Source organism: Sorangium sp. So ce119, assembly GCF_051524405.1.
Taxonomy (GTDB): Bacteria; Myxococcota_A; Polyangia; order Polyangiales; family Polyangiaceae; genus Sorangium; species Sorangium cellulosum_G.
This window is the reverse complement of sequence record NZ_CP150310.1, coordinates 571,167-628,837: the sequence shown is the minus strand read 5'-3', so window position 1 is coordinate 628,837 and position 57,671 is coordinate 571,167. Positions and strand designations below refer to the sequence as shown.

Sequence of the window (57,671 nt, the reverse complement as noted above, 5' to 3'; positions counted from 1 at the left end):
ACGGGCGCACAGATTGCTCACAGCTTTCCCCCGGTAAAATCCCCCGCCGCACGGAAAGCTATCCAACAATCCCCCACGCGCCCACCCCTCCCACAGCCGTCGCCCCTCGAGTCAGTCGAGCTCCGCCGCTTCCCCGCAGTACGCGAGCACCCGCTCCCCCTCGCAGTGGATCGCGAGCGCGACCTCCGCCGCCAGCCCCCGCAGCCCGACGAGCTCGAGCAGCGTCGGCACCGGCGCCGGCAGCAGCGGCGGCGGCGGGATGTACCGCGACGCCCGCACGATCGTCGGCTCGATGGCCGACGCCGTCGGCCCGATCATCTGGCGCAGCTCGTGGAGCGCCCGCTCGAACCCGCCGAGCATGTCGACGAGCCCGCGCGCCTGCGCCTCTGCGCCGCTGTAGACGCGCCCCTGCGCGAGCGGCTCGATCTCCTCGACCGGCCGCCTGCGACCGCGCGCGACGACGCGGAGGAACGTCCCGTAGATCGCGTCGAGCTCGCGCTCCATCACCGACCGCTCCCCCGCGTCGAGCCGGCGCGACGGCGAGAACAGATCGGCCCGCGCGCCGCGCTTCACGACGTCGGTCGAGACGCCGAGGCGCTCGAGCAGCGGGCCGAGCGCGAAGCGCGCCGAGACCACGCCGATGCTCCCCGTGATCGTCTGCGGCTGCGCCACGATCGCGTGCGCCGCCGCCGCCACGTAGTACCCGCCGCTCGCCGCCACGTTCGACATGCACGCCACGACCGGCTTCACCTCCGCGAGCCGCGTGACCTCGTGGTGGATCCTGTCCGACGCGAGCGCCGAGCCGCCCGGCGAGTCGATGTGGAGGATGACCCCCCGGATGCGCGGGTTCTGACGCGCCGCGCGCAGGCTCGCGACCAGCCGCTCCTCGCTCGCCAGCGAGGCGCCCCGGAAGTGGGCGCGGCTGACGATCGCGCCGTGCACCTCGACGACGCCGATGATCGGGCGCGGCCACATCGGCCGCAGCGAGAGCGCGCGCCGCGCGCCGAGGTAGCGCGACGCCGACACGAGGCGCGTCCTCGCAGGATGAGCGGCCGCGCGCGCCCCGCCGCCCGCGTCGCCCTGGGCGCGGCGCGGCGAGATCGTGCCGGGCAGCAGCCCCGTCGCGAGCATGTGCTCGAGCTCGTCCTCGTACGCGACAGCGTCGACGATGCCCCGCGCCACCGCCTGCTCCGCGCCGTAGGGGGCCTCGTCGATCCACCGCGCGGCCGTCTCGCGGTCGACGCGGCGCCCCTGCGCGAGCGACGCGATCAGATCGGCGAAGCGCGCGTCGAGCAGCGCGCCGACCTGCTCGCGCTGCGCCTCGCTCATCGCGTCGCGCACGAGCACCTCGCCGGCGTTCTTGTACATGCCCTTCGCGAACACCTCGGGCTCGACGCCGACCTGCTCCAGCGCGCGGCGCACGTAGCGCCCCTCCACCGCGAACCCGAGCGGCGACACCAGCGTCTCGGGCCCGACGACGACCGCCCGCGCCGCGGAGGCGAGCAGGAGCATCGTGTTGTCGGCCCCCATCGGCAGGTAGGCGACGATGTCCTTGCCCCCCGCCCGGATCTCGAGGAGCGCGTCCCGCAGCGAGGCGATCACCGCGGGCCCCGCGTGGACCGAGCGCATCCGGAGGAGCAGCCCCGCGGGGCGCGGGTCCTTCATCAGGTGCTTGCCCAGCTCCCGGACGCGCTCCACCGAGAGCGGCGCCCGCCGCCTCGGCCGCCACCAGAGGGCGAGCCGGACCCGCGGGGGCTGAAGATCGACCACGCGGCCGTCGATTTCGAGGACGACATACCCGCCCCGTGGTGCAGCAAACGCCCAGCGGAGCGCGCTGACCGGGAGCAGCAGCAGGCGGAGGAGATTGATGAGCAGGGCAGCGATCACCGGTGGCTCCTGGGGACGTTCAGAGGAGAGGCAGCGCCGCGCCCGCCGCCGAGCAGCGGCCAGGGCACGGCGGGGGAGAGCCGGGGAAGACAAGGTGCGCAGGAACGGACCGCGCGGCGCGAGCCCCGGGCGACCCGGGTGACGCCGGCGCCGCGGGCCTCGCGCCGGCGCTGGAAAGAGAGAGCGTGACGCAAGGGGCCACCCTGTGGCTACACTGTCGCGCTAAGTTTCGAAGGGGACGGCGAGCGGATCTCGTTCTACGTCGTGAAGCCGTCGCCCTCTCTCTTACAGACCAGCTCAGCAAGCCGCGGGCCGCAGGCCCCCGGCGACCTGGGTGGCAGACCCCCCTCCACGGAACGTGCATCCCGAGCAGAGCGCCCCCGCCACGAGCCAGCTCCCCCCGCCAGCCCCGTCCACCTTGCGGCTCGTGCCTCTCGGCGGCCTCGGCGAGGTCGGGATGAACTGCCTCGCGCTCGAGCAGGCAGACGGTCTGCTGCTCATCGACTGCGGCGTGACGTTCCCGAGCTCGGACCTCGGCATCGACGTCTACCACCCGCGCTTCGATCACGTGCTCGCGCTCCGCGACCGGGTGCGCGGCGTCGTGCTGACGCACGGTCACGAGGACCACATCGGCGGACTGCCGTTCCTCCTGCGCCACCTCGACGTCCCCGTCTGGGGCCCGCCGCACGCGCTGGAGCTCGTGCGTTACCGGCTCGCCGAGCACGGGCTCGAGGACAAGGCGCGGCTCGTGGCGACGCAGGTCGGGCGCGAGGTCGCGATCGGCGGCTTCGTCGTGGAGCCGCTCCGGGTGACGCACTCGATCGTCGACGCCACCGCGCTCGCGATCCACACGGCCGCGGGGCTCGTGGTCCACACCGGGGACTTCAAGCTGGACCCGTCGCCGCTCGACGGCGAGCCGACCGACGAGGCCCGCTTCCGCGCGCTCGGCAACGACGGGGTCCGGCTGCTGCTCTCCGACAGCACCAACGTGGACTCGCCCGGCGAGGCGGGCAGCGAGCGCGACGTCGCCCACGCGCTGGCCGAGCTCGTCGAGACCGCGCCGGCGCGCGTCGTGGTCGGCGTCTTCGCCTCCAACGTCCAGCGCCTGCTCGCCCTCGGTCAGGCCGCGGTCCGCGCCCGCCGCAAGATCTGCCTCCTCGGCCGCAGCGTGCAGACGCACGTGCGGGCCGCGCAGGCCGTGGGGCGGCTGCCGTGGCCGAGCGACCTGCTCGTGCCACCCGAGGTCGCGTCGTCCATGCCGCGGGAGCGGCTCCTCGTCGTCGCGAGCGGCACCCAGGCCGAGCGGGCCTCCACGCTGACGCGGTTCGCGTCGGGGACGCACCCGCACCTGCGCCTGGAGGAGGGGGATCGCGTCATCCTCTCGAGCCGGGTCATCCCGGGCAACGATCGTCCGGTCGTCGACATGATGGCCGGGCTGCTCCGCCTGGGCGTGGAGCTCGTGACCTGGTCGACGGATCGGCGCGTCCACGCGAGCGGGCACGCGCATCGAACGGAGCAGACACGCATGATCGACATGACCCAGCCGCGCAGCTTCCTCCCGGTGCACGGCGCGCTGCACCATCTGACGCGGCACGCGGCGCTCGCCCGGGAGCGCGGCGTCTCCGAGGTGCTCGTCGCCGAGAACGGCCACGTCGTCGAGATCGGCGCGACGCAGGCGCTCGGGCGGAGCGGCCGGGCCGTCGCCGGCCGCGTGGCCACGGCGGGCGGCGAGGAGCTCGGGGAGGAGGTCCTCCGGGAGCGCGCGAACCTCGGCCGCTCCGGGGTGGCGTTCGTGTCGCTGGTCGTCGACGTGCACGGCGCCCTCGCGGCGCCGCCGCAGGTCCTCGCCCGCGGCGTCACCGGCGAGCTCGAGGGGGGCGCGCTGAGGGCCGCGGCGCGCGCGGTCGCGCAGGCGGTGAACGACTGCGAGCCGCGCGCGCGGCGCCGCGACAACGACATCATCGAGGCGGCGCGGCTCGCGGCGCGCCGGACGATCGAGGCGAAGCTCGGGAGGCGCCCGCTGGTGACAGTGGCGCTCACGCGGCTGTGACGCCCCAGGGGGGGAGCGCCTCGCCGCCGGGTGGAGGCGAGGGCGGCGGAGGCGAGGGCGGCGGAGGCGGTGAGGCCCGCGGCGCGAAGCTCTCCGCCGCGGACTTCCTGCGGCCGGTGCTGCTCTCCTACATCGACCGCGTGCGGGCCGACGCGCGGCGCGTCGTCGCCACCAGCGCGCAGGGCGAGGGCGCCGAGCCGGACGTCGAGGCGGTGCACGACTTCCGGGTCTCGCTCCGCCGGCTGCGGACGCTGCTCAAGCCGGCGCGGCGCATCTACGGCAAGCGGCGTCTCCGGCCCATCGCCGGAGGGCTCCGGGAATTCGCGCGGGCGACCGGGACGCTGCGCGACGAGGAGGTGCTGCGCGAGACGCTCACCGCGCTCGAGCTGGGCGACGAGGCGCGGGCCGCCGTCGACGCGTGGGTCCAGCGGCGATCGCGCCGGGAACACGAGGCGCGTGCGCACATCGTCGAGCTGCTCCGGCGGGACCGTCCGGGCGACGCGGGCGCGGCGCAGGCCGACGCGCCCGCGCAGGGCGACGCGGGCGCGGCGCAGGCCGACGCGCCCGCGCAGGGCAAGCGGCTTCGGCTGGAGAAGCACCTCGCGCGGCTCGAGCGGCGCATCTCGCGCAAGAAGAAGGTGAAGCGTCGCGGCGCCGAGGCGCTCGCGCGACGAGCGATCGGCGACACCCTCGACGACGTGCGCGCGCTCGCGGCGGCCGATCCGAGCGACGGCGCGGCCATGCACGCGCTCCGGATCCGCTTCAAGCGGCTGCGCTACTCCGCCGAGACGTTCTCCCCGCTCTTCGGTGAGCGCGCCGAGCGCACGGCCAGATCCGCGTCGCGGCTCCAGCGCCGCCTCGGTCAGCTCCACGACGTCGACGAGGCGCTCGCGCAGATGAGGGACGCCGAAGGGCTGTCGCCCGACGAGCGCGCGGCCGTCACCGACGCGCTCGGCGCAGAGAGGGCGCGGCTCGCCCACAAGGCGACCGAGGAGCTCACGCGGGAGCTCGAGACGCTCGCGGCGCTCTGGTCGGACGAGCCGCCCGCGCCCCCGCCCGGGTGACGCAGCGCGCGGCGCGCAGCGCAGCACGGAGCGCCGCAGCAAGGACGCCACCGACAGGTACGGAGGCTCCCCGGCCGCGGTGCCCGCCATGAGGGCAGGCGGTTCATGATACCGTCGCCAGGGCTTCTTTTCCGAGGCGAAGCTCGCCGATCCCGGAGGTCGTGTTGCGCCGCTCTGCCTTCCCAAGCGTCACCGCGCTCGTCGCTCTCCTCGCGGCGAGCGCCTGCACCCAGGACTTCGATCAGTTCAACCCCTTGCCCTCCCCGGGCTCGTCCGGGAGCTCCGGCGGGGCCGGCGGCGGTCAGGCGACGACGACCGCGGGCACGACGAGCAGCGGCGCAGGGGGCGGCGAGCAATGCCTGAACGGCGACGATGACGACCGTGACGGCGAGGTCGACTGCGCCGACGACGACTGCAGCGGGTTCACCTGCGTCGCCGTCCCCGAGGGCTGGCAGGGGCCCGGCATCCTGTACGCAGGCCCCGCGGCGGCGGACGTCGACTGCCCCGCGGACTTCCCCACGCGCGTGGACGTGGGCGGCCGCGATCCCGTCGACGAGCCGGCGACCTGCAGCCCGTGCTCGTGCGGCGCGCCGGACGCCGAGTGCGAGACGCCGGCGGTCACGGTCTACGGGGACGCCGGGTGCGGCGGGGCGAGCGTGACGCTGCCGGTGCGATCGGAGAACTGCATCAACCTCGGCGATGACTTCCAGCCGGGCAGCTACAGCGGCGAAGCGCCCGACGTGGACTCGGCGACGTGCGCCGCGTCGGGCGGCGAGGCGACGTTGCCGCCGCCGCGCTTCGGCACCGAGGGCGTCGTGTGCGCTCCCGGGCCCGACGCCGGCGGCTGCGCGGCAGGCGAGGCTTGCGCCCCGCGTGAGATGGACGCGCCGTTCGAGCAGGGCGCCTGCATCTGGCGCGAGGGCGAGCGGCGATGCCCTGAAGAATTCGGCGAGCGACACGTGTTCGCGAGCTCCGTGATCGACGACCGCGGCTGCACGCGGTGCACGTGCGACGCGAGCGGCGTGAGCTGCGCAGCGACGCTGACGCTCTTCGAGAGGAGCGGCTGCCGGACGCCGGTCGAGACCGTGCCGTTCAACGGCGTCTGCGTCGACGATCCGCCCCCCGCCGCCTCGGTGTCGATCGAGGTGACCGGAGCCGGCAGCTGCCGGCCGCGCGGCGGCGAGCCCAGGGGAGAGATCGAGGAAGGCGAGGACAGGATCACCGTCTGCTGCGCCCGCTGAGCGGGCGCAGCGCGGCGCGCCTCCAGGCCTGTCCGGGAGGGCGCAGGAGGGCGGGCGTTCCGGAAGAAAGATGAATCTTCTTCGCCACTTACCGCCCTCCCCCTGCGTCTCGCCTTCGCTCGCCAGCCGTCATCCGTCGACGGGGCTGGCCGCGTCGCGCGACGCTGGGCGCCGTCGCGCGGCGCTCGACGGCGCTACTGCCGGAAGATCTCGACGCGCTCGAGGACGACGTCCTGGTTCGGCCGATCGCGCGTGGTCGCCACGTTGGCGATGCGGTTGACGACGTCGAGCCCGCTCACGACCTTGCCGAACACCGAGTGCCGGTTGTCGAGGTGCGGCGTGGGCCCCTCGGTGATGAACCACTGCGCGCCGTTCGTGTTCTTTCCGGAGTTCGCCATGGAGAGCACGCCGGGGCCGTCGTGCCGCAGCGCGGGGTTGAACTCGTCCTCGAACTTGTAGCCCGGGCCGCCGGTGCCCCAGCGCGCCGCCATGTCCGGGTGGCGCGAGAGCGGATCGCCGCACTGGATCATGAAGCCCGAGATGACGCGGTGAAAGCGGACGCCGTCGTAACAGGGCGTGCCCTGCATGCCCTCGCCGGTCTTCGGATCGGTCCACTGGATGGCGCCCGTGGCGAGGCCGACGAAGTTCTTGACGGTGTTGGGCGCGCGCTGCTCCTCGAGCCGGACGACGATGTCGCCGAGCGAGGTCTTCAGTCGGGCGTGAAGCTCGCCGGTGCCGGGCACGTTGATCGCGGGGAATTGCATCGGGCCTTCTCCTCTTCCTTGCCGCCGGGGCGGCGACGTCAGCTGAAGGAGGAGAGCCGCAGGGCCCCCCTCGCTGCGTTCTGGTGCGGCGGTCTTAGCGCATCTCGCGCCGCGGAAGAGGGGCGAATTTGCCTCAGGCGCGCTCGAAGAGCGTCGCGATGCCCTGACCCACGCCGATGCACAGCGAGGCGACCCCGACCTTGGCGCCGCGCGCGCGCATCGCATGCACGAGCGTGCACGCGATGCGCGCGCCCGAGCAGCCGATCGGGTGTCCGAGCGCGATCGATCCGCCGCGCACGTTCACGCGCGCCGGGTCGAGCTCCAGCGCCCGCGAGCACGCGAGCGCCTGCGCCGCGAACGCCTCGTTGAGCTCGAACAGATCCACGTTGGGCACGCGCAGCCCGGTCCGCTGGAGGAGCTTCTTCACCGCAGGGATCGGCCCCTCCCCCATCAGGTTCGGATCCACCCCCGCGGTCGCTGTCGCGATGACGCGCGCGAGCGGCGTCACGCCGGCGGCCTGGACGGCGTCGCTCGAGGCGAGCAGGAGGGCGGCGGCGCCGTCGTTGAGCGGCGACGAGTTGCCCGCCGTGACGGATCCGCCCTCACGGAAGGCCGGCTTGAGCTTCGCCAGCGCCTCGAGCGAGGCGTCGGCGCGCACGGACTCGTCGCGATCGAACAGGACGGGATCGCCCTTCTTCTGCGGGACGGGGACGGGGACCACCTCGGCGGCGAAGCCGCCCGACTCCCAGGCGAGCGTGGCGCGCTCGTGGGACAGCAGCGCGAACCGGTCCTGCTCCTCGCGGCTGATGCCGTGCTTCTTGGCCACGTTCTCGGCGGTCTCCCCCATCGACTGGAGCTCGAACCGCGCGGCCATCCTCGGGTTCGGGTAGCGCCAGCCGAGGGTCGTGTCGTAGACGGTCGGCGCGCTCCGGTCGAACCGCTCGGCCTGCTTCGGCATCGAGAACGGCGCGCGCGTCATGCTCTCGACGCCGCCGGCGATCGCGCAGTCGGCCTCGCCGGTGGCGATCATGCGCGCGGCGTCGGCCACCGCCTCGAGCCCCGAGCCGCAGAGGCGGTTCACCGTCACGCCCGGGACCTCGTACGGGAGCCCGGCGAGCAGCGCGGCCATCCGCGCGACGTTGCGGTTGTCCTCTCCGGCCTGGTTCGTCGCGCCGAAGACGACCTGGTCGAGGCGCGGCGCGAGCGAGGGGTGGCGGCGCACGAGCGCGTCGAGGACGAGCGCCGCGAGGTCGTCGGGGCGGACCATCGCCAGGGCGCCGGCGTAACGGGCGATCGGGGTCCGGACAGCGTCGACGACGAAGACAGGGCGGAGAGCAACAGCCATGCAGCGATCGTAGCTTTGCCTGGTGAAGGCGCCGTTGAAGATCGCGTGAGCACGACCTCGGCTCCGCCTCCGTTCCGCGCGCGCGTCGCTCGCGGCCTCGCGTCGCGCCCGCCCGCCGGTTCGCGCCGGGCTGGATGCCGCCGCGCGGCCCGCGCCCGCGAGCAGGAGGACAACTCCCTACCTCGAATCGCACCGGCTGTCCGGTATTCCCCTGACACGTCACGCGCCGAGTTCCAGAGACGGCAGCAGCCGAGAGAGGATCGATCGGGCGCCAGGTTCGTTGGGCGGGAGCCGGCGTCGACCACGGCCGGGCAGCCGATCCGTTCCGTACGTCGTGAAGTGTACCGAGCTCGTGGCAGCTCAGTAGCTGCCGCTCGACCCGCCGCCGCCGGAGCGACCACCGCCGCCGCCGCCGAACCCGGATCCACCGCCGCCACCGAACCCGGATCCACCGCCGCCGCGGCCGCCGCCCCGGAAGAGGATCGCCTGCAAGGCGAACCAGAGGAACCAGCGGAAGGCGGGCGAGATGAGCGCGAGAAGGAGCCCGGCCACCACGGCGATGACCGTGACGCCGACCTTGATCGGCGAGGCCGGGGTGGGCGCCGGCCGCGTGCCAGGGGCCGGTCGCCGCTCCTCCTCGGGCGTCCCGGCGACGAGCGCCCGGGCGATCTCGGTCGTCCCCTGGTCGATGGCGTCGCGGAATCGATCCTGCTGGAGCAGCGGGCTGATCGTCTGCCGGATGATGTCGTTCGACTGGAGATCCGTGAGCGCTCCGCCCACGCCCTTGCCCGTCTCGATCCGGACGCGCCGCTCGGACGGGGCGATCACGAGGAGGACGCCGTTGTCGGCCCCCCGCTGGCCGAGCTGCCACGCGTTGAACGCCTCGTAGGCGACGTCCTCGATCGTCTCCCCTTCGAGCGATCCGGCCACGAAGGCGACGATCTCGAACCCGGTCTGGCGGCGGATGCGGTCGAGCTTCGCGTCGAGGGTGCGGACGTCGGCCGGGTCGAGCCGCCCCGCCGTGTCGACGACGTGCCCGGTGAGCGCCGGCGGCTTGAAGTCGGCCACGGCGGGCCGGGCGACGAGCGCGCAGACCAGCGCTACTGCGGCCGCAACGGCCCTGACCACGGCCCGCAGCCGCGCTCCGCTCGAGACAACCGGACGCATCGCGACCTCCCTCAATCGAACGAGACCTTGGGCGCCGTCTGGACCTCGGGAGAGGCGGTGAAGTACACGCGCGGCTTGAACGGCTGGCCCGTGGCCTTGTTCACCACCTGGCCACGGATCTTGAGGAGCTCCGCGTTGTACTCGCGCGCCGCCTGGTTGTACTCCTCGCGCGCCCGGAGGATCCGGTTCTCGATGCCCTCGAGCTGGACCTGGAGGTTATGGAAGCCCTGGCTCGCCTTGAGATCCGGATATTGCTCCTGCACGACGAGGAGCCGTGACAGCGAGCCGCTGAGCTGCTCCTGCGCCTTCTGGAAAGCCTGCACCTTCTCGGGATCGGTCAGGTCCTCCGCGTTGAGCTGGATGCTGGTGGCGCGGGCGCGCGCCTCGGCGACGCTCGCCAGCGTCTGCTCCTCGTGCTTGGCCGACGCCTTCACGACCGCCACCAGGTTCGGGACGAGGTCGTAGCGCCGCTGGAGGTTCGCCTCGAGATCCGACCATTTCTGGGCCGCGATCTGGTCCTTCTCGACGAGCACATCGTAGCGCTGGCAGCCCATCAACGACGTGATGAGGGCGAGCACCGCCAGGAAAACGGGGACCACCGCCAGGCGCTTCCGAAACGTCAAAGGGTGAACAATCCGCATGACTGACTCCACGGTCGCTTTCTTTACCGCCCGGGTAAGGCGTGGATTGTCGCCATGCAAGACCGCGGCCTCGTGCCGGCGGCGGGCCTGTTCGGCGTCGGCCGCCGGCGGCGTGGTAGCCTGTCGCGCCGCGCTCGCGCTCTGGCCTCCCCCTGCGCGGGGGCCACAGGCGTGGCGCACCGCCACAGTCGACGGCCCGATGAACCACCGCGCACGCATCGCCGCTCACCCGCTCAGCCCCGCAGCGTATGCGCCCTACGGCGATGTCCTCATGGCCTCACCGCACGGACAGCCAGGCAGGCCGGCCAACCAGGGGACCGCCCTCCGCTTCGACCACCTCGCCGGGATCGAGGACCTCCGTCCCGGGCGCGCCGCGCTGAACGTCTCCGTGTTCCGTTGCGCCCCGCGGACGACGTTCCCGCTCCCGATCGCCCTGCTCGAGAAGCACCCTGGCTCGACGCAGGCGTTCGTGCCGATGACCGCGCGCCGCTACCTCGTCGTGGTCGCCCTGGGCGGCGACCGGCCCGACCTCGGCACGCTCGCCGCCTTCATCGCCCACGGCGCCCAGGGCATCACGTATCGCCCCGGCGTGTGGCACCACCCGATGATCGCGCTCGACGCAGAGACCGACTTCGTCTGCCTGGTCTGGGAAGACGGATCTCCCGGCGACTGCACCGTGGTCGAGTACGACGAGGCCGAGCAGGTCGCGATCGCGATCGACCCCTGATCCCCGGACCTCTCCCGCGTCGCCGCCGGTCCAGCGGGGCGCGGCGGCCGAGGCCAGCGACGCAGGCGGGATCGCGGCGGCAGCCGAGGGCGCTCCCCCCGGCCCGCGCCGCCCCGCGCGCGGCGCCGCAGCCTCCGGGGGCGCTCCGCGCTATAGAGGCGCCCCGACCCCTCATGCGCCGCTCGACCCCCAACTGCTCGTTCGTCGCGCAGGAGCAGCGAAGGCTGCTCGCCGCGCTCGATGTCCTCGACGTCGCCGCCGTCGCCCGCATCCTCGAGGAGTTCGTCACCAGCGAGCGCAGCGCGCGGCTGCGCGGGGTCATCGCGGCGCGGCTCGACGCGGTCACCGTGGCCATGGACGCGCCGCACGATCCGCACAACGGGGCCGCCGTGCTCCGCTCGTGCGACGCGTTCGGCCTGCAGCGGCTGCACATCATCGAGCGGGCCGAGCAGTTCCTGGTCTCGAACACCGTCTCGCGCGGCTCCGAGCGCTGGGTCGACGTGCACACGCACCCGAGCGCCGAGGCCGCGGTGGCCGCCCTCATCGCCTCCGGGCACGAGCTCGTGGCGACCCACCCGGACGGCGATCTGACCCCGCGCGATCTCTCGAGCATCCCGCGCCTCGCGCTGGTGCTCGGCAACGAGCGCGACGGCATCCGCCCCGACCTCGCCGCCGCCTGCGCCCACGCCGTGCGCGTCCCGATGCGCGGCTTCGCGGAGAGCCTCAACGTGAGCGTCACCGCGGCGATCCTGCTCGAGCACGCGACGAACGGCCGCCCCGGCGACCTGCCCGAGCCCTACAGGATCAAGCTCTACGCCCGCGCGCTGGTGCTCACCGTGCCCCACGCCGCGGAGATCCTGGCCGCGCGGGGCATGCACCTGCCCTCGCCGCTCGGGGGGCCGCCCCCTCCGCCCACGCACCCGCGCGGCCCCAAGCCGCGCCGGCCGCCGGCGATGCCCGCGGCCGGAGAGCGCAGCGCCGGCGCCCCCCAGGAGCCCGAAGGTGGGTAGCATGCAGCTCCCCATGCGAAGCCCCGGTCCTCCGCGGCGCGATCGCCGCGCCCGCGGCGCCGCCCCGCCCCCGCCTGCCCCCCGCGGCCTCCGCGCGCGCCTCGCCGCGGCCCGCGCGGCGCTCGGCGGCCTGCGCGCGGCGCTCGCCCTCCTCCCGCGCGCGGCGGCCCCGTTTGCCCTGCTGCTCGCGGGCTGCATCGAGGTGCCGCTGCCCCCGCCCAGGCCGCCCCTCGAGCCGAAGGAGCTCAAGGTCTCGGAGGGCGTCGGGCTCGAGGTCGCCTGCACGCCGACGGGGGTCGAGCTCTGCTTCGACGCGCACGACAACAACTGCAACGGCGTGATCGACGAGGGGTGCGGGCTCCACACCGGGATCCTCCAGTTCACGATCGCCTGGGAGGAGCCCGAGGCCGACGTCGATCTCAACGTCTATGACCCGACGGGAGAGCTCGCCCGCGTCGGGGAGCCGACGGCGAGCGGCCTCATGAAGGACCGCGACTGCCCGCGCGTGAGCGGCGAGTGCCAGGAGCAGAACGTGGAGAACGTGTTCCTCACCGAGGGCGAGCCGGCCCGCGGCCGCTACCGCGTCGTCGTGCGGCTCGACAAGCTGAACGACGCGACCGCCCCCATCCGCGTCCGCCTGAGCGCGCGGATCGGCCAGCGCTCGTACAGCATGGCGCTCGACCTGTCGCCCTCCGCCGCGACCGAGGAGAAGAGCGTCGAGTTCACGCTCTGAGCCTCTGGCGAGGCGCGCCTCCCGCGGTCACAACGCGACCACGCGCCCCTCGCGCAGCCGCCTATCCGCCCTCGCAGGAACCCTGCGACAACCGACGGCGACCGCGCGAGACAGGACCCGGGCGCGCGCTCTCCGCGCGCGTTTCGTGGCGGCCGCGCGGTTGACGTCCGCCGCTCCCCCACCTTAAAAGACATGGCCATTTTGCACCCGGAGATGTCCCGCGAATGAATCCCACGTGGATGCTCACATTGCTCGTCGGCCTCTTCGCCGCCTTTGCGTGGAGCGCCAACCGGCGTTGGCAGCTCCTCAAGGTCGGGCGCGGGGACAACCGGCTCGATCGGATCGCCGAGCGCCTCAAAGGCACCTGGGAGTACGCGTTCCGCCAGCGGAAGATGGGTTACTACCCGCTCGCCGGGCTGGCGCATAAGCTCATCTTCTTCGGATTCCTCGTTCTCCTGCTCCGGACGCTGATCCTCTGGGGCCGCGGCTTCGACCCGGCGTTCGACCTCTGGATCCTGGGGCACGAGCCCGTGCGGCTGCCGGGCATCGGCGCGGTGCCGCTCGGCGGCATCTACGAGTTCGTGAAGGACGTCATGGCGACGCTGGTCGTCGCCGGCGCGCTCGTGTTCATCTACTACCGGGCGATCAAGCGCGAGCGGCGCATGACCCTGTCCGGCGAGGGGCTCCTCATCCTCGGCATCATCGTCACGATGATGGTGAGCGACATGCTCTATGACGGCGCCTCGCTGGCGCTGCACCACCGGTGGTCGACGATGACGTGCGGCCCCGGCGACGCGGCGCTCTGCGAGCGCATCGCCACGGTGACCGCCCCGTTCGCGGGCGTCCCCGCGGACCCGGCGGCGCTCCGCTGGCACCTGTTCCCCGCCCCGGCGGGGTCGCTGTTCGGCGTCCTCGTGAGCGGCGCCAGCCCGGGGACGCTCGTCGTCCTCGCGCACATCGGCTTCTGGACGCACGTCACGCTGGTGCTCGTGTTCCTGAACCTGCTGCCGCACTCGAAGCACTTCCACATCATCACGTCGATCCCGAACGTCTTCGCGCGCAACCTCGACCCGCGCGGCCGGCTGCCGCTCGTCGCGGGGAGCGCCGAGGCGATCGGCGAGATGGTCATGAAGGCCGCCGAGGAGCCCGAGAAGGCCGCCCCGGTCGGCGTGGGCCGCGTCGAGGACTTCACCTGGAAGGCGATCCTCGACTTCTACACGTGCACCGAGTGCGGCCGCTGCAGCGACAACTGCCCGGCCCACAAGACGGGCAAGATCCTGAGCCCCAAGCAGCTCACGCTCGACCTGCGCGACCACCTGTACGGCCGCGAGAGCGAGTTCATCAACAGGCCAGGCGGCCCGAGGGGGCTCGCCGAAGGCCACGCGGCCCAGGCGAACGGGCACGCCGGCGACGGGGCGGGAGCGACGGACGGCGAGGGCGCCGAGGCGGCCGACGCGCAGGAGCGCGCCGAGCACGCGGAGCAGGCGTCGCCGGAGAACCCGGTCCCGACCCCCGAGGCCGCGTACAAGCCCGTCGACCTCGTGGCGAACGTCGTCCATCCGGACGTGCTCTGGGCGTGCACGACGTGCCGCGCCTGCGAGGAGCAGTGCCCGGTGATGATCAGCTACGTCGACAAGATCGTCTCCATGCGCCGCCACCTGGTCCTCGTGAAGGGCGAGTTCCCCGCCGAGCTCGGGAACCCGTTCAACGCGATGGAGGTCAACGGCAACCCCTGGAACCTCGCGCGCATCGACCGCGGCAACTGGGCCGAGGGGCTCGAGATCCCCACCATGGCCGAGAAGCCGCAGGCGCCCGTGCTCTACTGGGTCGGCTGCGCGGCGAGCTACGACGACCGCGCGAAGAAGATCGCGCGCGCGACCGCCAGGCTCCTGAAGGCCGCCGGCGTCGACTTCGCGATCCTCGGCCAGGAGGAGACGTGCACCGGCGATCCGGCGCGCCGCGCGGGCAACGAGTACCTCTTCGCGATGCTCGCCGAGCAGAACGCCGCGACCCTGAACGGCTACAAGGAGCAGGGCGGCATCCGGAAGATCGTCACGACCTGCCCCCACTGCTTCAACACGCTCGCCAACGAGTACCCCGACTTCGGCGCGAAGTTCGAGGTCGTGCACCACACCGACTTCCTGCTCGGCCTCGTCGCCGAGAAGAAGCTCGTCCCGAAGAAGCCGGTCCAGGGCAAGGTCGTCTTCCACGACTCCTGCTACCTCGGCCGCTACAACGACGTGTACGAGCAGCCGCGCGACATCCTGAAGAGCATCCCCGGCGTGCAGCTCGTCGAGGCCGAGGGGTGGAACCGGCAGAAGGGGCTCTGCTGTGGCGCCGGCGGCGCGCAGATGTGGATGGAGGAGCAGAACAAGGACCGCGTGAACGTCAAGCGGACCCTGCAGCTCCTCCAGACCGAGGCGAAGACGATCGCGACCGCCTGCCCGTTCTGCCAGACGATGATCACCGACGGCCTCAAGGATCAGTCCAAGGAGGACTCGATCCGCCAGCTCGACGTCGTCGAGCTGCTCGAAGAGAGCTGCGCCCTCGATCGCCCGGCCGGCAGCCGCGCGGCCGCCTCGCAAGAGGCCGCTGAAACGGCCGCGTCCGCCGGCGCCTAGATCCCTTCAAAAATTCCGTTGCCAGCGCACGCGGGATCGCGGCGCCATGAGGTCCATGGCGCACAATCCCGCGTGCTTCCCCACATTTACGCCCTGGAGCAAGCCTGACGGAGATCAGGAGCAGCCTTCTCGTGCGTCCCGTCTCGGCCTGAGCTAGATTCGGCCGTGCCGCCGGAGGTGGATGTGATTGAAGGCGCTTTGAAGGGGACTGCGAACCTGGATCCCCGCCCTACGCCGGAGGGGACCGCGAATGCGGATTTCCGGCTCACGGGGACATTGACTCATCCGATCTGCATCTCGGTCGACGCCGTCGCCGACAACGCGCTGCGCGCGCGCCAGGCAGCCTCAGGCGCAACGGAGCTCCGCTGCGACGTGTGCGACACGGCGATCGAGGGGGAGCCGGCCGGGCGCGGCCTGTACATGTGGTCGCGCGGTGAGGAGCTCCGGTTCGAGGAGCCCGCCCTGTGCGGCGGCTGCGCGGTCGCCATCGGGATGACCGCGCTGTCCGCCTGGAACGTCGAGGAAGAAGAGGGCTGAGCCCGCTCCCGCGGCCCGCCGAGAGGCGCGGGCCGCGCCGCCGCCCGGCGGCTTGTGGTCCACCTCAGCACCCCATCATCACGTCAGCGTCACGTCAGAACGCCTCGCCGATCGCCAGGTTCACGGCGATGGGCAGCACGTCGAACAGCGCCTCCGGGACCCGCTCGTCCTCGGGCCAGCCTTCCTCCCCGGGCGTGCACTTGCCGAACACCTGCAGGCACGGGACGCGGTAGCCGATGTCGAAGCGCAGCGGGCCGACCGGCGTGGTGTAGCGCAGCCCGACGCCCGCCGAGAGGTGGGGCCGCTGCGCCCCGGAGCGGAACAGGCTGAGCTCGCGGGTGACGTCGCCCGCGTCGGCGAAGATCACGGTGCCGAAGCTCTCCCCGAGCGGGATGCGGAGCTCGAGGCTCGCCTCCCAGAGCAGCCGGCCGCCGATCGGGACGAGCGGGGCTTCCTCGATGTCCGTGTCCTCCGTCGCCGTGGGAGACGGCACGCGCGCGTGCGGGCCGACCTCGTTGAACCCGTATCCACGGTTGCTCGTGGCGCCGCCGCTGAAGAACCCGCGGAACTGCATGAGCTGAAGGTCGGCGCCGCACCGCGCCCTCTCCTCGCTGCTGGCGCTTGTGTGACACCGGGTCGGGTCGAAGGACGCCTCGCCGTACTGGAGGTCCGGGTTGGTCGGGAACAACCACCCGGTCATCATGCGGAAGCCGAGGGTCCATCTCCTCGATACCGGGAGGTAGGCGCGAAACTCGGGCTGCAGGCGGATATCGCGGGCGTCGTGGAATCGCTTCGCGTTGACGGCCGTCGGGCCGACGAGGGTCTTGGCCAGCGCCGTGTCCGCCGCGAGGTAGCCGGCGAGCTGAGCGTCGAGCGCGACGTAATAGCCGTGGTGAGGGGTGAGCCTGTCGGGCTTCCCCGCCCGGTTCAGGCGGCGATCGTAGGACACGGTCGCCTGGAGGTAGGGGATGAAGATGGTCCCGAAGCCCACCGGCAGCGGCGCCGCGTTGTAGGTGAACGGACTGTTGAGCTGAACGTTGTAGAGCAGGGAAGCGTTCAGGTCAGACTTCAGAAAAGGCCGCTCCAGGCCGATGGATCCGACGTACTCGCGGTACCCAACGATCGAGTGCTCCGACTCTTCCTTAGGGGTATCTGCAGCATTTCCTGACTCCCCCTCTTTCTCTTCGGGCGGGTCCGGCTTGGTGCAGAACTCGCCGGTCTGCGGGCAGTAGAGCTTGAACGAGCCGCGCAGCACCGCGGCCGTGCGGCGCTCGAACGCCCCCGGCTGGCGGAGCTCGGACCGGAGCTGGATCTCCGGCAGGAGGCGGAAGTCGTCCTTCAGGTCGTTGCCGAGCAGCGTCGAGAACTCCACCGGATAAAAGACCAGCCCCGGCCGGGCCTCGATGTTGAAGCGGCGCAGGCCGCCGAGGAAGTTGCGGTCCTCCCACCCGGCGACGAGGTGCGCCTCGACGCGCGAGCCGACCTCGGCGCCGCCGCCGAGCCGCACGGCGCGCAGCGCGGCCGGCTCCACGGAGAAGGTCACGGGGACGACCGGGCTCCTCGGCTGACCGGGCGGCGCGAGCTCGGGCTTCACCGCGACGGCGCCGAACACGCCGAAATCGGCGAGCGCCTGCTCGGCGTCCGCGAGCACCGCGGTCGAGAACCGCTCGCCCTCCTCGATGCCGATCGCCGTCCGGACGGGCGCCTCCGGGAGCTCGCCGAGCCCCTGCAGGTTCACCTTGCCGAACGTGCACTCGGGGCCGAGCTCGATCGTGTAGCGGACCCGCGCCTCGTTCTTCAGGAGGTCCACGTCGACGTGCCCCTCGACGGTCGCGTAGGCGAAGCCGCGATCGGTGAGGACCCGGAGCAGCGACTTCTTGAGCTCCTCGTACTGGTCCTCGTCCAGGCGCTCGCCGATCTTGAGCTGGTTCTTCGCCTCGGTCACCGGCCGGGCGATGTCCCTCCCCTTCTCCAGCGTCCAGTCCCGCCACTGGAGATCCACGGAAGCGACCTTCACCGGATCTCCCTCGGAGACGACGATGCGCACCTGGACGCGCCCCTCCTTGCCGGGGCCGCCCGTGCGCTGCACCCGCGCCGCGCGCGCCCGCGCGTTGTAGAACCCGCGCGCCCGCAGGTACCGCTCGATGCGGGCCATGTCCCGCTCGAGGACGAACCGGTCGAACCGCTCGTACTCGACCGTGAGCGCGTCCCAGATGCTCAGGATCGGCACGCGCTCGAAGGCGCCGCCGAGCAGGTGCGAGCTCTCGGCCGTCGCGATGCGCTCGGCGAGCTCATCGCCGCTGATCACCTCGCCGCCCTCGAAGGAGACGTCCTCGATGGCGCACCCGCTGAGGTCCGGGCGCGTGCACGCCGGCGGCTGCCGCGCGGCGCAGGCGGACGCCCCGAGCGCGGCGGAGACGACGAGCGCCCCGGCGACGGATCGCGCGAGCGGGGCCTGGACACCTGAAAGGTAACTTTCGGTTGTGCCGGCGGCGGTGCGATCGCCCCGGTGTGCGCGATGGCGAGGATTCAACGTTACGCCTGTGTTTTCGATATGCTGCCGTCCGCTCCGTCCGTCGAGGGCCCACTCCGAGTCTGAGTGGGCGCTCGGAGAGCGGCGCGAGCGAGGGAGAGCCTACGAGATGGCAGAGCCGACGCAAAAGGAACCTGGTGCCGGTGGGTACCTCGGATATGGATTGCCGCACGAGCCTGGGGCGCCCGGGGTGCCCGCGAGCGCCGGCGCGCCGATCGGAGCCCCGCCCCCCGAGGAGCGGCGCGGCGCCCTGAAGGCGCTCGTGGCGATCGGCGGCCTGGCGTACGCGGGCGCGCTCGCCGCCCCTGCCGCGAGCTTCCTCAGCGGCTCCGCCGCCGGCAACGCGGGCTCCGCAAGCGGGCGCGAGCGCTGGGTCCGGGTCGGGCGCCTCGCGGACCTGCCGCCGGACGAGCCGCGCCGCCTCAAGGTGGTCGGCGAGGAGCGCGACGCCTTCACGGTCGCGAAGGATCAGATGCTCGGCGCGATCTGGGTCATCCGCGAGGGCGAGAAGATCCGCGCGATGAGCGCAACGTGCCCGCACCTCGGCTGCGGCATCGAGCTCAACGACGACAAGAAGAGCTTCAACTGCCCGTGCCATGCGTCGCGCTTCGCCCTGTCGGGCGCGCCGGAGACCGGTCCGTCCCCGCGGGCCATGGATCCGCTCGCCACGCGGGTCGTGGACGGCTGGGTCGAGGTCGACTTCCGGCGCTACCGTGACGGGACCGCCGAGCTCCAGGAGATCGCAGGGTGAGCCTCGGCGACTGGCTGAACGAACGCATCGGGCACCGCGAGCCGATCCGCCGCCTGCTCGACGAGCCGATCCCCGGCGGCGCGCGCATCGGCTACGTCTGGGGAGGCGCGCTCGCGCTGCTGCTGCTGGTCGAGGTCGTCACGGGCGCGCTGCTCATGTCGGCGTACGCGCCGAGCGCGACAACGGCGTGGGCGAGCGTCGCGCACATCAACTTCACCCTGCGCGCCGGCTGGCTCATCCGCGGCCTCCACTACTTCGGGGCACAGGCGCTGATCATCCTGATCGCGATCCACGTGGGGCAGATCGTGATCCAGGGGGCGTACCGCGCGCCGCGCGAGGTCAACTGGTTCCTGAAGCTCGGCCTGCTCGGGGTGATCCTCGGGTTCGCCTTCTCGGGCAACCCGCTCCCGTGGGACCAGGACGGCTACTGGGGGGCGCGCGTCGAGACGGGCATCATGGGCGCGGTCCCCGTCGTCGGGCCGTTCACGCAGGAGCTCGTCGTCGGCGGGGCGTCGCTCGGCCACCTGACCGTGACGCGGCTCTACAGCCTGCACGTCTTCGTGCTGCCCGCGGTCATGGCCTTGCTGCTCGCCGCGAGCTTCGCGCTGTTCCGCAAGCACGGCTTCGGCGCGCCGTACGGCGCCGATCTCCGGAAGGCGGACCGGTTCTACCCGAAGCAGCTCGGCATGATCCTGCTGGCCGCGGCGCTCGTGCTGGTCGTCATCTTCGATCTCGCGGCCATCGAGCACGGCGCCCCGCTGGAGGCGCCCGCGGACCCGGTCAGCGACTACAACGCGCGCCCGGCGTGGTACTTCCGCCCGCTCTTCGAGCTGCGCAAGTTCTTCCCCGGCAAGCTGGAGCTCATCGCGACCGTCGGCGTGCCGGGGGTGATCGGGCTGTACCTCGCGCTGCTCCCGTTCATCGACCGGAAGCCCGGCCCGCTCCGCGCCCGCCTGCCGGCGCTCGCGCCGCTGTTCCTGATCGGCCTCGGGGCCGTCGGCCTCCTGGCCAAGTCGATCGCGACCGACGCGAAGGACGAGGGCTACCAGCGCTCGCAGGCGCAGAGCGCCGAGCGGACCGCGCGCGCGATGGCGCTGTTCAAGCAGGGCGTCCCGCCCGAGGGCGCGCTCGCGATGCTCCGGAACGATCCGGAGACGCGCGGCGAGGACCTCTACAAGAAAGAGTGCGCGAGCTGCCACCGGCTGAACGATCTCGGGCCGCCCAAGGAGAAGCAGACGGCGCCGGACCTCACCGGGTTCGGGACGAAGGCCTGGGCGCTCGAGGTGCTGAGGGACCCGGACGCCGACCACCTCTTCGGCAAGACGGCGTTCAAGGAGATGATGCCGTCGGTCTCGAAGCCGCCCGCGGACCCCGAGGCGGCGAAGGTGTTCACGCCGATGAGCGAGGCCGACCAGGAGACGATCGCCGCGTTCCTGGAGGCGCAGGCGCGCGGGGAGCCCGCCACCGGGACGCAGGGCGAGAAGCTGGTCCGGCAGCGGTGTACGAGCTGCCACCGGCTCGACGGCAAGACCGACGACGACGAGTCGGCCGCGCCCGAGCTCCGCGGCTGGGCCTCGGTCGCGTGGATCGAGGCGCAGATCACGAACCCCGGCAGCGGCAAGGCCTACCCGCCGGCGGCCATGTCGAAGGACCTCGAGGGCCACATGCCGGCGTTCGAGGACAAGATCTCCGCGAACGACCGGAAGCTCCTCGCCGCCTGGGTGTACCGCCGCGCGCGCGGGGAGTCCGCGAAGACGGCCGCCGCCAAGGCGCCCGAGAAGAAGCCCTGAGCGAGCCGCTCGCGGGGCGACGCCGTCCCGGGCCTTCCTCCTCCTCCTCCTCCTCCCCGTCTCGAACAGCTCCTCGATGAACGTCGGCGCGGCGCGCGACGGCGCGCGCTGATCCGTTCGGGCCGAGGCGCGCGCGCTGGCGTGCGCCCGCGCGGGGCGGCGCGCGGCGCCCGCCAGCGCGCGCGCGCCGGGCACGCGCGGTGCTGCTCGGCCCGAGGGAGCGAGCCAGTGGCGACATCGTGCACGGTCGTCTCACGCCGGCGTGCGCGCGGCGCTCGCCTCGAGGACGGCAGCGCGCGCGTCCCAGAAAGAGCAGGACCCGTGGACCTCGATGCGGCTGTGAAGCATCACTTCCCGTGGATCGCGGGCACGATGATCGCGTCCGCCTTCTATTTTCAGGCGGCCGGGGTCTCGCGCCTGGTCGGGAGCGAGATCATCCCGGACAGAGACGGAAGGAGCGCTCCCGCGCCGCCTGTCCCCCGCCGGGCGCCGCGCGACGGCCTGCACGCGACGAGCGCCGAAGCGATCCTGCAGCGCAACCCGTTCGACTCGGCGACCGGGCCGCTCCTCCCGCGACCGGGCGGCGCTCCCGAGGCGCGCGCGCCCGGCGACGCGAGGAGGAGCGACGATCCGTGGAGCGACCCGATCTGCGAAGCCGGGCGCGTGGTGCTCATCGCGGCGTCCGACGACGCCGCGTGGTCGTTCGCGGCGATCGAGGGCCCCGACGGGCGGGCGCAGCTCCAGCGGCTCGGCGGCCCCACGCCGGGAGGCACGCTCGCGCGCATCGCCTGGGACCGCGTCTGGCTCACCGCGGGCGGCGCGCGCTGTCAGATGCGGCTCGGCAAAGCCAGGGCCGAGGAGGCGCCGGAGCCGCGGCCCCGGCCGCAGGCGAGGCCGGTCGGCGGCGACGCCAGCCTGAGCTCGATCCCGCCCGAGATCGCCGCGCGCATCCAGCGCGTGAGCGCCACGGAGATCCACGTCGACCGGGCGACGGTCGACCGGATCCTCGAGCAGCAGGCGCTCCTGACGCGCTCCGCCGGGGTGACCCCGGAGCGGCGGGGAGGCCAGATCGTCGGGCTGAAGCTCAGGCTCAGGCGCGGCTCGCCGCTCGAGATGCTCGGGCTGGAGACCGGGGACTCGCTGCGGTCGATCAACGGGCTCGACGTCAACGACCCGCAGAAGGCGCCGGAGGCCTACGCGCGGCTCCGGACCGCGAGCCACCTGTCCATCGCGATCGAGCGCGGCGGCCAGCTCATGACCCTCGACGTCGACATCCGCTGACGGCGCGGCGCCGGCGCGGGGCTCAGCCGAACGCGTCGACGGCCGCCCTGGCCGGGCGGTTCGCGAGCGACGGCGGCGCGACAACCGACTCCCACCACGCCGCCGCGTGCCGCTCGGTCCACGCGGCGTCCATGCCCAGCGCGGCGAGCCGCTCGGACAGCTCGCGCGCCGACTGCGGCCGCTTCGCCGGGTCCTTCTCGAGGCAGTCGAGCACGAGGCGGTCGAGCGCCGGCGGGATGGCGCGCGCCGCCCGCTTCGACGGCGCGACGGGCGCCTCGGTCGCGTGGAGCAGCACGGTCTTCATGGCCGTGTCGGCCTCGAACACGAGCGCGCCCGTGAGCAGCCAGTAGGCGACGCACCCGAGCGCGTAGATGTCGGTCCGGCCGTCGATCGGACGGTCGCCGACCACGACCTCCGGCGCCATGAACGCGGGCGTCCCGGTGATCGCGTTGTCCGCCGTCAGCGTCGAGGGGGCCGCGTCCTTCCGGCGCTCGGCCACCAGACCGAAGTCGAGCACCTTCAGGAAGTCGAGATCCGCGCCGTATCGGCACAGAAAGAGGTTCGCCGGCTTGATGTCGCGGTGCACGAGGAAGGTCTTGTGCGCCTCGTGGAGCGAGTGGCAGGCCTGCCGGAGCAGGTGGACCACCCGCGCGGGCGGCTGCGGGCCGTCCAGCTTGACGAGCGTGTCGAGGTCCATGCCCTCGAGCAGCTCCATCACGTAGTAGAACGACCCGTCCCGGGCGACGCCGAAGTCGAAGATGCCGATCGTGTGCGGCGACCGGAGCGCCGCGGTCGCCTGCGCCTCGCGCTCGAACCGCAGCTTCGCGGTGCTGTAGCTCGCCGCCCCGCCCTCGAACGCCTCCGGGCGGATCAGCTTCACGGCCGCCGGGCGCGCGAGCATCCGGTGCTTCGCCCGCCACACCTCGCCCATGCCGCCGCCGCCGAGCCGCTCGACGAGCCGGTAGCTGCCGAGCTCCCGCGCCGCGTCGAGCTTGCGCCCGAGCCCGAAGACGACGCGCGACACGAGCACCGAGAGCGCCAGGGCGATGACGCTCGGGAAGAAGCGGCGGAGCATCGCGTCGCGCGAGGGCAGCTCCATGAACCCCGACCGGACGAGCACCCACAGGAACGCCGGCTCGGTGAGGATCGCCAGCGTCGAGGTGAGCAGCGTGCGCACGCTCGGGGCCGGGACGACGATGGGGAACATCAACACCCAGATGGCCACCGGCGACCAGCCCGGCAGCATCGGCCCCTCCGGCCACGGTTGCGCGTTCGTGGCGACGGCGAGCGAGGCGGCGCCCAGGATCTTGTAGGCGAACGAGAGGTCGACGATCCGCGGCGGCGGGAGGAGCCTCCTCCGCGCGACGACGAAGAGCGCGGCCGAGACGAGCATGAACGGCAGGTAGACCGCGAAGCGGATCGCGTGGGGGCCGAGCCGGAGGCTCGGGAAGAGCTCCGACACGATGAAGCCGAAGGCGCCCACGACGAGGGTGCAGAGCGACATCCACGCGACGCGCCGCACCGCCTGCTCCTCGAGGTCCGGCGGGAGCCGGGGCGACAGCCACGCGAAGCGCGACGGCAAGCACGCGCTGCTGGCCTCGGGGCCGAGGAAGATCGTCTCGCTCATGGCATTGCGCGCAGCGCCAGGCCGCGTTCGCCTGCCTTTAGGGGAGGCAGCAGGCGGCGGGAACAGGAAGCGTCGCGCGCGGCACGGCGCCGTCGTCGCTCCCGCGCGCCACGGCGCCTCCGCGCGCGGGAGCAGGTTGACGCAGGTTTACTTGGAGAAGACCTGCGCGGCCGCGATGCCCGCGCCCTTCGTCGCCTTGAGGATCACCTTGCCGGGGCCGCCGATCGGCAGCGGGTTCTTCCAGCAGCCGGAGCCCTTGCCGCCGAGCGTCGCCGCGGCGCCGGTGGTGCTGTCCTGCGCGAGCACGACGGGCGGCAGCGCGGGCGCCGGCTGCGAGACGAGCTGGATGTCGAGCTCCTGGACCCCGATGCCGATGCCCACGACCGTGTAGCACTTGCCAGGCGAGATATTGATGTCCTGCTCGAGCGTCTGACCCTCCTGGAACTGCCCTGCGAACGGCCCGCCGTCCGCCTTCATCCCCGGGGCCTCGGTCGTGCCCATCCCCTGGAGGATCGGCGTGGCGGCCACCGCGGCGACCGGCGGGACCGGCGTGGCGGCGGTGCCGGCGGGCGCGGCGGTGGTCGTGGCCGTGGGCACCGCGGTCGCGGTCGTGGTCGGCATGGCCGCGGCGCACCACTGGCCGGGCGGGCACGGGTTGGTCGGGTCCGTCGTCGGCTCGGGCGTCGACGAGCACGCGAGCGCGGCGAGGCAGAGCGGGAGTACGTGGAAGACACGCATCATGAGAATGCTCCTTGGATGGGCATGAGCTCGCCCGATCACAGAACGAGGTGCCAGCGCTTCTTACACCGGCTGCGGTTCGACGTGTGGGCCGAGCTCACGAAGCAGCGATCTCGACAGCGCGCGGCATCGCTGAGGCCGCCGGCGGCCGCCGCGCCGCTTTGCGCCCCGCGCCTTACGTGCTATCCGAGGTCGGGCCAGCGCGGTCTTGCAATTCCAAGTAGTTAAACTATACACGTGATCCGCGTCACCTGCGTGGGACGGCAGTGCGCGCCCAGTGGTGGACCTCCCAGCGTGCGTTGCCTCCTGGCCTCTCCTGGCTCGGCGGCGGCGCGCGCCGCCTGAGGTCTGTACCGCTGTGTCCTTTGCGCCCGGCGTCGTCAGCGCGGACAGCGCGCATCCGTCGGAGCAGCCATGAGCCAGGATCAGAAGCCCCCTCCCGCTGAAGGCAACGCCCTCTGGTACAAGGACGCGGTCATCTACGAGCTCCACGTCCGCGCGTTCAGCGACTCGAACGCCGACGGCATCGGCGACTTCGAGGGGCTCATTGAGAAGCTAGATTACCTTCAAGATCTGGGCGTCACCGCGATCTGGCTCCTGCCCTTTTACCCCTCGCCGCTGCGCGACGGCGGATACGACATCGCGGACTACACCAACATCAACCCCTCTTACGGCACCCGGCGCGAGTTCGCCCGACTGCTGCGCGAGGCGCACCGCCGCGACATCCGCGTCATCACCGAGCTCGTCCTGAACCACACATCGAACGAGCATGAGTGGTTCCAGCGGGCGCGGACCTCCCCCAAGGGCTCGCGCTGGCGCGACTTCTACGTGTGGAGCGACACGCCCCACCGCTACAAGGACGCCCGGATCATCTTCAAGGATTTCGAGACGTCGAACTGGGCGTGGGACCCGGTGGCCAACGCCTATTACTGGCACCGCTTCTACTCCCACCAGCCCGACCTCAACTTCGAGAACCCGGACGTGCACGCGGCCGTGTTCAAGGTGGTCGACTTCTGGCTCGAGATGGGCGTGGACGGGCTCCGGCTCGACGCCGTGCCGTACCTCTACGAGCGCGACGGGACGAACTGCGAGAACCTGCCCGAGACGCACGAGTTCCTGCAGAAGCTCAGGCGCCACATCGACGCGAATTTCTCCGATCGCATGCTCCTCGCCGAGGCCAACCAGTGGCCCGCCGACGCCGCCGCGTACTTCGGCAACGGCGACGAGTGCCACATGAACTTCCACTTCCCGCTCATGCCTCGGATGTTCATGGCGGTGGAGCTCGAGGACAGCTTCCCGATCGTGAACATCCTGAAGCAGACGCCCGTGGTCCACGAGACCTGTCAGTGGGCGACGTTCCTCCGGAACCACGACGAGCTGACGCTCGAGATGGTGACCGACGAGGACCGGGACTACATGTACCGCGTCTACGCGCAGGAGCACACCGCGCGCATCAACCTGGGCATCCGCCGCCGGCTCGCCCCGCTCATGAAGACGCGGCGCAGGATCGAGCTGATGAACGCGCTGCTCTTCTCGCTGCCGGGGACGCCCGTCCTCTACTACGGCGACGAGATCGGGATGGGCGACAACATCTATCTCGGCGACCGCGACGGCGTGCGCACGCCGATGCAGTGGAGCGCCGATCGGAACGCCGGCTTCTCCAGGGCGAACCCGCAGAAGCTGTACCTGCCGATCATCATCGATCCCGAGTACCACTACGAGGCGATCAACGTCGAGGCGCAGCAGCAGAACCCTGCCTCGCTCCTCTGGTGGATGAAGCGGCTCATCACCCTGCGCAAGCAGCACAAGGTGCTCGGCCGCGGGACGATCGAGTTCCTGCACCCGGACAACAGCAAGGTGCTCGCGTTCGTCCGCGCGCACGGGGACGAGCGGCTCCTCGTCGTGGCGAACCTCTCGCGCTACGCGCAGCACGTCGAGCTCGACCTCACGCGCTTCGAGGGCATGGTGCCCGTCGAGCTGTTCGGCAGGAGCCGCTTCCCGGAGATCACGAGCAGCCGCTGCTACCCCCTGTCGCTCGGGCCGCACGACTTCTTCTGGTTCGCGCTGGAGCCGGCGGTGCCGTCGGTGTCCGCGGGCGAGGGCCAGGCGGCGCCCGCGATCTCGACGAAGGGCACGTGGCAGGCGCTCCTCTCCCCCGAGGGCCGCAGGGCGCTCGAGCCGGCGATCGGCAAGTACATCTCGGCGCGCCGCTGGTTCCGCGGCAAGGCGCGCACCCGGCGCTCGACGACGCTCGCGGACGTGATCCCGATGGCGCGTGACGCGCAGGGGGTGGCGCAGCACTTCATCCTGCTCGTGCGCGTCGAGTACACGGACGGCTCTCCGGAGACGTACGTCGTGCCGGTTGGCTTCGCGACCGGCGATCGCGCGCGGGAGATCACGGCGCGCACGCGCCACGCGGTGATCGCGGACGTCACGGTGCGCGATCCGGACCCGGAGAGCGCGGCCGCGCCCGAGGGCGTCCTGTACGACGCGCTCGCGACCCCGGAGTTCGCCGCGCTGGTCCTCGCCGCGATCCGGTCGCAGGGCGTCGCGGCCGGCGCCGCCGGCGAGCTCCACGCGCTGCCGCTCGGGACGACCCTCGATGCGCTCGGCGCCGAGGGAGAGCTCCCGGCGCGCATCGCCGAGAGCGAGCAGAGCAACACGACCATCATTTACGGCGACAAGCTGCTCCTCAAGATCTTCCGTCAGGTCGAGGAGGGCATCAACCCGGAGCTCGAGATCGGCCGGTTCCTGACGGAGCACCAGTTCCCGTCCACGCCGCGGCTCGCCGGGGCGATCGACTACGTGGCCCGCGGTCGCGAGGCGACCACGGTGGCGATGCTCCAGGAGTATGTGCAGAGCCAGAGCGACGCGTGGACGAGCACGCTCGAGGCGCTGAACCGCTTCTTCGAGCGGGTGCTCGCCGACGAGGAGTCGGTGAAGGGCGGCGCGCCGCCGATGCCCTCCGGCACGCTGGTCGACGCGTCGCGCGCGGCGCCGCCGCCGATCGTGAACCAGCTCATGGGCACCGAGCTCGTGAGGATGCGGCTGCTCGGCGAGCGCACCGCGCAGCTCCACCTCACGCTCGGCAGGCAGAGCAAGGACCCCTCGTTCGGGCAGCAGGCGTTCACGACGCTGCACCAGCAGTCGATCTTCCAGTCGGCGCACGGCATGCTCGCGCGCACCTTCGCGCTGCTGAGGAAGCGCGAGCGCTCGCTCCCCGAGCACGTGCGGGAGCAGGTGTCGGCGATGCTGCAGCGCGAGGCCGAGATCAACGCGAAGCTCCAGCAGATCGTGTCGAGGAAGTTCGACGTCACCCGCATCCGGACGCACGGCGACTTCCACCTCGGCCAGGTGCTCTCGACGGGCGACGACTTCATCCTGATCGATTTCGAGGGCGAGCCGGCGAGGCCGCTGAGCGAGCGCCGCTACAAGCGCGGCCCGCTCCGGGACGTGTCCGGGATGCTGCGCTCGTTCGACTACGCCGGCGCCTCGGCGCTCCGGGACGCTCGCCTCCGGCCGGAGGACGTCGCCGTCCTCAAGCCGTGGACCGAGGCCTGGGTGGCCTGGGTCTCCGCGAGCTACCTCGCGGGATACATGGAGACGATCGCGCGCGCCCAGGCGACCGCCGAGGCGCGGACCGACGAGACGGCGCCGTACGTGCCCGCGAGCGACGCCGACACGGTGCTCCTGCTCGACTTCTACATGCTCGAGAAGTGCATCTACGAGCTCGGCTACGAGCTCAACAACCGGCCTGACTGGCTGGACATCCCGCTGCGCGGGCTGGAGCAGCTGATTACGCCCAAAGCGTAATTGTGCGCTCCTGCCCTCCCCTTCCCTGACCAGAACTGTCTCGGGCGCCTCCCAGCGCGCGGGGCGCGCCTGAGGCGTGGCGTTCGCGGAGACCTGACGGCGCGCCGCTTCCCCTCGTCGGCGCGGCGTTGTGCCGGCGCGGCGTTGCGGCGGCGCACCGGGTGTCCGGCGGCGCAGGCCTCGGCTCGTGAACAGAGGAGATGCCCTGGCGTCGCGCATTGGCCCGCTCGGCAGACGAAGAGTCGAGTCGCTCGGCGGCCACGTCTGGTAGGCTATCGGCCTGCGCCGCCGAAAGGAGCCCCGGGAGCGCGGTTGACCTGAACCTCGGGCCAGGAGGTCCTACCCAGTGAGCAGGAGTTCGCACCTTGGCCTGGCACTACGCATTGCCGTCGTTCTTCTCATTTTCTCATCCGTAGGTCGCGCCGAGCCCATAAAAGAGCCCGTGGACGACGCGGTGACCCGCCTGCGCGTCCAGGCGAACGCCGCGCAGGCGGAGGGCCGCTTCGCGGAGTCCCGCGAGCTGTGGCAGGCGATATGGAGGATGGAGCGCTCGCAGGTCGCCGCCTGCAACATCGGGGCGCTCTCTTACCGGATCGGCGATGCGCCCGCTGCCGTGCGCTGGCTGTCGCTGTGCAAGGAGATCATGCGGCCGCCGGGCACGCCGGAGGAGCGCGAGCTGTACGAGTCGCGGCTGTTCGACCTGGCCCGCGCGCGGCAGCTCGTGGGCGAGATCCGCCTCATCGTCCCCGCCGGGGCGTCCTGCACCATCGACGGCGAGCAGGTCACGGTCGAGCGCGACAAGCTCATCCCCGTCACCCCGGGACACCACTCCATCGCGGCGACGCTGAACGGCGCCGCCGCCGTGCGGGTCGACATCGATGTTCGCCGCGGAGAGGTCCGCGAGGTGCGGCTCGATCTGACGGTCCCGGCGCTCAAACCCACGGCGACGAGCGGCCCGGCGCCGGCGAGCGCGCCGCCCAGCTCGGGGCTGCGGACCGGCCTCATCGCCGGGGGCATCGCGGGCTCGGCGCTCTTCCTGGCGCTCGGCGGCGTGCTGATGGTCGTGGCGCACGACGCGGAAGTGAACCGGGACGAGACCGCGCGGAGCGTCGGAGGCAACAACTGCCTTCGCCTCATCGCGCCGGAATGCCAGAAGGCCGCCGACTACGAGAACACGATGTTCACGGCGCGCGAGCTCGGCACGGCCAGCTTCATCACTGGCGGCCTGCTCGCAGCCGGCACGCTCGGCTTCGCGCTCTTCACGCAACAACGCGCCGAGATCACGGCGTCCGCCAGCGGCATCGCGGTGCGGGGGGTGTGGTGATCGCCCCGGATCGCGGGGGCACGGCGGCGATCGCCCGGCGGACGCCGAGGTCGCGCGGTCGCGGTGAGCCGAGCTGAAGGGCCGAGATCGGCCGCTGGACGGCCCGGGCGACGCCGTTATCCTGGAGCGCCGGAGGGGCGATGATCCGGCTGGAGCTCGCAGGCGCGCACACGAGGGTGCACTCGACGTTGTGCGGCGCCTGTCCGCAGGGGCCGACCGGCTGCTGCGCCAGCCCGCCAGGGGTCGAGTGGTCGGACATCGGGAGGATCGTGTCGCTGGGCGGCGCAGGCTGGTTGTTCGAGCAGATGGCGGTCGGCAGCCTGCGCCCTGGCCAGCGCGGCTTGCTCATGCTCCGCGTGGAGCCCCGGGACAGCGACGGTCGTGCGCTCCCGAAGAGGTGCGCTTTTCACGGTCACGAGGGCTGCACCATCCCGCCGCAGCGGCGCGCGGCGACATGCAATTACTACGTCTGCGACGACGCGTTCGCGCACGGCGGCGAGCCCAGCGGCGATCCTGAAGCGCTGGCGGGCCGCAGGGCGCACGACGCGCTCGTGGATCTCTACGGGAGATGGGATCTCGAGCTCGCCGCCCGCATCCGTGAGGGCTGGCCTGACGGCCCTCCGTGGAATCAGGATTTCCTTGAATGGCTTGGTCGAGAATACGAGCGCCTCGCCTCCAGGGCAGCGTCGACCGCTCCGGCGCTCAAGCCTCGATAGCCCTGCACGGCGCGCGAGGCGCCGCGCGCAGCGGCCCTCCTTGTCGAGCGTAATCGGATTCGCACCACCGGCCCGACGCTGCGGGTGTGTTTTTTGTTGCCGAGCTGTTTGGATACACGCCGTCTTGGGACATACTCCTGCGCTCGATGACCTGGCCGCGTCCAGCGGGCAACTGCTTGCCCGCTCGGGTCGCGCCGAGGAAAGGAGACTCATGTCACGGTGGTTGAAGCTCTCGTTGGTCGCCCTTGGCGCCAGCGCTCTCTTGACGGCGTGCGGAGACGACGGTGAGTCGCCCGCTGGATCCAGCACCACCAGCACCTCGTCCGCGAGCGGCTCAGGGACCGGCGGCGGTGATGCCTCCTCCACGAGCGCGTCGGGGAGCGGCGGCGGCGATGGTGGAAACGGCGGCGACGGTGGAGGCGGGAACGGCGGCGGCGCCTCCGCGCGCGCCGAGGCGGCGCTCGAGGCGACGAGCTCGAGCGGGCTGGAGGGGACTGCGACGTTCACGCAGAACGGAGACGAGGTGACGCTCACCATCACGGTGTCCGGCTGCCCTGAAGGCGAGCACTCCGCTCATCTGCACGAGAACAAGAGCTGTGAAGACAACGCTGACGCCGCGGGCGGCCACTGGATCCCCAACGGAGAGGGGCTCGGCAGCTTCACGTGTGATGCGAGCGGCGAGGGCACGCATACGGTCACGCGCGGCACCGACGTCTGGACCGTGGGCGACGGCGCCAGCACCGACGTGACGCAGTACTCGATCGTCGTTCACGCCGCGGCCGATCCGAGCGCGGGCGGCCGCATCGGCTGCGGTCTCATCGAGCTGGAGTAACCCTCCGCACGGCATCCGCGCGCCCCGTCCGAGCCTCGGCGGGGCGCGGCCACTCCCCCGGCTCGAGGCCGGTCACGACGCTCGTCCGACGGGCTAGCGAGACGTCGCGCCCGGCGTGATCTCCTGGGGTCGGAGCGTGACCGTGCGCTCGACGGCGTCCGACGCGGCGAGCTGCAGGAACAGCGACTCGTCGAAGGACCCGGCCCTCGACACCACGACGACCTGCATCCCCGTGGGAAGCTCGATGCTGAGCGGCGTCTTGCCGAGCTCCGTCCCGTTCCACGTCACCTTGGCGTCGGACGGCTCGCTCTTGATCGTGACCTTCGCCTTCGGGCCAGCGCTCTCGAGAGGGGCCGATGCCGCCGGAGGAACCCACACCGTCGTCGTGGGCGCGACGTCCGACGCGTGCACGGAGCCGTCCAGCAGCGTGCCCCGCTGCACCATCGCGACGGCCCCTGCGCCCAGCAGCGCGGCCGCGCCGAGCGCGGTGAACAGGTACCCGCGCTGCCGCCAGGGCGAGGGGCGTCCCACCGTCGCGCCCAGGCTGTCGGGATCGGCCGCCGGCGGCTCGTGCTGAGGCAGACCAGGGGTGCTGTGCTCGGTGAGGACCGGCAGCCCGGTCGCAGAGGGCCACATCGAGCGGTTCATCCCCATGACCATCGACGCGCGAGGGAAATCGCTGATCATGGAGGCGCGCTGGATGTCGCCGGTGACGTCCAGCGAGCTCAGGTACTCGAACTGCGCGGTCACCTGCTGGCGCACGAGCGCCCTGCTCTCCGCGAACATCTCGAGCACGTACGCGCCGAGCTGCTCCTTCCGGACGTCCTCGCCCGAGACCAGGAGGTAGCTCTCCAGCGCGTCACCCATCTCCTGCGCGGTGGCGAACCGCCGCGCGGGGTCGCGCTGGAGCGCCTTCGCCACGATCTCGTCGAGCGCCGGGTCGATGTCCGGCACCACGGTGGAGAGCCGCGGGATGTCCCGCGTGAGGAGCTGGTGCATCACGGCGACGTGATCGCCATCGAACAGCCGGCGCATCGCCAGGAGCTCCCAGAGCACGATGCCGATCGCGAAGATATCGGCCCGCCGGTCGACGTCCTCGCTCGCCATCGCCTGCTCGGGCGCGGCGTACGCCATCTTGCCCTTGAAGGTGCCGTTCTCGGTGTGCGCCGCGTTGAGCGACGCCTTCGCGACGCCGAAATCGACGATCTTCACCGCGCCGTCGTACGTGACGAAGATGTTGTGCGGCGAGACGTCGCGATGGACGATGCCGAGCAGCCGGCCGTCGAAATCCGTGAGCTCGTGCGCGTAATGCAGGCCGCGCAGCGTCTCGGCGATGACCCGGACCCACGCCGTGCGCGTGAAGTTGCTGGCGCCGGCACAGCCGCTCACGACCGCCCGCACGATGTCCTTGAGCGGCTGGCCCTCCAGGTACTCCATGACGATGAAGTACCCGCCGCTCTCGCCGCCGATCTCGTAGGTCTGGATGACGTTCGGGTGGTTGAGCCGCGCCGACAGCTTCGCCTCGTCCAGGAACATCAGGACGTAGCGCGGGTCCTCCGCCATGCCGACGCGGAGGCACTTCACGACAACGAGCTTGTTGAACGACCCGGGCCCGCGGGAAACGGCGAGGAACACGTCCGCCATTCCACCGCGACCTAATTTTGCAACTAGGCGGTATCTACCAAGCAAGCTATTACTCGCTTGCTTGTTCGCAGAGATGATTTGACCGCCTGCATTCACGACATCCCCCGCTATAAGAGCTTAACTACTCCGTTGACCTGAAGTTTGCAAAGACTTTTACGCTCGGAAACACTCGCGTACCCGACACGTAGGTGGCGCGGCGCGGCATCCTGGCGCAGCGCTTCATCGGCCGACGAACACGCGACCGGCCGAGGTGGCAGGCCAATCGGGTCGAGGGGAATGAATGTCGGCGCCCTGACAACCTCGCCTGGATCGAGATGCCCGGCATGTGGCCGTGCGCACATCGTGATCGCACCAACATGCCAGTTGATCGGCCACACTGTCATTGTACACCGACAGCTCGGAGTTTGGTGGCCGGAATGTGCGACCCAGGGCCGATCGCACAGGTCCGCCGGGGACACCAGGACAGGCCGGCTCGGCGGGGGTCATGGAGCCTGCTGGTAATGGTGCCCACAGGTGGACTCGTCGGCGACCCAGAGTCGGTTACCGTCTGGCGCAGTATCCGCCCTGCGCGGAGCCTGAGCGACGCGAGGGTCGCCCAGCGGTCGGGGATCTACCAGGGGTCCTGCGTCCAGAACCTGCGCACGACCTCGAGCGTGGCGTCGAGCTGCTCGAAGTGCGGGAGACCCCGCGTCGGGGAGACGCGAGCGACCTCGAGGCGGGCGTTCTGCTGCGCGAGCTCGTCGAGACGGTCGAAGCGCGCGTGGGGGTCGCGATCGTAGAGGACCAGGGTGGGGACGGGCAGACGGGCGTAGAGACGCTGGAACGCGTCCTCGGTGAACAGGTCGCCGGCGATGAACGCGAGGGGGGCGCGGTGGGCGCCAGGCTCCTTCGAGGTGCGGATGGCGTAGTCGACCAGGCCGGGATCCGGCGCGCCGACGAAGTTCTTCTTCAGGAACCAGCGGATGCTCGGCGGCGTGGCGAGCACGCGGAAGAGCGCCTCGGCGACGTGAGGGACATGCGAGACCGCCCGGAGGACGAGGCTCGCGCCGGGCGCCTCGCGGCCGAGCCCCGTGGGGGAGACGAGCACGAGGCTGTGAACGAGGCTCATCTCCTCGCAGGCGACGGCGGCGGCGAACTCCGAGGAGAGGGACAGCGCGATGACGTCGGCGCCGCCCGGCTCGCGCACCACGTCCGTGAGGAACCGGCGCACGGCGGCGCGGTAGAGCTCACGATCGTAAGCGCGGTCGGTGCGCTCCGAGAGGCCGAACCCCGGGAGATCGAGCGCATAGACGGGCCGCTCCGCGCGGAGCGCGTCGAACAGGGGGGCCACCTCCTTCGACGAGGCGGCCGCGTCGATCGCGTGCAGGAGGACCACCGGGCGCCCCGTGGCGCGCGTGTCCACGTAGTACGCGAGGCGGCCCGCGCTCCACGTGTCGACGTGACGCACCTCCGCGTCGAGCGCGGGGGCCAGGGGGGCGCGCTCCGCCTTGCGGAGCGCGCTCGGCGCGAAGCGTCCGACGACCGCATCGAGGCTCATCGCGCGCGCGCCCATCACGTCTCCTCCGGGGAGAGCATGCCCTCGTCGTCCGCGCGCTCGATGTCGGCGATGCTGGCCGTCCTCGGAGCCGGTCGAGCGTCGACGCGGCCGCCCTCGGCCGGTCGATCCTGACCAGGCTCGCGGCGCCCGTCGCGCGCGGCTTGATCCGAGACCTCCTGCGCGGCGCGCACCAGCCTCTCGAGACGCTCCTCTTCCATGTGATGACGAGCCCCGTCCGGTCCACCGTGCCGATCCTCGAAACGGTGGTGCCCGGGATCGGGCTGGCCACGGGGCACGGTGCGCTCAGGTCGAACTGTCATGCTCAGCTCCTTTCGCTGGAGCCCAGGAGCACGGACCGTGCCTCGGCAAATCGCCGCCCCAGAGACGCTCGCGTAGCGATCGCCGGGCCGAGCAGGAGCAAACACGCCTCAGGCGTGACGCTTCGCCTCAGGGGATGTTTGTAGCGGGAGGTGCGTCTTTCCCGGGTCGCCCGCGGTGTCGCGGACGAACGGACAGGAGCTCTCCACGCTCGATCCGATACCGGCGCTCAGCCGGCGACGTCGAGCTTGCGGCCAGAGGGCTTGTTGATGTCGGCGAAGAAGTCGTTGCCCTTGTCGTCCACGACGATGAAGGCGGGGAAATCCTCGACCTCGATCTTCCAGACCGCCTCCATGCCGAGCTCGGGGTACTCGAGGACCTCGACCTTCTTGATGCAGTCCTTGGCGAGGCGCGCGGCCGGACCGCCGATCGAGCCGAGGTAGAAGCCGCCGTGCTTCTTGCAGGCCGCGGTGACCGCGGGGGAGCGGTTGCCCTTGGCGAGCATGACGTAGCTGCCGCCGCTCGCCTGGAAGAGATCGACGTACGCGTCCATGCGGCCGGCCGTGGTGGGCCCGAACGAGCCGGAGGCGTAGCCCGCCGGCGTCTTCGCGGGCCCGGCGTAGTAGACCATGAACTCCTGCATGTAGCTCGGCATGCCGTCGCCGCGGTCGAGCCGCTCCTTGATCTTCGCGTGCGCGATGTCGCGCGCGACGATCATGGGCCCGGTCAGCGAGAGCCGCGTCCGGATCGGGTACTTCGAGAGCTCCGCCCGGATCTCGCGCATCGGGCGGCGGAGATCGAGCTTCACGACCTCGCCCCCGAGATCCGCCTCCGTGGGGTCGGGCAGGTACCTCGCGGGGTCGCTCTCGAGCTGCTCGAGGAAGATGCCCTCGCGCGTGATCTTGCCGAGCGCCTGCCGGTCCGCGGAGCAGGAGACGGCGATGCCCACCGGGCACGAGGCGCCGTGGCGCGGCAGGCGGATGACCCGCACGTCGTGGCAGAAGTACTTGCCCCCGAACTGGGCGCCGATCCCGGTGCGCTGCGCGAGCTCGAGGACCTTCTGCTCGAGATCGCGATCGCGGAAGCCGCGGCCGCGCGCGTTGCCCTCGGCCGGGAGCGTGTCGAGGTAACGCGCCGAGGCGAGCTTCGCGACCTTGAGCGTGTGCTCGGCCGAGGTGCCGCCGACGACGATCGCGAGGTGGTACGGCGGACACGCCGCCGTGCCGAGCGCGCGGATCTTCGCCTCCAGGAAGGAGAGCAGGCTCTCGGGGTTCAGGAGCGCCTTGGTCTCCTGGTAAAGATAGCTCTTGTTCGCGGAGCCGCCGCCCTTCGCCATGAAGAGGAACTTGTAGGCGTCGCCGTCGGTCGCGAAGATCTCGATCTGCGCAGGGAGGTTGTCGTTCGTGTTGACCTCCCTGTACATGTCGAGCGGCGCGAGCTGGGAGTAGCGGAGGTTCTGCGCGCGGTAGGTCTCGAAGACGCCGCGCGCGATCGCGGCCTCGTCGCCGCCGCCGGTGAAGACGAGCTGGCCCTTCTTGCCCATGACGATGGCCGTGCCGGTGTCCTGGCACGACGGGAGCACGCCCCCCGCGGCGATGCTCGCGTTCTTGAGGAGCTCGAGGGCGACGAAGCGGTCGTTCGAGGAGGCCTCGGGGTCGTCGAGGATGCGCGCGAGCTGCGCGAGGTGACCGGGCCGGAGGAGGTGGGCGATGTCGCGCATCGCCTCGCGCGCGAGCAGGGTGAGCCCCTCCGGCTCGACCTTGAGGAAGGTCGAGCCAGCGGCCTCGAAGGTGGAGACATGGTCGCGGCTGACGAGGCGGTACGGGGTCTCGTCATGGCCGAGGGGCAGCATGTCCTGGTACTGAAAATCGGTCATCGTTCGGGTCTCCGGGGGCAGGGAGGCTGCGGGTCCCCCTTCTTTGCATGGCTCCGGGCCCGGGCTCAACACCCGCCCGGCGCCGGCCGTCACGCGGGGAGATCGCGCGCCATGTCGTCGAGCACGGCTGAAATCGACCGAAGGAGCGGCGCGCGGGCGGTCCGCAGGAAGAAGTGCCCGCCGGGGAACACCTCGGTCCGGAAGGGCCCGCGCGTGTGCTCGCGCCATGCCTCCATCTCGGCGGGGCTCGCGCGCTCGTCGTCGGCGCCCCCGAAGGCCGACATCGGGCAGTCGAGCGGGCGCCCGGGGACGAACGGCTCGGCCTCGTTGACGGCCACGTCGGCGCGGAGGACGGGCAGGAAGAGCGCGAGGAGATCCGGCTCGCGCAGGACCTCCTCGGGCGTGCCCCCCATGCGGCGGAGCCACGCGAGGAACTCGTCGTCGGGCAGGCCGTGGAGCGGAGCAACGATGGGCAGGTGGGGGGCGCGCCGCGCCGACACGAACAGGTGGCGCGGGAGCGGAGCGCCGCGGCGGCGCAGCTCGCGCGCGAGCTCGAAGCTCACCAGCGCGCCGAGGCTGTGGCCAAAGAACGCGAACGGCTTCGCGAGCCAGCCGTCGAGCGCGGTCGCGAGGGCCTGCACGAGCGGCGTGAGGCGCTCGAACGGCGGCTCGCCGAGGCGCGCCTCCCGGCCGGGGAGCTTGATCGCGCAGAGCTCCGTGTGCGCGGGGAGCTCGCGCCACCAGGCGCTGTAGACCGACGCGCCGCCGCCCGCATAAGGAAAGCAGAAGAGGCGGAGCCGGGAAGCGGGGTTCGGCCGCGGGCAGCCGACCCAGGCGTCGGAGGTCGAGCGCGTGGTCATGGGGTCGCGCTCAGCGTAGCTCGCCGCTGCCGCGCCCGCCTCCCTACCACTTGCTGCCGAGGGCCACGCGGATGGTGGCGACCTTGCCCTGATCGAGGCCGAAGCCGAGATCGTCGTCCAGCGCGACCAGCGCGCCGACGCGCGTGAACGAGCCCTTCACGAGCGGCTCCCAGCCGATGAACGGCTCCGCCGCGAGCTGGGCCGAGTTGCTGGAGGAGAGGGGGAACGCCGCCTGGAGGCGCATGCCGAGGCCGAAGTTCCCGAACGGGCGAAACTCGATCTCGTTGCCCTGCTCGATGATGGACTTCGTCATGTCGCCGTCCCGGGTCGGGAGGAAGACCTGCGCCGCCACGTCGTGGGTGAGGAACAGCATCTTGCCGAAGTGGATCTCGGTCCCGACGCGCGCCCGGAAGGCCCAGTGCCCGAGCAGCACGCGCTGCGCGTCGAAGTAGGCCCGCGCGGGGAAGTTCGCCACCGACGCGACCTCGAGCGTTCGCCCGGGGTGCGGGTGGAGCGGGATCGTCAGGCCGATGCCGCCGAAGAGCGCGAGGTTGGGCAGCAGGTTGTCAGCGTAATGGAGGCCGAACGTGGGATTGCCGAGGAAGAACTTGCTGTAGCGCGCGTCGCTCTCGAACGTCCTGCCGAGCAGATCCGTGGACTGGAAGCCCACGACATCGCCGTAGGCGAACGGCATCTCCGCGTCGAGGTGGAGACCGGCGACGAGCTTGTACTGCGTGGCGGCGGTGATGGCGATGCCGAGCCGCTCGGACTCCGTGACCTCGACCTCGTCCGGATCGGCGCCCGCCGCCGCGGTGTACCGCTGGTATGACGAGCTGAGGACGTCGATCTCGAATCCGAACCGGCCACCCTGGCTCTTCGCCCAACGCTCCTTCGTCTTGTCCGTGATGGGCTGCCGCGGCGCCGCCTCCTGCGCGAGCGCAGGCGCGGCCAGGGAGAGCGTGAGGAACAAGGTACCAAGAGACGCTTTGGTCGTGCTCACCTGGTGTCTCCCATCTCGTACTGGACTCGAGGGATGCGCGGGCGATTGACCACCTTGTCGTACTGTCGCCGCCGCGCCGCCGCGCCGCCGCGCCGCACGGGCGAGGCCCATGAACCGCGGCGCTCGCCCGGATCAAATGCAGCCCGAGCGCGCTGGATGCAAGCTTTTTGACCGACGCACCCCTGCGACGCCCTGGATGGCATCTGAAGGCCGCGTGAGGTCGCCGGCGCCAGCGGGCAGCGGTCAGGTTCGAACATGAGCGCCCGGCGCCGGCCGCGCGCGGCCGAAGGCGTCGCTCCTGCCCCAGCGCCCAGGGATGTCGAGGAGCCGGATCTCCCCGAGCTCGGCAGGGACCGCCGGATCGACGACAAGGCGGTTCCCCATGGGCTCCAGCCCGAGCAAGGCGCGGAGGAAGAGCAGAGGAGCCCCGGCGGCCCACGCCTGGGGGCTGCACGCCGTGGGATATTCGACCGGAAACCTCGTGAGCTCTCGCGGATACCCGGCGAACGCCTCCGGCAAGCGGTGATGGAAGAAGGGCGCCGCGGCCAGGTTGCTCGTCGCCACACGCCCAGCCTCCACGCTGAAGCCGTAGCGCTGGAGCCCGAGCGCGATCAACGAATTGTCGTGCGGCCACACCGTCCCGACGTGGTACCCGATGGGGTTGTACCCGCCTTCGTCGTCGGCCATGGTACGCACTCCCCAACCGCTGAACAGGCGGGGGCCGAGGAGGTGCTCGACCACGCGTTCGGCCTTGGACTCCTCGACGATGCCGCTCCAGAGCAGGTGGCCGATGTTCGAGGTCAGGGAATCGACCCTGCGCTTCTGACCATCCAGGGCGAGCGCGAAGAACCCGCGATCGTCGAGCCAGAAGTCCCGGTTGAAGCGGCGCTTCAGCTCCTCCGCCTCTCGCTCCAGGCGCGCCGCGAGCTCGGGGTCCCGCCAGAGCTCGCGCGCGAGCCGGGCGCTCCGCACCTTCGCGTCGTAGGCGTAGCCCTGGATCTCACAGCACGCGAGGGGCCGCGGCGCGAGCGATCCGTCATGGAACACGATGGAGTCCCACGAGTCTTTCCAGCACTGGTTCTCCAGGCCCGTCTCGGGGTTGCGCGTGTCGTACTCGACGTACCCGTCGCCATCCCGATCCCCCCACTCGTCGAGCCATCGGAGGGCGGCGCGCGCGGCGTGCTCCATCGACAGGACGAGCTCCGCGTCGCCGGTCCAGCGCTCGTACTCGTCCAGCAAGATCAGGAAGAGCGGCGTCGAGTCGGCAGCGCCGAAGTAGGGAGAGTGCGGCCGCTCTTCGAAGGCGGTCAGCTCGCCCCATCGGACCTCGTGGAGGATCTTCCCCGGCTCCTCGTCGCGGAAATCGTCCCGGCGGGTGCCCTGGCGGCGCGCGAGGTAGCGGAGGGTGGAGCGCGCGAGCTCGGGGACGAACGGCAACGCTTGCAGGCTCGTGATGACGCTGTCGCGGCCGAACGCCGCCATGAACCACGGCAGGCCAGCGGCCGGTATGGCGGCGTCCGGCATGAGCTTGGAGAAGAAGCGCAGCGCGGCCAGGTCGATGAGGCTCCGCTCGTACGTTCGCGCGAGGGGATCGTTCGAGGTGATGAGCCGTGGCGCCCTGTCGAGCCAGCTCTCGAGGCTGGTGCCGATGTTCGGGCGCGCGTGGCTCTCGCCGTGGGCATACTTCACCCGGCTGTGCCGCCCCTCCAGCCCGTCGATCGCCGCCAGGACGTCGAGGCAGGTGCTCCAGGTGCCATGAGGCTCGATGTGCACCCGGAAGGCGAGGCCGCTCGGCTCGATCCGCGCGGGCTGCGATGCCGAGATCCATGTCTCGCGCACGAAGCGCTCACGCCGGTATCCGAGCACGAGCCGGTTGTCCTCGATACGATGGTAGTGCTCGCCTTTCTTCTGAAGCATGTCCTTGACCTCGAACAGGTCGGCGAAATCGGCGGCCGCCCGGATCCGGACGTCGAGATCGACGGGGGCCTTGTCGTGGTTCATGAGCAGGAGATCCTCGTGGAACCCGTCGCCCGCGAGCCGGGTCCGGACGACCGACAGGGTCGATTGGACGTACATCGCGGCAGGCCTCGGAACGAGGAAGAACTGAGCCTGGAAGTACTGCACGTCGTCGGTGGACAGCGCGGCCGGCACGACGCCGTCGATCGTCAAGACCCATTCGGAGAGGAAGCGCGTGTCGAGGTGAAAGAGGCCGAGCGGACGGTTGACCGAGTGTTCGATGTTGCCGCGCAGGTCGCTGACGACGAACGTGCCGCCGTCCAGGATGCTCACTTGCCGTTCCATGTCCCCCTCCAACGACGATCAGCCAGCGCGTCGCTTCGGGGCCTCGCTCGTCCCCCGGGGCGTCGCTTCGGGAGCCCCGCCGTCGCCCGGACAGAAGGCGCTCTGGAACATCTGCGCGACGGCCAGGTCTCCCCGCACGCTGACACGGCCCTGCATGATCGCGGTGATCAGGTTCTGTTCGCCGTGGACGATGCGCGAGAAATCGTCGGGCGAGCAGGAGAGCTCACAATCCTCGCTCGCGCCCTCGGGCGCGACCCTGAACGACCCGTCGTCGACCTCCACCACGACGCGCTCGCCGTCGGTGAACGCCAGAGCACATGCCTTGCGTGCGCCTCGCAGACGGGCGTCGTACCGCCCCACCACGAAGGCCTCGATGAGATCTCTCGCTCGCCGCATGATGAATCCGTGTATCCGGGTTGCCGGTCTCGCCGTCGCGGCCTCGGCAAAGCAAGGCGCGTGCCCGTTGGTGTGGTGTCGCGGAGCGGTTTGCGCGCGCAGCGGCTCCTCGTCGGGCAGGGAGCTATCAGGCTTGCGGACCGGGCACCGGCGCGCATGTACTGGCCATGCCAGCTCCGATCGAACACTACGGTCTCATCGGTGACACGACGACGGTCGGCTTGATCTCACGTAACGGCTCGCTCGACTGGCTGTGCCTGCCGCGCGTCGACTCGGATGCGTGTTTCGCGAGGCTGCTCGGGCATGGCGACCACGGTTACTGGACGCTCCGGCCAGCTACAAGGATACGAGGCGTGGAGCGGCGGTATCGGCCAGACACGCTGGTCCTCGAGACCGAGTTCTCCTGCGACAGCGGACGGGCACGGCTGATCGACTTCATGCCCCCGTGGGTCGCAGGGCACGATGCCGCCCGGATCGACGAGGGAACCCAGGGGGTCGCCGCGCACGACGTCATCCGGATCGTCGAGGGAATCGAGGGCCCGGTCGCCATGCACTCCGATCCGAAGGCGCGGTTCGGCCATGGCCGCGTGATCCCCTGGATCAGGTGCGACGGGAGCCGGGCCACGCTCACGTCGGGGCCGGCCGCGCTCGCGTTCAGCAGCCCTGCGCCGCTCGACCCCGACTGGGACGCCGCGCGGCTGGAGACGAGCTTCATCGTGCGCGCGGGGCAGCGACTGCCGTTCACCCTCACCTGTTACCCGTCGCACGAGCGCGCGCCCGACCACCCCGTCGACGCGGAGCGGGAGCTCGCGCGGACCGAGCGTCACTGGCGGGCGTGGGCGAGCCGCTGTCCCTACCAGGGCCGCTTTCGTGACCACTTCACGCACTCGAAGCTGATGGCCTGGGTGGCCGTGGATCGCGCCGTGCGGATGATCGAGGAGTTCGGCGTAGGCGGGCAGCATCGACTGGGGAAGCGAGCCCAGCGCTGGCGCGCGTTGCGCGAGGAGATCCGCAACGACCTGCTCACGCGCGGATTCAACGCGCGCGTCGGCGCGTTCACGCAGTCGTACGGCTCGGACGCCCTCGACGCCAGCGTGCTCCTGATCCCGCACATGGGCTTCCTGGCCGCGGACGATCCGCGCATGCTGTCCACCGTCGCGGCGATCGAGAAGGGCCTCACCCGGGAGGGTCTCGTCCTGCGCTACGCGACCGAGACGGGGGTGGACGGTCTGCCGGGCCATGAGGGCACGTTTCTCATCTGCAGCTTCTGGCTCGCCGACAACTACGCGATGGCCGGTCGCCTGGACGACGCGGAGGCGCTCCTCGATCGGCTGGTCTCACTCTGCAATGACGTCGGCCTGCTCTCCGAGGAATACAGCCCTGAGCTGGGTCGCCAGCTCGGCAATTTCCCGCAGGCGTTCTCTCACATCGGGCTCGTCAACGCGGCTCACATCATCGACGCGAAGCGCGCCGGGAGGGAGTTGTCCCTCCCGTCTGCGGCGTAGGCTCCGGCCCCGCGTCCTGTCCGCTCTGCGTGGTCGTTCCTCCGCTGCGCGTACGCGCTCTCGCGGCGCCGGGCTGTTCGGCGCCACCTCTCGCGCGCTGCGCCCGGTCAACGCCTCCCGCCCGCCGCTCCCGCCAGCGCCTCCAGGCGCGCAGCGAGCCCCCGGCGCTCCTCCGAGGCCTCCGCGCCCCCCCGCGCCCGCAGCGCGAGCGCCAGCACCCGCGGCAGGTTGAGGGCCTCCCCCCGCGCGCGCATCTCGGCGTACGACCGCTCGTGATCGCGAGGCACCCGCAGCGACCAGTTGTGGTCACCCATCGTCCCGGGAGCATTGTAGATCTCCTTGAGCCCGAGCAGATCGGAGAAGAAGATCATCACGTTCGCCGCCTGGCTCGCGAAGAGGTCGGCGAACTTGGCCTGCGCCAGCGCGCGCGGGTCGGACGCGAGCGCGCGCGCCATCGCGCCCTCCTCGGCCGGCGAGGGCGCGAGGCGGGAGGCCAGGTACGCCGCCTGGCGCTCCAGCGCGCCGCTCCGCTCCCACGCGCCGAGGAGCCTCCAGAGCGGCGGCGTGTCGTGGGTCCCCACCATGATCCAGTCGGAGGGCCCGGCGTTCTCGCTGCGATAGACGTCCTTCGGGTTGTCGAGATCGGCCTTCTGGGTGACCCGGAAGCGCCCGAGCCCGTGCCGCTCGAGCACGGCCCGGAGCGGGAACGGGAGCGTGCTCAGCACCTCGCACACGATGTCGGTCGTCGCGCGCCCGCGGGCCTCGGCGCAGCTCGCGATCGTGTCGAAGATCACGCTGTAGCGCCGGACCTGCTCCGGCGTCAGCGAGGTGACCCAGTCGTCGGCATACCGGGGCACACCGCGGTTGAGCTGCGCGGGAGAGACGATGGCGTAGCGGGCGAGCAGCGGGTGATCCGGCAGATCGGGCGACGAGAAGAGCCGCGCGCCGCCCTGGACCGCGCGGAGCGGATCGGGGGCGTCGGCGACATGGACCCACGGGCAGACGAGGCCGTGCGGGTGATCGAGGCGCACGCCGTCGAACTCGTCGAACATCTTGTCCATCCGCGCCCGCACGAGCGCGAGCGCGCCGGAGGAGGCATCCGTGTACTGGGCCGGATCCAGGACAGGGTAGTTCCACACCTGGCCCTCCGGGTTGGTCCGGCTCGGCGGAGCCCCCATGAGATAGCCCTTCAGGAAGACCGATTGATGGGCCCAGGCATCCTGGGGCGAATAACCGATCTGCAGGTCGCCATAGAGCTTGAGCCCGAGCGCGGCCGTCACGCCCCGGAGCGCCGCGTGCTGCTCGTGCGCGAGGAGCTGGCAGAAGGCGTAGAAGTCGACGTCTTCGCGGTACCGTTCGAGGAGCTCCCGCCGGCGATCCTCGCAGGCGACCACCTCGCCGGGGCCGGGCGCGAAGAGGCGGCGATCGAGCTCCGGCGCGCCGGTCCAGCCGTGAAACCAGCCGCTCCGGTGCTCCTCGCAGAGCGGGCCGTAGAGCGCGTCCCGCTCGATCCACGCGGCGTTCCGCTGCCTGAACGCGGCGAGGCGGCCGGCGAGGTCGTCGAGCTCGCCGCGCTTCCGCCGGTCGACGTACGACGCGAACGCCTCCCGGAGCGCGGCGCGCTGCGCGCGGTACGCGTAGCCGTGCTGCGCGCGGCCGTCGTGGCCGCCAGGCTTGCCGGCGACGATCTTCGTCACCGCCTCGGGGCGAAGCAGCGCGCCCCACGGGCCGTCCTCCGTCAGCCGGGCGAGCGCGATCGACAGCGTGCTCCGCGAGAAGATGGTGCCGTCGTACGGAGATGCGTTGTCGGCCGACGTCTCCCCCTGAGGGCCGAGCTGGATGCCGTTGAACCCGAGATCGCGCGCGAACCGGAGGAACCGGCGACCCCCCTCGGTGTACGGGGACCCGCGCCCGGTGTCCTCCGCGTCCTCCGACGGGAAGCTCGGATCGTGGATCGCGAGCACCAGGTTGCGGATACCCAGGAGCTGCAATGCGGCCCTGACGAGCTCCCGCTCGTCGTCCTCCGCTCGAGCCTGGGCCGGCCCCACGTCGCCCTTTTCGTTCCCGACGTTGTTCATCGCGGTAGGTATAGCGATGAAGGGATCGGCCCGCCAAGACGCGAAAACAAGGGACATTTCTGCCTCAGTGGCGTGACTACGCCGCTGTACGGCGAACCCCGATTGAAGCTGTCAGGCCCCGAGGCGCGTGCCCGCCGCGACTCCCGCGGTCGCCCCGGCGGCGCCCACCATCGGGAGCGTGAAGAAGAACGTGCTCCCCTCGCCCACCTTGCTCTCGACCCAGATCCGCCCGCCGTGGACCTCGACGAGCGCCTTCGCGATCGAGAGGCCGAGCCCCGTGCCCTTGTGGGCGGTCTCCTTCGCCTGCCAGTAGCGCTCGAAGATGCGCGCCCGCTGGTCCTCCGGGATGCCCGGGCCGGTGTCGCGCACCGAGACGAGCACCTCCCTGCCCCACGGCTGGGCGCGGAGCGCGACCTCGCCGCCCGCGGGCGTGAACTTGATCGCGTTGCCGACGATGTTCGCGATCACCTGCAGGACCCGCTCGCGGTCGCAGAGCGCCCGGTCGACGCCGTGCTCGACGCCCTGCTCGATGCGCAGCGACTTCTCGGCCGCCTCCTCCCGCAGGAGCTCGATGGCGTCGCTCAGCAGGCCGGAGACGTCGTGCGGCGCCGGCTGGATCGAGATGTGGCCGCCGTCGAGCTTCGCCAGGTCGAGCAGATCGCGGATGAGGCGGTTCATGCGATCGGCCGACTTCTGGATGCGCTCGACGGGGCGCCGGAGCTCGGCCGACTCGTCCGAGCTCGGCAGCTTCCGGCGCAGGAGGCTCGTGTTCATGACGATGGTCGCGAGCGGGCTCTTGAGGTCGTGCGACACGACCGCCACGAGCTCCTCCCGGGCGCGGATCGCCCGCTGCGCGCTCTCGTAGAGCCGCGCGTTGTCGATCGCGAGCGCGGCCCGGCGCCCGAGCTCCTCGGCGAGGGCCCGGTCCTCGGCGCCGTACAGCAGGTCGTCGCGGCCCGAGGCGATCGTGAGCACGCCGAGCAGGGTGCCGCGGGTGACGAGCGGCACGGAGATGTAGCGCCGCAGGCCGAGCTCCCTGAGGAGCGCCTCGCTGGCCGACACGGGCGGCTCGCTGTCGCGTGCGTCCAGCCCTCGCTCCGCGGCGGCGGGCGCGCCCGCCACCTCGCAGAGCACCGCTTCGCCCGTCTCCAGCACGCGCGCCACGCCGGACGGGAGGACCGAGTCCATCGGCGTCTGGCCCTGGAGGAGGCGCGCGAGCTCGCTCTTCTGCGGGTCGGCGTGGACGACGACCGCGCGCCGGAGCATCGCCTCGCGCTCCATCATGTCGACCATGCACCAGTCCGCGACGAACGGGACCGGCAGGCGCGCGACGCGCACGAGGGTCGCCTCGTAGTTCAGCGAGCTGGAGAGCAGCCGGCTCGCCTCCGAGAGGAACGCGGCGCGGCGCTGCGCCGCCTCCGCCGCCGCGCGCCCCGCCTCGGCGGCGGCGAGGTGCCGCGCCCGCTCGCGCTCGTTCTCGATCATGCGGGCGTAGAGCAGCCGGTGCACGAGCGCCGTGCGGAAGGTGCCCGCGAGCCGGCGCATCATGCCCCGGTACCGCGGCGCGGACGGGGGCTCGCCCTCGAAGCAGAGGATGAGGCTGGACGCGCCGCTGTCGCCCTGCCCCTCGAGCGAGAAGTGCCAGGTCACGAGCCCGGGCCGCGAGAGCTCGGGGTACGGCAGGCAGAGGCCCTCGCACTCGTCTGCGGGCGCGGCCGCCGGCGGCGGGGACCGCGGCGGGATGGATAGCGCGCGCGAGCTCGCCGACAGCCCCGCGGCGTCGAGGAGCCGAGGGGCGAGCGGCGTCGGCTCGACGAGCACGATGACCGCGACGCAGCTCAGCCGCTCGGCGAGCCGCTCCAGGAAGATCGCCATCGACTGGCGAGGATCGAACAGGTCGAGCGCTGCGACCGTGAGCTCCTGGAGGACGCTGAGGAGCGCCAGCCGTTCCTCCTGGATCTCGTGATCTTCGTCGCTCGCCATGGGCAGGGATCCAGCCGCTCCGGCGCTCAAGCCCCCAGCGCGAGCACGACAGCGGTCTTGTTGTGGAACTGCGGTACCCCGCGGCCCAGCGCGCCCACCTCGCCGAACGTCAGACAGCCCATCACCGGGACGCTCTGGCCGAGCTCGTTCTCGAAGGTGGTCAGCTCGTCGCGCACCGTGTCGCCGAGCATCATGCACCGCGAGATGCAGTCGAACACGAACGCGCCGGCGATCGGCCCGGCCACGGCGTCGCGCGCGGTGGTCGCGGCCTCGCGCGCGGCGCTGACGAGGCCGATGGGATCGCCCTCCATGACGCGGATGAGGCACCCGTCCGGGACCTCGCCGACGCAGTAGAGGCCGCCCGGCGTGACCACGCGCAGCGGATCGCGGATGACGTGCTCGCCGTCGGCCTGCGGGATGCCGAGCGGGTGGGTCATCGCGAAGGTGGCGAAGCCGTCGAGGTTCACCTGATCTCCGCGCGCGCGCGCGGTGCGCTGGTAGACCGAGAAGGCCCCCTCGAACTCGAGCTCCGCGACGACCGTCCCCTCGGCGCGCGTGACCATCGTCGGGGGGCCGTAGGGCCGGAAGCCGTGGCGGATGCCGGTGGCCATGCGGGCCGGCGAGTCGATCGCGACGACGACGACGCTGTCCGAGTAGGCGCGGCCGCCCGCGAACTGCGCGGTGCGCACGAAGCGGAGGTTGTCGCCCGCGCCGCCGCCGGCCCAGACGACGCCCGTCCCGCCGACCTCGACCGCGCCGCGCACGACGTCGGCCGCGTTGCCGGTGAGCGCGTCCGGCAGCACGATGAGCGCGCGGCTCCACCCCGGCGCGGCGGACGACGGGAACCCCTCGAGCGCGCGCGACGCGGCGAGCACCCCGGCGCGCCGTCCGTCCTGGCTCACCGGGTGCGCGACGCCGACGCCGACGCGCACGGCGTCCGACGCGACCAGCCCCACGACGAGCCCCTGCCGGAGGAGCCGGCTGCCCGCGAAGACCCCCGCCGTGCAGCACCCCGCCCAGGGGACCCCGGGCAGCTCGCTGGTCACCGCCGCAGCGAGCGCGTCGGCGTCATACTGGTCCGTCGACAGGACGAGCGCGAAGGCGGGGCGCGCCGGTCCGGGCGGCGACCCCGGTCCGGGCTGCAAGGCCGATCCGGGCGGGGAGGCCACGTGCTCGGGGCGCGCCGACGCGCGGAGCGCCGCCGCCACGGACTCGGCCGAAGCCTTCTTTGGATCCGCCGAGGAGCTCGCCCCGATAAACACCTGTGTCGTCATATCCTCTTCCCCCCTCACAATTCAGGCACTCGCGTTATACTGGAGATTCGCTCGCTCGTCACGGCGCGTGGTTCTCCTGTCTTGTCGTCCGTACGGGGCGATCCACCCCGTCAAGCGACTCATGGTTTTCCCGGCCGCGCGCGGGGTGAAGGGCCGACAAAGCCGCGGCGGGCTTACCAAAGGAGAGCTGCGGAGGAGAGAGCGAACCCCGAGACCGTGGGGGCAGAACCATTATCCTTCAATAAGACAACGAGCGCTGCAAGCCCGTCAGACGCGCCGGAGGCATCCTTGTCGCTCTCCGAGCAGCGATGAGGGTGGTGCGCAGCACGCCGGACGACGCAGCGCACCACGCGAGCAACGCGAGAGTGCGTGCGCTTGCACGGGAGTCGTCATGCCCAAGGCGGAATCACGGCGAGTCGCCGGGGCAGCCGGGCGAGGTGCGGTTGGGCCGCCGACGAACGGCGCAGCACGGAGCTCCGCCGCCAGCGGGACATTCGGACACGATCAGGGACCCGACTGCAACAGCGTGTACGTGTGGGGCTGCCAGAACCCACCGCGCTCCGTCCCCGGGGCGGCGCCGACGGCGACCAGCACGAACCCCCGGCCGTCCGCGATGCTGGTCGCCTCCACGTCGCTGTTCGCCAGGATCTCGCGCATCGGCACCGAGGCGATCGTCCTGGCCTCGACGGGGTCGTGGGCATGGACGGCCACGTCCTCGGGCGCGCCGAGATCCGCCTCCGCCAGCCCGGTGAACGGCGGGGAGGGCGAGATCGCCCCATACGAGAGCTCCTGCGCGAGGATCACCCCGCTCACCGACGAGCGCTCTGGGGTGAGGTGGACGTCGATCACCGGCGTCGCCGCGCTCGCGTGCGCGACCTGCAGCCCGATCCTGTCGAAGCGCGTCCATCGCGACATGGCGACCGCGACGAGGCCGGCGGTCGGCGTGTCGATCGTGTAGGCGTCGCCGCAGGCCTGCTTCTCCAGGGCGTGGGTGTGCCCCTCGCCGCCGAGGCAGCCGGTGGCGACCAGGAGCAGGCTCTTCTCCTCGGCGAACACCGGCGCCGGCACGACGGGGAGCGCCACGGCCACGATGGGGGGCGAGGCCTCGGCGGCGAGCGCGAGGATCTCGGCGCAGTCGAGCCCCTCGATCGCGCCGAGATCGCCGGCGATCACGTGGGGGCCCACGCTCGCCCCCTCGGGGATCACCGCGCCGAGCGGCTCGACCACCTCGGCCCGGGCGAACGCGAGGCCCTCGTCGGCGCCCGGCCAGGGGTCGACGCCGGCGCCGGTGCCGTCGGGGTACGCGAGGAAGCAGAAGCGGACCGCGTCGCTGTCGGCGATGCCGTTCACCACGGTGAGCTTCGTCGGCCCCGGCGGATCGTCGACGTCGCCGCCGCCCGCGCCGGATGTCGCGGCGCTGCTCGAGGTCGCCCCCGAGCCGGCGCCGGCGCCGGACGTGCTCGCCGCGGCCGGCGGATCTCGTCCGAGGAGGTCGTGGTCCTGCGTGCAGCCGGCCGCAGCGGCGAGCGGGATCCCCGCGAGGCAGGCCCAGCCGATCGGACGAACGCGGTGCAGCACGCTGCGAGCTTACCGTGCTAGGCGGGGTCGATGCGGGTCCATCTCACCGCGACAGCCGCCGCCGCCGTCCGCCGCGGCCACCCGTGGGTGTACCGAGACGGTATCGCGGGCGGCGGCGAGAACGCCGTCCAGCGCGGGGAGCGCCGGCGCGGAGAGCGCGCGCCCCGCGCCGGCGGCGCGGCGGCCACGGGCGACGTTGTCGAGCTGTCGGCCGAGGGCGCGCCGTTCCTCGGCCGGGGGCTCTGGGACGCGGAGTCGGCGATCGCCGTCCGCGTCTTCCAGCGCACGCAGGCGCCGCCGCTCGACGAGCGCGCCCTCGCGGAGCGGCTCGAGCGCGCCTTCGCGCTGCGCGACGGCTGGTTCGCGGGCCGCGACACGACGGCCTACCGCCTGTGCAACGGCGAGGGGGACCGCGTGCCGTCGCTCGTCATCGACCGGTACGATCGCGCCGCGGTGGTCCGCCTCGACGGCGAGATGCTGGCGCCGTGGCTCGATCGGCTGCTCCCGCACCTGGCGCGCGCGCTGGGCGCCCGCGGCGTGCGCTCGATCGGCCTGCGCGCGCGCGCGTCGTCGGCGGCGAGCGCGGACGCGGAGGGGAAGAAGCTCGCGCACCTGCACGGGCCGCCGCTGCCGGATCGCCTGTTCGTGAGGGAGACCGGGGTCGCGATGGAGGTCGACCTCGCGCGCGGGCAGAAGACGGGGGCGTTCCTCGACCAGCGCGAAAACCGCGCCCGCGTGCGCGCGCTCGCGGCCGGGCGCCGGCGCGTCCTGAACCTGTTCAGCTACGCGGGGGGCTTCTCGGTGGCCGCGGCGCTCGGCGGCGCGGGTCGGGTCACCTCCGTCGACTCGGCGTCGGCCGCGCACGCGTCGGCGCAGCGCACCTTCCGGGAGAACGGCGTCGATCCGTCGGCGCACGACTTCGTGACGGCGGACGCGTTCGACTTCCTCGAGAAGGCCCACGCGCGCGGCGATCGGTACGACCTCATCATCTGCGATCCGCCGAGCTTCGCGCCGAGCGAGCGCGCCAAGCCGCGCGCGCTCGGCGCCTACCGGCGGCTGCACACGGCGGTCGCGCGCGTGCTCGATCGCGGCGGCCTGCTGTGCGCGGCGTCGTGCTCGAGCCACATCACGGCGGAGGACTTCCTGGCCACGCTGGACGACGCGACCCTGGAGCGGGACGACCTGCGGGTCCGGGCGATCCACGGGCAGCCGGAGGACCACCCGACGCTGCCGGCGTGGTGGGAGGGGCGTTACCTCAAGTTCGTGGTGCTGGAGTAGCGAGGAGCGACGTGGTTTGCAGGGGCGTCAACACACCCGCCCGGCGCGCCCCGGCGCCGGAGGGCTCGCCCTGCGCGTGGCGCACGACGAGACGCTCGCTCACGGACACGCGCGCGCTCTCGTTCACCTCACCGCGGCGCGCCGCCCCAGCAGGAACGCCGCCAGCGCCTCCGCCTTGGGCACGAGGGTCTTCACCTCGATGAGCTCGTCCTTCGTGTGGAAGCCGCTCCCCCGCGGCCCCAGGCCGTCGATCGACGGGATCCCGATGTCCGCCGTCGAGCTCGCGTCGGACCCGCCGCCGATGAGGGGCGCCTCGGCGTCGCCCAGGCCCGCCGCCCGCGCGCACGCCCCGTACTCCCGGTAGAGCGCGGCGCTCGCCTCGGTCCGCACGAGCGGCGACCGCGCGATCTCGCACTCGGCGCGCACGGCGGTGCCGGGCACCTCGACGGACGCCTCGCGCGCGGCCGCGGAGAGCGCCGCCATCATCGCCTCGCCGTCCGCGCGGCGCACGAAGCGGAAGTCGACCCCCGCCTCCGCCGCGTCGGGCACCGTGTTCCTGCCGTGCCCGCCGCTCACCACGCCGACGTTGACCGTCACCCCCCGCCCGTGGTCGGTGAGCCGCTGCGCCCGGTCGATGAAGCGCGCGAGCGCCCAGATCGCGTTCGCGCCCTGCTGGTGGGCGTTGCCGGCGTGCGCCGCCTTGCCCGTGGCCCTCACCACGGCGTTCCCCGTGCCCCGGCGCGCGGTGATGATCCTGTCCCCCTCGCGCCCGGCCTCGAACACGAGCGCGCACGACGCGCCCGCGAGCTCGCGCTGGAGCAGCGGGCGCCCCTCGGGCGACCCGACCTCCTCGTCCGACACGATCGCGAGCCGCACCGGGATCTCGGGCAGCGCGCCGATCGTCTCGAGCGCACGGAGCGCCTCGATCGCGACCACGATCCCGCCCTTCATGTCGAGCACGCCCGGCCCGCGGGCGAGCTCCCCGTCGAGGCGGAAGCCCTCGAAGGTCCCCGGCGGGAACACCGTGTCGAGGTGCCCGACGAGGGCGACGTGGCCCGCGGGTGACGCCTTCGCCGCCTCGCTCTCCACCACCCAGTGCGCCGCGAAGCGCGCGCTCGCGAGCCGCCGCACGCACAGGCCGGGGATCGTCGAGAGCTCGTTGGCGATGACCTCGCCCACCGCGTCGCCGCCGCGCGGGTTGTCCGTGAACGAGTTGAGGTTCACGAGCCGCTCGAGGAGCGCGAGCATCGGCTCCGTGCGACCGGAGAGCGCCTGTCGGAGGGCCTGCATCACGGCGCCAGCATGCCACGGAACCCCGGGCGCCGCCGCGCCCCCGGGCGCCCGGGGCCGCGCGCGGGGCGCGGCCGGCGACCTCTGCCCTGGCCGCGGCAGAAGTGGTACGTGTCCGCTCATGCAAGGTTCCAGAGCAGCGCGGAGGCGCCCGTGACAGCGTCGGAAGGACCGCTCGTTATCAAGCTCGGCGGCGAGGTCGTGGGCAGCCCCGCCCTCGCCGTCCTCGCCAGCGACCTCGCGGCGCTCAGCCGCGCGGGGACGCGCGCGATCGTCGTCCACGGCGGCGGCGCGCAGGCCACCCGGCTGCAGGAGCGGCTCGGCATCCCCGTCCGGCAGGTCGCTGGCCAGCGCGTCACCGACGCGGACACGCTCGACGTCATGAAGATGGTCGTCGCCGGCAAGCTCAACGTCGACCTGTGCGCCGCGCTGCTCGCCGCGGGCGCGCGGCCCGTCGGGCTCCACGGCGCCAGCGGGCCCGCCGTCACGGCCGTCAAGCGGCCGCCGAAGGTCCACGCCAGCGTGGGGCCCGATCCGGTGGACCTCGGCCTCGTCGGCGACATCACCGGCGTCGACCGCGCGCTGCTCGAGCTGCTCGGGCGCGGCGGCTACCTGCCCGTGCTCGCGTGCCTCGGCGCCGGCACGGACGGGCAGGTCTACAACATCAACGCCGACACGGTCGCCAACCGGGTCGCCATCGAGCTCGGCGCCGCCGGGCTCTTCCTCGTGAGCGACGTGCCCGGCGTGCTGCGCGACGTCGCCGATCCCGCCTCGCGCATCCCGAGCCTCACCGTCGCCGAGGGGCGCGCCCTCATCGCGAGCGGCGCCGTCACGCGCGGGATGATCCCGAAGCTCGAGGAGTCGTTCGCCGCGCTGGCAGAGGGCGTCCGCCGCATCCACATCCTCGGCCGCCTGCGCCCGGGCGATCTCGCGCGCGAGGCGAGCGCGCCGGGATCCATCGGCACCGTGCTCGTCCCCTGAGCGGCGCGGCCGGCCTCGCCCGGGCCGGCCCCGCGCCGTATGCTCCTCGCCTCGTATGCTCCCCGCCTCCGCGATGATGGATGCCGTCCGGGCAGCGCTGTCGTTCGTGCAGGAGCACCCCGAGCAGATCGCGATCGGCGCCGGTGTGGCCCTCACCAGCTTCGTCGGCGGCATGGCGCTCGTCGCGGTCGTGCTCGTCCGGATGCCCGAGGACTACCTGGTGAAGCAGGAAGACGAGCCCTTCCTGCCGGGGCGCCCGGCCTGGATGCGCGTGTCGGCGCGCATCGGGAAGAACCTGCTCGGCGTCCTCGCCGTGGCGCTCGGGATCATGCTCTCGCTGCCCGGCGTGCCGGGCCCGGGCGCGCTGGTGATCCTGATCGGCGTGATGCTCCTCGACATTCCCGGCAAGCGGCGCATGGAGCGGCGGTTCCTCGGGACGCCGAAGATGCGCGCCTTCGCCGATCGCGTGCGCGCCCGCTTCGGCCGCCCGCCGCTGCGCGTTCAGGCGGACTCGCGCCGCTCGTCGCCCGGCCGGGGCTGAGCGCCCGCCTCGCCGGACGCGCGCGGCGCGCCCGCGGCGCCCTGCGCCTGCGCCGCCGGGCCCCTGGGCGAGGCCCCGCGGCGCAGCCGGAGGTGCCACACGAAGAGCGCCGCGGCGATCGTGAGCGAGAGCCCCGCCGAGACCCACTCGCGCGGCGCGAGCAGGATGCAGCCGGCCACGAAGGCGCAGGTCGCGAGCGTGAGGCGCTCTTCCGCGTCGGGCATCCGGGGCACCTCGTGTCCTCGTTACCTCCCCGCGCCGCGCGCATCAAGCGCCCCGCGCGGTCCCGGCGGCCCCCCCGCGCGCCCCACGCCCTGCGCCGCCGGCCGGCGTCCGCCCGCCGCGCCGCTGGTCGCCTCGTGCGGCGCCAGCGCGGTTGCGGTAGGTAGGTGCGACAGCGGCGAGCGCTCTGCTCGCGCAGGATCGATCTCGACGCCTTATGAACGCAAACGACGATCGCGACGAGAGCGAGCTCGAGGGCGCGCTCCGGAAAGAGGACCCCAGCGAGCGCCGCGGCGCCGGCGGGAAGGCCGCCGCCGCGAAGGGCTCCGGCGCGCGCGAGGACGCGCCCGCGGGCGACCGCGCTGCGGCCGGGGAGGACGACGCGGAGGACGCCGCGGCCGACGAGGACGACGACGCGGAGGAGGCCGACGAGGCGCCCGCCCCGCGCCCGCCCGGGCCGTCGATGTGGGACATCCTCCGGGACAGCTTCTTCACGTTCGACCGCCGGACGCTCGGCTTCACGCGCATCCTGCTCGGCTTCTTCCTCATCGGCGACCTGCTCCGCCGCTCGTGGGCGTGGAGCGACATGTTCGCGGACATCGGCGTCCTGCCGAACCACGTGAACCTCTGGCGCCCGCAGGGCAGCGGCAACTTCTCGCTCGTCAACGCCTTCTCGACGCCGGGCGAGCTCTGGGTCCTCTGGGTCGTGATCTTCGCGACCTACGTCTGCCTGCTCATCGGCTGGAAGACGAAGCTCATGCAGGTGCTCTCGCTCGTGTTCGTCACGAGCATGAACGGGCGCGTGCTGCTCATCGAGAACGGCGGCTACGTCGTCCACAACCTGCTCCTGCTCTGGACGTGCTTCCTGCCGATGGGCGATCGCTTCTCGCTCGACGCGCTCCTCGCCTCGATGAAGCGGAGCCGCGAGCGGACCGCCGCCGATCTGAACGACCGCACCACGCTCGACGACCCGCTCAAGCCGGACAGCCACGTGACCGTCCTTGGGCCCGTCCTGCTGATCCAGGTCGCGGCGATCTACTTCTTCAACGTCGTGCACAAGACCGGCCCCGCCTGGAAGAACGGGACCGCGATCCACTACGTGCTCTACGTCGACCGGATGGTGACGCCCATCGTGGCGGACATCCGCGACTACGCGCCGAACTTCCTCATCCTGTTCATGACCAGGATGGTGATCGCCTTCGAGGCGGCCATCCCGGTGTGCCTCCTGGCGCCGATCGGCCGCGCCTGGGCGCGCCGGCTCACGATGGTGATGATGAACGTGCTCCACATCGGCTTCGGCATGACGTTCGTGCTGGGGCCGTTCGCGTGGGCGCTCTGCGTGATGTCGACGCTCCTCTTCGGCCGCGAGGACTGGGAGATCGCCGCGCGCACGATGCGGCGCGCGCACCGGGCCCGCGTCGTGCTCTTCGACCCGCGCTCGCCGGGCGCCGTCCTCGCCTGCCGCGTCCTGAAGCGGATGGACCGGTTCGGGCTGCTCACCTTCGAGGCGTCGAGCTCCGCGGCGCACGGGCTGTCGGTGCGGCGCCCCGACGGCGCGCTGGCCGCGGGCGCCGACGCGCTCGCGGAGATCGTCACGGCGATCCCGCTCGGCCCCGCGGTGGCGTGGGCGATCCGCCTGCCGGGCGTGCGCGGCGCGGTGACGGCGGCGATGGCGGCTGCGCACCGCCGCAGCCTCGGCCGGGCGCTCGGCGCGCAGATCCCGGAGCGCTCCGAGGTCGCGCCCCCGCCGGCGCCGCTCCGGCTCTGGGGCCGCAAGGGGCTCGTCGCGCTGCGCGAGATCGGCGTCCTCGTGATGTTCGTCGGCGCGGTCAACCAGGCGGCGGTCGAGCTCTGGGTCATCAAGAACCGCTGGAAGGTGCCGCACCCCGAGCCGACGCGGGTCCTCGCGCAGAAGCTCCGGTTCCTCCAGGGCTGGTTCATGTTCTCCCCCAACCCGGTGATGGACGACGGGACGATCGTCGTCGATGCGGTCACGGTCGACGGCCGCCACATCAATCCGTTCACGGGCGAGCCGCCGAACTTCGACCTCCTGAACGCGAAGAGCTTCGCGTACACGCAGATCTGGTGCGACTACTACGCGCGCATCAAGCTGCCGGCCAACACCGCGTACCGCGACGCGATGAAGGAGTACATGTACCGCTACCCCGAGCGGACGGGCCGGCCCGAGGACGCGATCGTCTCCGGCGACGTGTACTGGGTGAAGGACTGGAACCCGAAGTGGGGCAGCACTGTCAGGTCCACCCTCGAAATCACTAGCTTATTCGTCGACGCGCGCTGCCATGGCGCGCTCCTGGCCAGGGTCGAAGCCAGGGAATTTCATGGCGGCGCGCCCGCGGACCTAACGCGACCGCGCCTGCGTTAGGTTCGCCGTCTCGCTCCCCGGCGTCGCCGGAGCGCCGCAGATCTGCGTCGTCGTGGTCGGGTGGGTGCAGGCGGGGGAGCGCATCACGCGTCGAGCATGGCACGCGCCGCGCGCGCGGACAGCGCGACGCTGGGCTAGGATGCGGGCCCGGAGGCCCGCATGCTCGTCGTCTCGCTCCTCGGCTGGTTCGTCGATCTGGTGCTCGCCTCGCGCGCGCTGCGTCGGCTTCTCGGGCCCGTGCTCGAGCTCGTCGTCCCAGCACCGTTCCCGGCCTGCTGAGCTCAGCGCTCGGTCGTCTGCTGGTGCGCGGCCGCGTCGCGCCCTCTCGCTGCTTCGAGGGCCACCTTGCGAGCGCGGGCCGGCGGCCGACGTTCGCCGGACGGGTCGAGCCGCGCCAGCGAGGCCTGCATCTCGGACACCGCACCGACCAGGCCGGCCCCGTCGTGGCCAGGCGACGGCGCCCGCCCGAGCAGGGCCTTGATCTCGGCCAGGTCCTCCCGCACCGCCCGCACCCCTTCGGCGGCCGACGCGGCGAGCTCGAGCGCGCGCAGCTCGCCCTCGCTCGCGCCGACGAGGCGAGGCGTCGAGCGGCGCTCGCCGTCGGCGGAGTCGCGACCGGGTCGGCGCGACTGGGGAGGCACGTACTCCTGGTCCATACGCAAACCTCCTTACGGGCTGTTCCAGCGCACCCGGGACCTGGCGAACAGCGAGAGCATCTCGTCGGCCGAGACCGCGCCGGCGAACACCATGACCTCGTCGATGTACTGGTCCCAGAAGCCGCCGCTCGGCGCGATGCTGGCGCCGACGTAGAGCTCGGTCATCGCATTCGTTCCGAGGGTGCCAGTCGCCACCTGAACCCCGTCGACCCACAGTGACGAGGAGGCCCCATTGGCGATCAGCAGGTAGGCGTGGAGCGCCGTCGCGTCGACAGTGCCGGCGATCTGGCCTCCCCCGAGCGTGACGGCCATCGTCGAGGCGGTGTTCGCGTACAGCACGGCGCACGCCCCGCTCGTGTTGGAGCCGATGATCGCCCTGACAGACGCCTGCGAGGAGCACTTCGCGACGGCGAAGATGCTGTACGGCTGCGGGATGTTCAGGCCGCTCGTGTAGAGGCGCTGTCCGCTGCCCGCCGCAAACACCAGACCAGCGGCGTTCGGTGCGAGCGGGGCGTGCGCGGGGCGTCGGGAGGCGACCTCCTGGGCGATGCTCGGAATCACGCCCTTGCCGCTCTTGTCGTTCCACTGCGCGACTGCCATGTCGATCGTGTAGACGACTGACGGTCGGAGGGGTGTTGCCCTGCGCATCGACGGTTCCCGCGGCGCCACCGACAAGGTTGATGCCGCCCTCGAACCACGCCGCGAGCGAGCTCGCCTGGAGCGGCGACCACGGGAATGCGCGCCCGAGGATCAGCCGCGCCACGCGCGCCTGACCCTG

The 57,671-nt window shown here is 72.1% G+C and carries 43 protein-coding genes and 3 pseudogenes (1 of these 46 only partly in view); 21 read left to right on the top strand and 25 right to left on the bottom strand.

Annotation, left to right across the window (positions count from 1 at the left end):
- Positions 1-111 precede the first annotated feature (111 nt).
- Positions 112-1,887, bottom strand: coding sequence for a signal peptide peptidase SppA (gene sppA, locus WME76_RS02590; RefSeq protein WP_437958644.1), 1,776 nt, complete (start codon positions 1,885-1,887; stop codon positions 112-114).
- Between the two features lie 427 nt (positions 1,888-2,314).
- Between sppA and WME76_RS02585 the strand changes: the two genes are divergently transcribed.
- The 3 genes from WME76_RS02585 to WME76_RS02575 all read left to right on the top strand — a co-directional run bounded on the left by WME76_RS02585 (position 2,315) and on the right by WME76_RS02575 (position 6,242).
- A complete protein-coding gene (locus tag WME76_RS02585) occupies positions 2,315-3,937 on the top strand; it encodes a ribonuclease J (protein WP_437962067.1) in 1,623 nt (540 codons plus the stop codon).
- The gene (locus WME76_RS02580; protein WP_437958643.1) at positions 3,934-5,001 is read left to right on the top strand and encodes a CHAD domain-containing protein; all 1,068 of its coding nucleotides are present in this window, start codon (positions 3,934-3,936) and stop codon (positions 4,999-5,001) included. The genes WME76_RS02585 and WME76_RS02580 overlap by 4 nt, the downstream gene beginning before the upstream one ends.
- 164 nt (positions 5,002-5,165) lie before the next feature.
- Positions 5,166-6,242: a hypothetical protein gene (locus WME76_RS02575; RefSeq protein ID WP_437958642.1), complete on the top strand. Its 1,077-nt coding sequence runs from the start codon at positions 5,166-5,168 to the stop codon at positions 6,240-6,242.
- Positions 6,243-6,436: 194 nt separating this feature from the next.
- Here WME76_RS02575 and WME76_RS02570 read toward each other — a convergent pair whose 3' ends face one another.
- The 4 genes from WME76_RS02570 to WME76_RS02555 form a co-directional block, all read right to left on the bottom strand.
- Positions 6,437-7,006, bottom strand: coding sequence for a peptidylprolyl isomerase (locus WME76_RS02570; protein WP_061620075.1), 570 nt, complete (start codon positions 7,004-7,006; stop codon positions 6,437-6,439).
- Positions 7,007-7,139: 133 nt separating this feature from the next.
- Positions 7,140-8,351: a thiolase family protein gene (locus tag WME76_RS02565; protein ID WP_437958641.1), complete on the bottom strand. Its 1,212-nt coding sequence runs from the start codon at positions 8,349-8,351 to the stop codon at positions 7,140-7,142.
- Positions 8,352-8,711: 360 nt separating this feature from the next.
- The gene (locus WME76_RS02560) at positions 8,712-9,518 is read right to left on the bottom strand and encodes a TPM domain-containing protein (RefSeq protein WP_437958640.1); all 807 of its coding nucleotides are present in this window, start codon (positions 9,516-9,518) and stop codon (positions 8,712-8,714) included.
- Between the two features lie 11 nt (positions 9,519-9,529).
- On the bottom strand, positions 9,530-10,117 hold the full coding sequence (locus WME76_RS02555) for a LemA family protein (RefSeq protein ID WP_437958639.1): 588 nt from the start codon (positions 10,115-10,117) through the stop codon (positions 9,530-9,532).
- Between the two features lie 241 nt (positions 10,118-10,358).
- Here WME76_RS02555 and WME76_RS02550 point away from each other — a divergent pair, with 241 nt between their 5' ends.
- The 5 genes from WME76_RS02550 to WME76_RS02530 all read left to right on the top strand — a co-directional run bounded on the left by WME76_RS02550 (position 10,359) and on the right by WME76_RS02530 (position 15,787).
- On the top strand, positions 10,359-10,886 hold the full coding sequence (locus WME76_RS02550) for an ureidoglycolate lyase (RefSeq protein WP_437958638.1): 528 nt from the start codon (positions 10,359-10,361) through the stop codon (positions 10,884-10,886).
- 173 nt (positions 10,887-11,059) lie between these two features.
- The gene (locus WME76_RS02545; protein ID WP_437958637.1) at positions 11,060-11,896 is read left to right on the top strand and encodes a TrmH family RNA methyltransferase; all 837 of its coding nucleotides are present in this window, start codon (positions 11,060-11,062) and stop codon (positions 11,894-11,896) included.
- 13 nt (positions 11,897-11,909) lie between these two features.
- Positions 11,910-12,629: a hypothetical protein gene (locus tag WME76_RS02540; RefSeq protein ID WP_437958636.1), complete on the top strand. Its 720-nt coding sequence runs from the start codon at positions 11,910-11,912 to the stop codon at positions 12,627-12,629.
- Positions 12,630-12,868: 239 nt separating this feature from the next.
- Positions 12,869-15,250, top strand: coding sequence for a (Fe-S)-binding protein (locus WME76_RS02535; protein WP_437958635.1), 2,382 nt, complete (start codon positions 12,869-12,871; stop codon positions 15,248-15,250).
- 276 nt (positions 15,251-15,526) lie between these two features.
- A complete protein-coding gene (locus WME76_RS02530; protein WP_061614858.1) occupies positions 15,527-15,787 on the top strand; it encodes a hypothetical protein in 261 nt (86 codons plus the stop codon).
- 94 nt (positions 15,788-15,881) lie between these two features.
- On the opposite strand, the gene WME76_RS02525 is transcribed toward WME76_RS02530, so the two are convergent.
- Entirely contained in the window at positions 15,882-18,320 is a 2,439-nt protein-coding gene (locus WME76_RS02525) for an autotransporter assembly complex protein TamA (protein ID WP_437958634.1), read from the bottom strand.
- A 163-nt stretch (positions 18,321-18,483) separates the two neighbouring features.
- Between WME76_RS02525 and WME76_RS02520 the strand changes: the two genes are divergently transcribed.
- The 3 genes from WME76_RS02520 (at position 18,484) to gspC (ending at position 22,142) form a co-directional block, all read left to right on the top strand.
- Positions 18,484-19,071, top strand: coding sequence for a ubiquinol-cytochrome c reductase iron-sulfur subunit (locus WME76_RS02520; protein WP_437958633.1), 588 nt, complete (start codon positions 18,484-18,486; stop codon positions 19,069-19,071).
- Positions 19,068-20,861, top strand: coding sequence for a cytochrome b N-terminal domain-containing protein (locus WME76_RS02515; RefSeq protein WP_437958632.1), 1,794 nt, complete (start codon positions 19,068-19,070; stop codon positions 20,859-20,861). Before WME76_RS02520 ends, WME76_RS02515 begins: the two co-directional genes overlap by 4 nt.
- A 321-nt stretch (positions 20,862-21,182) precedes the next feature.
- Positions 21,183-22,142 (top strand): type II secretion system protein GspC, encoded by a 960-nt coding sequence (gspC, locus tag WME76_RS02510; protein ID WP_437958631.1) that lies wholly within the window; start codon positions 21,183-21,185, stop codon positions 22,140-22,142.
- 22 nt (positions 22,143-22,164) lie between these two features.
- Here the strand turns inward: gspC and WME76_RS02505 are convergent, their stop codons facing one another.
- Together WME76_RS02505 and WME76_RS02500 are read right to left on the bottom strand one after the other, a co-directional pair.
- Positions 22,165-23,769, bottom strand: coding sequence for a serine/threonine-protein kinase (locus WME76_RS02505; RefSeq protein ID WP_437958630.1), 1,605 nt, complete (start codon positions 23,767-23,769; stop codon positions 22,165-22,167).
- A 147-nt stretch (positions 23,770-23,916) separates the two neighbouring features.
- Positions 23,917-24,510: a hypothetical protein gene (locus WME76_RS02500; RefSeq protein ID WP_437958629.1), complete on the bottom strand. Its 594-nt coding sequence runs from the start codon at positions 24,508-24,510 to the stop codon at positions 23,917-23,919.
- A 411-nt stretch (positions 24,511-24,921) separates the two neighbouring features.
- Between WME76_RS02500 and treS the strand changes: the two genes are divergently transcribed.
- The 4 genes from treS to WME76_RS02480 all read left to right on the top strand — a co-directional run bounded on the left by treS (position 24,922) and on the right by WME76_RS02480 (position 31,192).
- Positions 24,922-28,320 (top strand): maltose alpha-D-glucosyltransferase, encoded by a 3,399-nt coding sequence (gene treS, locus WME76_RS02495; protein ID WP_437958628.1) that lies wholly within the window; start codon positions 24,922-24,924, stop codon positions 28,318-28,320.
- Between the two features lie 442 nt (positions 28,321-28,762).
- A complete protein-coding gene (locus WME76_RS02490) occupies positions 28,763-29,644 on the top strand; it encodes a hypothetical protein (protein ID WP_437958627.1) in 882 nt (293 codons plus the stop codon).
- Between the two features lie 140 nt (positions 29,645-29,784).
- Complete coding sequence (locus WME76_RS02485) at positions 29,785-30,360, top strand: hypothetical protein (RefSeq protein WP_437958626.1); 576 nt, start codon at positions 29,785-29,787, stop codon at positions 30,358-30,360.
- 211 nt (positions 30,361-30,571) lie between these two features.
- A complete protein-coding gene (locus WME76_RS02480) occupies positions 30,572-31,192 on the top strand; it encodes a superoxide dismutase family protein (protein ID WP_437958625.1) in 621 nt (206 codons plus the stop codon).
- A gap of 93 nt (positions 31,193-31,285) precedes the next feature.
- Here WME76_RS02480 and WME76_RS02475 read toward each other — a convergent pair whose 3' ends face one another.
- The 8 genes from WME76_RS02475 to WME76_RS02440 all read right to left on the bottom strand — a co-directional run bounded on the left by WME76_RS02475 (position 31,286) and on the right by WME76_RS02440 (position 41,124).
- Positions 31,286-32,836 carry a serine/threonine protein kinase gene (locus WME76_RS02475; RefSeq protein WP_437958624.1) on the bottom strand — a complete coding sequence of 517 codons (1,551 nt, stop codon included), beginning with the start codon at positions 32,834-32,836 and terminating at the stop codon, positions 31,286-31,288.
- Between the two features lie 610 nt (positions 32,837-33,446).
- Positions 33,447-34,388: an alpha/beta fold hydrolase gene (locus WME76_RS02470; protein ID WP_437958623.1), complete on the bottom strand. Its 942-nt coding sequence runs from the start codon at positions 34,386-34,388 to the stop codon at positions 33,447-33,449.
- Positions 34,388-34,693, bottom strand: a complete 306-nt coding sequence (locus WME76_RS02465) for a hypothetical protein (RefSeq protein ID WP_437958622.1) — start codon at positions 34,691-34,693, stop codon at positions 34,388-34,390. The genes WME76_RS02470 and WME76_RS02465 overlap by 1 nt, the downstream gene beginning before the upstream one ends.
- Before the next feature lie 227 nt (positions 34,694-34,920).
- Positions 34,921-36,567, bottom strand: coding sequence for a fumarate hydratase (locus tag WME76_RS02460; protein ID WP_437288563.1), 1,647 nt, complete (start codon positions 36,565-36,567; stop codon positions 34,921-34,923).
- An 89-nt stretch (positions 36,568-36,656) separates the two neighbouring features.
- Positions 36,657-37,427 (bottom strand): thioesterase II family protein, encoded by a 771-nt coding sequence (locus tag WME76_RS02455; protein WP_437958621.1) that lies wholly within the window; start codon positions 37,425-37,427, stop codon positions 36,657-36,659.
- Positions 37,428-37,470: 43 nt separating this feature from the next.
- On the bottom strand, positions 37,471-38,427 hold the full coding sequence (locus WME76_RS02450) for a hypothetical protein (protein ID WP_437958620.1): 957 nt from the start codon (positions 38,425-38,427) through the stop codon (positions 37,471-37,473).
- A 243-nt stretch (positions 38,428-38,670) separates the two neighbouring features.
- Positions 38,671-40,728, bottom strand: coding sequence for an amylo-alpha-1,6-glucosidase (locus WME76_RS02445; RefSeq protein WP_437958619.1), 2,058 nt, complete (start codon positions 40,726-40,728; stop codon positions 38,671-38,673).
- Between the two features lie 18 nt (positions 40,729-40,746).
- Positions 40,747-41,124: an SCP2 sterol-binding domain-containing protein gene (locus WME76_RS02440; RefSeq protein ID WP_437958618.1), complete on the bottom strand. Its 378-nt coding sequence runs from the start codon at positions 41,122-41,124 to the stop codon at positions 40,747-40,749.
- Between the two features lie 167 nt (positions 41,125-41,291).
- Here WME76_RS02440 and WME76_RS02435 point away from each other — a divergent pair.
- A pseudogene (locus tag WME76_RS02435) lies at positions 41,292-41,762 on the top strand (trehalase-like domain-containing protein); the annotation flags it as partial.
- 168 nt (positions 41,763-41,930) lie between these two features.
- Positions 41,931-42,629 (top strand): annotated as a pseudogene (locus WME76_RS02430) (glycoside hydrolase family 15 protein); the annotation flags it as partial.
- Positions 42,630-42,736: 107 nt separating this feature from the next.
- On the opposite strand, the gene WME76_RS02425 reads toward WME76_RS02430, so the two are convergent.
- From WME76_RS02425 to WME76_RS02410, 4 genes are all read right to left on the bottom strand, one after another.
- A complete protein-coding gene (locus WME76_RS02425) occupies positions 42,737-44,707 on the bottom strand; it encodes a 4-alpha-glucanotransferase (protein ID WP_437958617.1) in 1,971 nt (656 codons plus the stop codon).
- 111 nt (positions 44,708-44,818) lie between these two features.
- The gene (locus tag WME76_RS02420) at positions 44,819-46,690 is read right to left on the bottom strand and encodes an ATP-binding protein (RefSeq protein WP_437958616.1); all 1,872 of its coding nucleotides are present in this window, start codon (positions 46,688-46,690) and stop codon (positions 44,819-44,821) included.
- Between the two features lie 26 nt (positions 46,691-46,716).
- The gene (locus WME76_RS02415) at positions 46,717-47,964 is read right to left on the bottom strand and encodes an FIST signal transduction protein (RefSeq protein ID WP_437958615.1); all 1,248 of its coding nucleotides are present in this window, start codon (positions 47,962-47,964) and stop codon (positions 46,717-46,719) included.
- A 504-nt stretch (positions 47,965-48,468) separates the two neighbouring features.
- Positions 48,469-49,542 (bottom strand): hypothetical protein, encoded by a 1,074-nt coding sequence (locus tag WME76_RS02410; RefSeq protein ID WP_437958614.1) that lies wholly within the window; start codon positions 49,540-49,542, stop codon positions 48,469-48,471.
- Between the two features lie 30 nt (positions 49,543-49,572).
- On the opposite strand from WME76_RS02410, the gene WME76_RS02405 reads away from it, so the two are divergent.
- The gene (locus WME76_RS02405; protein ID WP_437958613.1) at positions 49,573-50,820 is read left to right on the top strand and encodes a class I SAM-dependent rRNA methyltransferase; all 1,248 of its coding nucleotides are present in this window, start codon (positions 49,573-49,575) and stop codon (positions 50,818-50,820) included.
- A gap of 123 nt (positions 50,821-50,943) precedes the next feature.
- On the opposite strand, the gene WME76_RS02400 is transcribed toward WME76_RS02405, so the two are convergent.
- Positions 50,944-52,110, bottom strand: a complete 1,167-nt coding sequence (locus WME76_RS02400) for a M20/M25/M40 family metallo-hydrolase (RefSeq protein WP_437958612.1) — start codon at positions 52,108-52,110, stop codon at positions 50,944-50,946.
- A gap of 153 nt (positions 52,111-52,263) precedes the next feature.
- Between WME76_RS02400 and argB the strand changes: the two genes are divergently transcribed.
- Together argB and WME76_RS02390 are read left to right on the top strand one after the other, a co-directional pair.
- Positions 52,264-53,091 carry an acetylglutamate kinase gene (gene argB / locus WME76_RS02395; protein ID WP_437962066.1) on the top strand — a complete coding sequence of 276 codons (828 nt, stop codon included), beginning with the start codon at positions 52,264-52,266 and terminating at the stop codon, positions 53,089-53,091.
- A gap of 55 nt (positions 53,092-53,146) precedes the next feature.
- Entirely contained in the window at positions 53,147-53,632 is a 486-nt protein-coding gene (locus WME76_RS02390) for a hypothetical protein (protein WP_437958611.1), read from the top strand.
- Here the strand turns inward: WME76_RS02390 and WME76_RS02385 are convergent.
- Positions 53,593-53,856 carry a hypothetical protein gene (locus WME76_RS02385; protein WP_437958610.1) on the bottom strand — a complete coding sequence of 88 codons (264 nt, stop codon included), beginning with the start codon at positions 53,854-53,856 and terminating at the stop codon, positions 53,593-53,595. The genes WME76_RS02390 and WME76_RS02385 overlap by 40 nt on opposite strands.
- Before the next feature lie 215 nt (positions 53,857-54,071).
- On the opposite strand from WME76_RS02385, the gene WME76_RS02380 reads away from it, so the two are divergent.
- Positions 54,072-56,237 carry a hypothetical protein gene (locus WME76_RS02380; RefSeq protein WP_437958609.1) on the top strand — a complete coding sequence of 722 codons (2,166 nt, stop codon included), beginning with the start codon at positions 54,072-54,074 and terminating at the stop codon, positions 56,235-56,237.
- A gap of 281 nt (positions 56,238-56,518) precedes the next feature.
- Here the strand turns inward: WME76_RS02380 and WME76_RS02375 are convergent, their stop codons facing one another.
- The 3 genes and pseudogenes from WME76_RS02375 to WME76_RS02365 all read right to left on the bottom strand — a co-directional run.
- Positions 56,519-56,893 (bottom strand): hypothetical protein, encoded by a 375-nt coding sequence (locus WME76_RS02375; RefSeq protein ID WP_437958608.1) that lies wholly within the window; start codon positions 56,891-56,893, stop codon positions 56,519-56,521.
- 12 nt (positions 56,894-56,905) lie between these two features.
- Positions 56,906-57,493, bottom strand: a complete 588-nt coding sequence (locus WME76_RS02370) for a LamG-like jellyroll fold domain-containing protein (RefSeq protein WP_437958607.1) — start codon at positions 57,491-57,493, stop codon at positions 56,906-56,908.
- Positions 57,494-57,668: 175 nt separating this feature from the next.
- Positions 57,669-57,671, bottom strand: a pseudogene (locus WME76_RS02365) (SGNH/GDSL hydrolase family protein); its annotated part runs 672 nt beyond the window's last position; the annotation flags it as partial.

Coding starts and splice junctions, on each gene's coding strand:
- WME76_RS02445 (WP_437958619.1), bottom strand. CDS start 40,728: ATGGAACGGCAAGTGAGCATCCTGGACGGCGGCACGTTCGTCGTCAGC.
- WME76_RS02480 (WP_437958625.1), top strand. CDS start 30,572: ATGTCACGGTGGTTGAAGCTCTCGTTGGTCGCCCTTGGCGCCAGCGCT.
- WME76_RS02540 (WP_437958636.1), top strand. CDS start 11,910: ATGCGAAGCCCCGGTCCTCCGCGGCGCGATCGCCGCGCCCGCGGCGCC.
- WME76_RS02380 (WP_437958609.1), top strand. CDS start 54,072: ATGAACGCAAACGACGATCGCGACGAGAGCGAGCTCGAGGGCGCGCTC.
- WME76_RS02500 (WP_437958629.1), bottom strand. CDS start 24,510: ATGATGCGTGTCTTCCACGTACTCCCGCTCTGCCTCGCCGCGCTCGCG.
- WME76_RS02565 (WP_437958641.1), bottom strand. CDS start 8,351: ATGGCTGTTGCTCTCCGCCCTGTCTTCGTCGTCGACGCTGTCCGGACC.
- WME76_RS02545 (WP_437958637.1), top strand. CDS start 11,060: ATGCGCCGCTCGACCCCCAACTGCTCGTTCGTCGCGCAGGAGCAGCGA.
- WME76_RS02385 (WP_437958610.1), bottom strand. CDS start 53,856: ATGCCCGACGCGGAAGAGCGCCTCACGCTCGCGACCTGCGCCTTCGTG.
- WME76_RS02400 (WP_437958612.1), bottom strand. CDS start 52,110: ATGCAGGCCCTCCGACAGGCGCTCTCCGGTCGCACGGAGCCGATGCTC.
- WME76_RS02475 (WP_437958624.1), bottom strand. CDS start 32,836: ATGGCGGACGTGTTCCTCGCCGTTTCCCGCGGGCCCGGGTCGTTCAAC.
- WME76_RS02465 (WP_437958622.1), bottom strand. CDS start 34,693: ATGACAGTTCGACCTGAGCGCACCGTGCCCCGTGGCCAGCCCGATCCC.
- WME76_RS02455 (WP_437958621.1), bottom strand. CDS start 37,427: ATGACCACGCGCTCGACCTCCGACGCCTGGGTCGGCTGCCCGCGGCCG.
- WME76_RS02560 (WP_437958640.1), bottom strand. CDS start 9,518: ATGCGTCCGGTTGTCTCGAGCGGAGCGCGGCTGCGGGCCGTGGTCAGG.
- treS (WP_437958628.1), top strand. CDS start 24,922: ATGAGCCAGGATCAGAAGCCCCCTCCCGCTGAAGGCAACGCCCTCTGG.
- WME76_RS02375 (WP_437958608.1), bottom strand. CDS start 56,893: ATGGACCAGGAGTACGTGCCTCCCCAGTCGCGCCGACCCGGTCGCGAC.
- WME76_RS02425 (WP_437958617.1), bottom strand. CDS start 44,707: ATGAACAACGTCGGGAACGAAAAGGGCGACGTGGGGCCGGCCCAGGCT.
- WME76_RS02405 (WP_437958613.1), top strand. CDS start 49,573: ATGCGGGTCCATCTCACCGCGACAGCCGCCGCCGCCGTCCGCCGCGGC.
- WME76_RS02570 (WP_061620075.1), bottom strand. CDS start 7,006: ATGCAATTCCCCGCGATCAACGTGCCCGGCACCGGCGAGCTTCACGCC.
- WME76_RS02370 (WP_437958607.1), bottom strand. CDS start 57,493: ATGGCAGTCGCGCAGTGGAACGACAAGAGCGGCAAGGGCGTGATTCCG.
- WME76_RS02420 (WP_437958616.1), bottom strand. CDS start 46,690: ATGGCGAGCGACGAAGATCACGAGATCCAGGAGGAACGGCTGGCGCTC.
- WME76_RS02535 (WP_437958635.1), top strand. CDS start 12,869: ATGCTCACATTGCTCGTCGGCCTCTTCGCCGCCTTTGCGTGGAGCGCC.
- WME76_RS02440 (WP_437958618.1), bottom strand. CDS start 41,124: ATGCGGCGAGCGAGAGATCTCATCGAGGCCTTCGTGGTGGGGCGGTAC.
- WME76_RS02460 (WP_437288563.1), bottom strand. CDS start 36,567: ATGACCGATTTTCAGTACCAGGACATGCTGCCCCTCGGCCATGACGAG.
- WME76_RS02485 (WP_437958626.1), top strand. CDS start 29,785: ATGATCCGGCTGGAGCTCGCAGGCGCGCACACGAGGGTGCACTCGACG.
- WME76_RS02415 (WP_437958615.1), bottom strand. CDS start 47,964: ATGACGACACAGGTGTTTATCGGGGCGAGCTCCTCGGCGGATCCAAAG.
- WME76_RS02390 (WP_437958611.1), top strand. CDS start 53,147: ATGCTCCCCGCCTCCGCGATGATGGATGCCGTCCGGGCAGCGCTGTCG.
- WME76_RS02470 (WP_437958623.1), bottom strand. CDS start 34,388: ATGGGCGCGCGCGCGATGAGCCTCGATGCGGTCGTCGGACGCTTCGCG.
- WME76_RS02550 (WP_437958638.1), top strand. CDS start 10,359: ATGAACCACCGCGCACGCATCGCCGCTCACCCGCTCAGCCCCGCAGCG.
- WME76_RS02505 (WP_437958630.1), bottom strand. CDS start 23,769: ATGAGCGAGACGATCTTCCTCGGCCCCGAGGCCAGCAGCGCGTGCTTG.